53 protein-coding genes and 2 pseudogenes (1 of these 55 only partly in view) are annotated in these 55,197 nt (G+C 70.2%); 14 read left to right on the plus strand and 41 right to left on the minus strand.

Annotated elements, in window-relative coordinates; all coding sequences use genetic code 11:
* Positions 1 to 287, minus strand: a pseudogene (locus ACFVXE_RS26545) (hypothetical protein); the annotation flags it as partial.
* Positions 288 to 605: 318 nt separating this feature from the next.
* Between ACFVXE_RS26545 and ACFVXE_RS26550 the strand changes: the two are divergent.
* Positions 606 to 1,509, plus strand: a pseudogene (locus ACFVXE_RS26550) (aminoglycoside phosphotransferase family protein).
* Between the two features lie 164 nt (positions 1,510 to 1,673).
* On the opposite strand, the gene ACFVXE_RS26555 reads toward ACFVXE_RS26550, so the two are convergent.
* The 3 genes from ACFVXE_RS26555 to ACFVXE_RS26565 all read right to left on the minus strand — a co-directional run bounded on the left by ACFVXE_RS26555 (position 1,674) and on the right by ACFVXE_RS26565 (position 4,047).
* The gene (locus ACFVXE_RS26555) at positions 1,674 to 3,107 is read right to left on the minus strand and encodes a hypothetical protein (RefSeq protein WP_389674759.1); all 1,434 of its coding nucleotides are present in this window, start codon (positions 3,105 to 3,107) and stop codon (positions 1,674 to 1,676) included.
* 144 nt (positions 3,108 to 3,251) lie between these two features.
* Complete coding sequence (locus ACFVXE_RS26560; RefSeq protein WP_389674760.1) at positions 3,252 to 3,641, minus strand: PPOX class F420-dependent oxidoreductase; 390 nt, start codon at positions 3,639 to 3,641, stop codon at positions 3,252 to 3,254.
* A gap of 133 nt (positions 3,642 to 3,774) precedes the next feature.
* A complete protein-coding gene (locus ACFVXE_RS26565) occupies positions 3,775 to 4,047 on the minus strand; it encodes a helix-turn-helix domain-containing protein (protein ID WP_389674762.1) in 273 nt (90 codons plus the stop codon).
* A gap of 75 nt (positions 4,048 to 4,122) precedes the next feature.
* On the opposite strand from ACFVXE_RS26565, the gene map reads away from it, so the two are divergent.
* Positions 4,123 to 4,890, plus strand: coding sequence for a type I methionyl aminopeptidase (gene map, locus ACFVXE_RS26570; protein ID WP_389674763.1), 768 nt, complete (start codon positions 4,123 to 4,125; stop codon positions 4,888 to 4,890).
* Positions 4,891 to 5,350: 460 nt separating this feature from the next.
* Here map and ACFVXE_RS26575 read toward each other — a convergent pair whose 3' ends face one another.
* A complete protein-coding gene (locus ACFVXE_RS26575; RefSeq protein ID WP_389674764.1) occupies positions 5,351 to 6,064 on the minus strand; it encodes a glycoside hydrolase family 75 protein in 714 nt (237 codons plus the stop codon).
* Positions 6,065 to 6,211: 147 nt separating this feature from the next.
* Complete coding sequence (gene ggt / locus ACFVXE_RS26580; RefSeq protein ID WP_389674766.1) at positions 6,212 to 8,017, minus strand: gamma-glutamyltransferase; 1,806 nt, start codon at positions 8,015 to 8,017, stop codon at positions 6,212 to 6,214.
* 104 nt (positions 8,018 to 8,121) lie between these two features.
* Here ggt and ACFVXE_RS26585 point away from each other — a divergent pair, with 104 nt between their 5' ends.
* Positions 8,122 to 8,865, plus strand: a complete 744-nt coding sequence (locus tag ACFVXE_RS26585; protein WP_389674767.1) for a hypothetical protein — start codon at positions 8,122 to 8,124, stop codon at positions 8,863 to 8,865.
* Positions 8,866 to 9,027: 162 nt separating this feature from the next.
* Here ACFVXE_RS26585 and ACFVXE_RS26590 read toward each other — a convergent pair whose 3' ends face one another.
* The 5 genes from ACFVXE_RS26590 to ACFVXE_RS26610 form a co-directional block, all read right to left on the minus strand.
* Positions 9,028 to 9,513, minus strand: coding sequence for a hypothetical protein (locus ACFVXE_RS26590; RefSeq protein WP_389674769.1), 486 nt, complete (start codon positions 9,511 to 9,513; stop codon positions 9,028 to 9,030).
* On the minus strand, positions 9,510 to 10,946 hold the full coding sequence (locus tag ACFVXE_RS26595) for an ATP-binding protein (protein ID WP_389674771.1): 1,437 nt from the start codon (positions 10,944 to 10,946) through the stop codon (positions 9,510 to 9,512). Before ACFVXE_RS26595 ends, ACFVXE_RS26590 begins: the two co-directional genes overlap by 4 nt.
* A complete protein-coding gene (locus tag ACFVXE_RS26600; protein WP_389674857.1) occupies positions 10,943 to 11,626 on the minus strand; it encodes a response regulator in 684 nt (227 codons plus the stop codon). Before ACFVXE_RS26600 ends, ACFVXE_RS26595 begins: the two co-directional genes overlap by 4 nt.
* Before the next feature lie 108 nt (positions 11,627 to 11,734).
* Entirely contained in the window at positions 11,735 to 13,423 is a 1,689-nt protein-coding gene (gene murJ, locus ACFVXE_RS26605; protein WP_389674773.1) for a murein biosynthesis integral membrane protein MurJ, read from the minus strand.
* Positions 13,420 to 14,592, minus strand: coding sequence for a lipid II:glycine glycyltransferase FemX (locus ACFVXE_RS26610; protein ID WP_389674774.1), 1,173 nt, complete (start codon positions 14,590 to 14,592; stop codon positions 13,420 to 13,422). The genes murJ and ACFVXE_RS26610 overlap by 4 nt, the downstream gene beginning before the upstream one ends.
* A gap of 227 nt (positions 14,593 to 14,819) precedes the next feature.
* On the opposite strand from ACFVXE_RS26610, the gene ACFVXE_RS26615 reads away from it, so the two are divergent.
* Entirely contained in the window at positions 14,820 to 16,043 is a 1,224-nt protein-coding gene (locus tag ACFVXE_RS26615; protein WP_389674776.1) for an Ig-like domain-containing protein, read from the plus strand.
* A 135-nt stretch (positions 16,044 to 16,178) separates the two neighbouring features.
* Positions 16,179 to 17,774, plus strand: coding sequence for a CocE/NonD family hydrolase (locus tag ACFVXE_RS26620; RefSeq protein ID WP_389674778.1), 1,596 nt, complete (start codon positions 16,179 to 16,181; stop codon positions 17,772 to 17,774).
* A gap of 58 nt (positions 17,775 to 17,832) precedes the next feature.
* Here ACFVXE_RS26620 and ACFVXE_RS26625 read toward each other — a convergent pair whose 3' ends face one another.
* The 6 genes from ACFVXE_RS26625 to ACFVXE_RS26650 all read right to left on the minus strand — a co-directional run bounded on the left by ACFVXE_RS26625 (position 17,833) and on the right by ACFVXE_RS26650 (position 22,354).
* On the minus strand, positions 17,833 to 18,699 hold the full coding sequence (locus ACFVXE_RS26625) for an amino acid ABC transporter permease (protein WP_389674780.1): 867 nt from the start codon (positions 18,697 to 18,699) through the stop codon (positions 17,833 to 17,835).
* The gene (locus tag ACFVXE_RS26630; protein WP_389674782.1) at positions 18,696 to 19,340 is read right to left on the minus strand and encodes an amino acid ABC transporter permease; all 645 of its coding nucleotides are present in this window, start codon (positions 19,338 to 19,340) and stop codon (positions 18,696 to 18,698) included. Before ACFVXE_RS26630 ends, ACFVXE_RS26625 begins: the two co-directional genes overlap by 4 nt.
* A 17-nt stretch (positions 19,341 to 19,357) precedes the next feature.
* Complete coding sequence (locus tag ACFVXE_RS26635; RefSeq protein WP_389674784.1) at positions 19,358 to 20,269, minus strand: glutamate ABC transporter substrate-binding protein; 912 nt, start codon at positions 20,267 to 20,269, stop codon at positions 19,358 to 19,360.
* Positions 20,270 to 20,283: 14 nt separating this feature from the next.
* Positions 20,284 to 21,027, minus strand: coding sequence for an amino acid ABC transporter ATP-binding protein (locus ACFVXE_RS26640; protein WP_389674786.1), 744 nt, complete (start codon positions 21,025 to 21,027; stop codon positions 20,284 to 20,286).
* 122 nt (positions 21,028 to 21,149) lie between these two features.
* On the minus strand, positions 21,150 to 21,590 hold the full coding sequence (locus ACFVXE_RS26645; protein ID WP_389674787.1) for a DUF6278 family protein: 441 nt from the start codon (positions 21,588 to 21,590) through the stop codon (positions 21,150 to 21,152).
* A gap of 131 nt (positions 21,591 to 21,721) precedes the next feature.
* Entirely contained in the window at positions 21,722 to 22,354 is a 633-nt protein-coding gene (locus tag ACFVXE_RS26650) for a TetR/AcrR family transcriptional regulator (RefSeq protein WP_389674788.1), read from the minus strand.
* Positions 22,355 to 22,403: 49 nt separating this feature from the next.
* Between ACFVXE_RS26650 and ACFVXE_RS26655 the strand changes: the two genes are divergently transcribed.
* Together ACFVXE_RS26655 and ACFVXE_RS26660 are read left to right on the plus strand one after the other, a co-directional pair.
* Entirely contained in the window at positions 22,404 to 23,123 is a 720-nt protein-coding gene (locus ACFVXE_RS26655; protein ID WP_389674790.1) for an SDR family oxidoreductase, read from the plus strand.
* A gap of 245 nt (positions 23,124 to 23,368) precedes the next feature.
* Entirely contained in the window at positions 23,369 to 23,641 is a 273-nt protein-coding gene (locus tag ACFVXE_RS26660; RefSeq protein ID WP_389674792.1) for a mycoredoxin, read from the plus strand.
* A gap of 76 nt (positions 23,642 to 23,717) precedes the next feature.
* Here the strand turns inward: ACFVXE_RS26660 and ACFVXE_RS26665 are convergent, their stop codons facing one another.
* The 8 genes from ACFVXE_RS26665 to ACFVXE_RS26700 form a co-directional block, all read right to left on the minus strand.
* Positions 23,718 to 24,497, minus strand: coding sequence for an exodeoxyribonuclease III (locus tag ACFVXE_RS26665; RefSeq protein WP_389674793.1), 780 nt, complete (start codon positions 24,495 to 24,497; stop codon positions 23,718 to 23,720).
* A gap of 48 nt (positions 24,498 to 24,545) precedes the next feature.
* Positions 24,546 to 25,202 (minus strand): MBL fold metallo-hydrolase, encoded by a 657-nt coding sequence (locus ACFVXE_RS26670; protein WP_389674795.1) that lies wholly within the window; start codon positions 25,200 to 25,202, stop codon positions 24,546 to 24,548.
* 13 nt (positions 25,203 to 25,215) lie between these two features.
* Positions 25,216 to 26,493, minus strand: a complete 1,278-nt coding sequence (locus ACFVXE_RS26675; RefSeq protein ID WP_389674797.1) for an alpha/beta fold hydrolase — start codon at positions 26,491 to 26,493, stop codon at positions 25,216 to 25,218.
* A gap of 406 nt (positions 26,494 to 26,899) precedes the next feature.
* The gene (locus ACFVXE_RS26680) at positions 26,900 to 28,990 is read right to left on the minus strand and encodes an MFS transporter (protein ID WP_389674799.1); all 2,091 of its coding nucleotides are present in this window, start codon (positions 28,988 to 28,990) and stop codon (positions 26,900 to 26,902) included.
* Entirely contained in the window at positions 28,987 to 29,466 is a 480-nt protein-coding gene (locus ACFVXE_RS26685) for a MarR family winged helix-turn-helix transcriptional regulator (protein ID WP_389674801.1), read from the minus strand. The genes ACFVXE_RS26680 and ACFVXE_RS26685 overlap by 4 nt, the downstream gene beginning before the upstream one ends.
* 75 nt (positions 29,467 to 29,541) lie before the next feature.
* Positions 29,542 to 30,351, minus strand: a complete 810-nt coding sequence (locus ACFVXE_RS26690) for an SDR family NAD(P)-dependent oxidoreductase (RefSeq protein WP_389674803.1) — start codon at positions 30,349 to 30,351, stop codon at positions 29,542 to 29,544.
* 51 nt (positions 30,352 to 30,402) lie between these two features.
* A complete protein-coding gene (locus tag ACFVXE_RS26695) occupies positions 30,403 to 31,359 on the minus strand; it encodes an SDR family NAD(P)-dependent oxidoreductase (RefSeq protein ID WP_389674805.1) in 957 nt (318 codons plus the stop codon).
* A gap of 47 nt (positions 31,360 to 31,406) precedes the next feature.
* Positions 31,407 to 32,225 carry an SDR family NAD(P)-dependent oxidoreductase gene (locus ACFVXE_RS26700; RefSeq protein WP_389674807.1) on the minus strand — a complete coding sequence of 273 codons (819 nt, stop codon included), beginning with the start codon at positions 32,223 to 32,225 and terminating at the stop codon, positions 31,407 to 31,409.
* A gap of 132 nt (positions 32,226 to 32,357) precedes the next feature.
* On the opposite strand from ACFVXE_RS26700, the gene ACFVXE_RS26705 reads away from it, so the two are divergent.
* Positions 32,358 to 32,951, plus strand: a complete 594-nt coding sequence (locus ACFVXE_RS26705; RefSeq protein ID WP_389674808.1) for a TetR/AcrR family transcriptional regulator — start codon at positions 32,358 to 32,360, stop codon at positions 32,949 to 32,951.
* Between the two features lie 327 nt (positions 32,952 to 33,278).
* Here ACFVXE_RS26705 and ACFVXE_RS26710 read toward each other — a convergent pair whose 3' ends face one another.
* Entirely contained in the window at positions 33,279 to 33,659 is a 381-nt protein-coding gene (locus ACFVXE_RS26710) for a hypothetical protein (RefSeq protein WP_389674810.1), read from the minus strand.
* Positions 33,660 to 33,816: 157 nt separating this feature from the next.
* Positions 33,817 to 34,221 (minus strand): ATP-binding protein, encoded by a 405-nt coding sequence (locus ACFVXE_RS26715; RefSeq protein ID WP_389674812.1) that lies wholly within the window; start codon positions 34,219 to 34,221, stop codon positions 33,817 to 33,819.
* Between the two features lie 371 nt (positions 34,222 to 34,592).
* On the opposite strand from ACFVXE_RS26715, the gene ACFVXE_RS26720 reads away from it, so the two are divergent.
* The 3 genes from ACFVXE_RS26720 (at position 34,593) to ACFVXE_RS26730 (ending at position 36,608) form a co-directional block, all read left to right on the plus strand.
* Positions 34,593 to 35,459 (plus strand): helix-turn-helix domain-containing protein, encoded by an 867-nt coding sequence (locus tag ACFVXE_RS26720; RefSeq protein ID WP_389674813.1) that lies wholly within the window; start codon positions 34,593 to 34,595, stop codon positions 35,457 to 35,459.
* Positions 35,456 to 35,707, plus strand: a complete 252-nt coding sequence (locus ACFVXE_RS26725) for a DUF397 domain-containing protein (RefSeq protein WP_389674815.1) — start codon at positions 35,456 to 35,458, stop codon at positions 35,705 to 35,707. Before ACFVXE_RS26720 ends, ACFVXE_RS26725 begins: the two co-directional genes overlap by 4 nt.
* Before the next feature lie 82 nt (positions 35,708 to 35,789).
* A complete protein-coding gene (locus tag ACFVXE_RS26730) occupies positions 35,790 to 36,608 on the plus strand; it encodes an SAM-dependent methyltransferase (RefSeq protein WP_389674817.1) in 819 nt (272 codons plus the stop codon).
* A gap of 404 nt (positions 36,609 to 37,012) precedes the next feature.
* Here the strand turns inward: ACFVXE_RS26730 and ACFVXE_RS26735 are convergent, their stop codons facing one another.
* Complete coding sequence (locus ACFVXE_RS26735) at positions 37,013 to 37,846, minus strand: PIG-L family deacetylase (protein WP_389674819.1); 834 nt, start codon at positions 37,844 to 37,846, stop codon at positions 37,013 to 37,015.
* Positions 37,847 to 38,239: 393 nt separating this feature from the next.
* On the opposite strand from ACFVXE_RS26735, the gene ACFVXE_RS26740 reads away from it, so the two are divergent.
* Complete coding sequence (locus ACFVXE_RS26740) at positions 38,240 to 38,848, plus strand: flavin reductase family protein (RefSeq protein ID WP_389674821.1); 609 nt, start codon at positions 38,240 to 38,242, stop codon at positions 38,846 to 38,848.
* Between the two features lie 101 nt (positions 38,849 to 38,949).
* Here the strand turns inward: ACFVXE_RS26740 and ACFVXE_RS26745 are convergent, their stop codons facing one another.
* From ACFVXE_RS26745 to ACFVXE_RS26790, 10 genes are all read right to left on the minus strand, one after another.
* Positions 38,950 to 41,193, minus strand: coding sequence for a serine/threonine-protein kinase (locus ACFVXE_RS26745; RefSeq protein WP_389674823.1), 2,244 nt, complete (start codon positions 41,191 to 41,193; stop codon positions 38,950 to 38,952).
* 263 nt (positions 41,194 to 41,456) lie between these two features.
* Positions 41,457 to 42,281, minus strand: coding sequence for a hypothetical protein (locus tag ACFVXE_RS26750; RefSeq protein WP_389674825.1), 825 nt, complete (start codon positions 42,279 to 42,281; stop codon positions 41,457 to 41,459).
* A gap of 77 nt (positions 42,282 to 42,358) precedes the next feature.
* Entirely contained in the window at positions 42,359 to 43,006 is a 648-nt protein-coding gene (locus ACFVXE_RS26755; RefSeq protein WP_389674827.1) for an RNA polymerase sigma factor, read from the minus strand.
* Positions 43,007 to 43,686: 680 nt separating this feature from the next.
* On the minus strand, positions 43,687 to 44,283 hold the full coding sequence (locus tag ACFVXE_RS26760) for a hypothetical protein (RefSeq protein WP_389674829.1): 597 nt from the start codon (positions 44,281 to 44,283) through the stop codon (positions 43,687 to 43,689).
* Between the two features lie 13 nt (positions 44,284 to 44,296).
* Complete coding sequence (locus ACFVXE_RS26765) at positions 44,297 to 45,460, minus strand: ROK family glucokinase (protein ID WP_389674830.1); 1,164 nt, start codon at positions 45,458 to 45,460, stop codon at positions 44,297 to 44,299.
* A gap of 134 nt (positions 45,461 to 45,594) precedes the next feature.
* Complete coding sequence (locus ACFVXE_RS26770; RefSeq protein ID WP_389674832.1) at positions 45,595 to 46,440, minus strand: ATP-binding cassette domain-containing protein; 846 nt, start codon at positions 46,438 to 46,440, stop codon at positions 45,595 to 45,597.
* Entirely contained in the window at positions 46,437 to 47,489 is a 1,053-nt protein-coding gene (locus ACFVXE_RS26775; RefSeq protein WP_389674834.1) for an ABC transporter permease, read from the minus strand. The genes ACFVXE_RS26770 and ACFVXE_RS26775 overlap by 4 nt, the downstream gene beginning before the upstream one ends.
* On the minus strand, positions 47,486 to 48,469 hold the full coding sequence (locus tag ACFVXE_RS26780) for a sugar ABC transporter substrate-binding protein (protein ID WP_389674836.1): 984 nt from the start codon (positions 48,467 to 48,469) through the stop codon (positions 47,486 to 47,488). Before ACFVXE_RS26780 ends, ACFVXE_RS26775 begins: the two co-directional genes overlap by 4 nt.
* A 194-nt stretch (positions 48,470 to 48,663) precedes the next feature.
* On the minus strand, positions 48,664 to 49,677 hold the full coding sequence (locus ACFVXE_RS26785) for a substrate-binding domain-containing protein (RefSeq protein ID WP_389674838.1): 1,014 nt from the start codon (positions 49,675 to 49,677) through the stop codon (positions 48,664 to 48,666).
* A gap of 92 nt (positions 49,678 to 49,769) precedes the next feature.
* A complete protein-coding gene (locus ACFVXE_RS26790; RefSeq protein WP_389674839.1) occupies positions 49,770 to 50,528 on the minus strand; it encodes a GntR family transcriptional regulator in 759 nt (252 codons plus the stop codon).
* A gap of 207 nt (positions 50,529 to 50,735) precedes the next feature.
* On the opposite strand from ACFVXE_RS26790, the gene ACFVXE_RS26795 reads away from it, so the two are divergent.
* Positions 50,736 to 51,155 carry a PPOX class F420-dependent oxidoreductase gene (locus tag ACFVXE_RS26795; RefSeq protein WP_389674841.1) on the plus strand — a complete coding sequence of 140 codons (420 nt, stop codon included), beginning with the start codon at positions 50,736 to 50,738 and terminating at the stop codon, positions 51,153 to 51,155.
* A 97-nt stretch (positions 51,156 to 51,252) separates the two neighbouring features.
* On the opposite strand, the gene ACFVXE_RS26800 is transcribed toward ACFVXE_RS26795, so the two are convergent.
* Positions 51,253 to 52,377 carry an N-acetylmuramoyl-L-alanine amidase gene (locus ACFVXE_RS26800; RefSeq protein ID WP_389674843.1) on the minus strand — a complete coding sequence of 375 codons (1,125 nt, stop codon included), beginning with the start codon at positions 52,375 to 52,377 and terminating at the stop codon, positions 51,253 to 51,255.
* A gap of 371 nt (positions 52,378 to 52,748) precedes the next feature.
* Here ACFVXE_RS26800 and ACFVXE_RS26805 point away from each other — a divergent pair, with 371 nt between their 5' ends.
* A complete protein-coding gene (locus ACFVXE_RS26805; RefSeq protein ID WP_389674844.1) occupies positions 52,749 to 53,750 on the plus strand; it encodes a Gfo/Idh/MocA family oxidoreductase in 1,002 nt (333 codons plus the stop codon).
* A gap of 15 nt (positions 53,751 to 53,765) precedes the next feature.
* Here ACFVXE_RS26805 and ACFVXE_RS26810 read toward each other — a convergent pair whose 3' ends face one another.
* Together ACFVXE_RS26810 and ACFVXE_RS26815 are read right to left on the minus strand one after the other, a co-directional pair.
* The gene (locus tag ACFVXE_RS26810) at positions 53,766 to 54,182 is read right to left on the minus strand and encodes a PaaI family thioesterase (protein ID WP_389674846.1); all 417 of its coding nucleotides are present in this window, start codon (positions 54,180 to 54,182) and stop codon (positions 53,766 to 53,768) included.
* Between the two features lie 16 nt (positions 54,183 to 54,198).
* Positions 54,199 to 55,197, minus strand: the 3' portion of a protein-coding gene (locus ACFVXE_RS26815) for a cytochrome P450 (RefSeq protein ID WP_389674859.1). It continues 108 nt past the right edge of the window; only the last 999 of its 1,107 coding nucleotides appear in the window; its start codon lies beyond the right edge, outside the window; its stop codon occupies positions 54,199 to 54,201.

Here is a 55,197-nt window from a genome sequence, read left to right on the forward strand (position 1 = left end):
GCTGTCTTCGCCTGCACCCGTGAACCGGTCGGCAGTTGGACCGTCACTTCCACGGATCCGGACGGACCGAGGTACTGGTTCTTCGCCGGTGCGGCCTGCACCCGCAGTGTCCCGTCGTCGAACGCGACCGCGATCCGCTGCGCCGCCTTCACGTCTCGGCTCTTCGTGATGTCCGCCGGTCGGATCTCGACCGTGGCATCGGCCCGGTCGGCGGCGATGAACTGGATTCGCCCGGCGGGCACGTCCAGGACGACGGTGATCGGGGTGAGGGTGTTGAACTTCTGCATCGTGCACTCCTCGGCTTGTCGTTTCCGTTGATGGAAACGCTACGTTGCATTCACTGATCACGCAACAAGCTCGTTGCGCATTATTCCCATCAATGCAGGTGAGAGCCGCAATATCATTGCAATGACTTGAGGCTTAACGCAACACTCCCCCTCCCCACTCGTTGCATTGAATGAGAGTGAACGCACTGCGAGCGGGCGCGTGGAGTCCGCGTGGCGGAGGACGTCCCGTCGAGAAAATCGATCGACAGACGAGTCCGCGACCACTGTGATGGCCCGACTGCCCGCCGCCACGGGGTGAGCCATCCACAGGAGCTGCTCTTGGCAACCGAGAGAACTGCGGAGACTCGTCCCTCGATCGACGCGGCGCTGGTCAGGCAGCTGGTCGACGCCCAGTTCCCGCGATGGGCCAAGCTGCCCCTCAAGCTGCTCGACCCGGCCGGTTCGGACCACGTGATCTACCGGCTGGGCGAGGAGCTGTCCGTCCGGCTGCCCCGCCACGCGGGGGCTGCCGGGCAGGCCAGGAAGGAATCCGAGTGGCTTCCCCTGCTCGCCCCGCACCTGCCACTGGCCATCCCGGTACCGGTGGGGGTGGGCGAGCCCGGCTTCGGCTACCCGTGGCCGTGGGCGGTGTCCCGCTGGCTGGACGGCGAGGTGGCGACTGCGGAGGCCCTGGCGGACTCGTCCCGGGCCGCCGTCCAGCTGGCGCAGTTCCTGACCGCCCTGCAGGAACTGGCGCCCGAGGGCTTCTCGTTCGAGGACGCCGGCGAGGACCTCACCGGCGGGCCGCTGGCCGACCGGGACCGCGCGACGCGGGCTGGCCGCGATCGCGGACGTCGACGGCGTGTTCGACGCCGCGGCCATGACCGAGCTGTGGGAAGCCGCGCTGAGTGCCCCGGGGTGGGACCGTCCTCCGGTCTGGTTCCACGGCGACCTCCACACCGGCAACCTGCTGACTGCCGACGGCCGACTCAGCGCGGTCATCGACTTCGGCGGGCTCGGCATCGGCGACCCGGCCTGCGACCTGACCATCGCCTTCACTCTGATGTCCGCCGGGAGCCGTGCTGTCTTCCGCGCCACGCTCGGCGTCGACGAGGCCACGTGGACCCGGGGCCGCGGCTGGGCCTTGGCCACCGGCCTCAACGCCTACACCTCCTACGCCGCTGCCGACCCGGCAGTCGCCGCACAGACCACCCGCCAGATCACCGAGGCGCTGCTGGGCTGATCGACCGACTCCGGAACATGCGGGCCCATGGCGAACGCGCCAGGCCGGATTCGGGCTCAGGCCCGAGGAGTTGGCGGGCGGAGCCCGCGTGATGGACAGCGGCCTGCTCACCGATGCCGAGGCTGTCGGCCGACGCGGAGCGGGAGCTCGCGCGATGTCGCACGCTAAGCGCCCGCGATACCCGCCACCCGCAGGGCGTGCACCAGGTCCCACTCGCGCTCCGGGGAGACCGCACGTGCGGCTGCCAGCAGCTGCGGTACGAGCTGACGGGGATCACCCTCCGCGATCCGGGCCGCGTCCTGCGGGGTGCGCACCCGGACGAAGGCACCCATCAGCGCCTGCGCCTCCGGCGCGAGACCTGCCCGGTCCAGGGCCAGCACCGCGTCGGCTATCTCGGCCGCGGGCCGTGCCACTCCTTGGCGCAGCAGTTGTCCGCAGTCGTCAACGCGTCCCGCCGCGGCCAGCGCGCCTGCCGCGGCGGCCAGTTCGACCGGCGGCAGGGAGGAGACCTCCCACAGCAGGGTCGCCCAGTCGGCCGTCAGTCCGGACCGGTGCAGTTCCACGGCGAGCACCGGCAGCCGGTCGGCGGGCCAGCCGGCCGCTTCGCAGAGCACGACATGGGCCTCGCCGCTGCGCCCCTCCTGACGCAGCCGGACGAGCGTCTCGACGGCCTCGGTGGCGGCGCGGAGCGCGACGGGATCGGGAGTGGGCCCGGCCGGGGTACGGGCCCTCCTGCCGGCCTCCTCGCCGGTCGGGGCGCCACCGAAGCGGGCCCCACGCGGCCCGGGGGCGGTGACCGGCGGCGCGGGCAGTACGGGTGCGGTGCCGGCGGCGCCGAGGCCGGAGTTCTCGTCCACGTCCAGCCCGGCGAAGCGGGCACCGCTCGGCTTGCGGCGCTTGGCGGGCGCGGGCGCGGCGGACGATGGTGCGGTGGCTCGCTCGGCCCGGGGAGCAGGGTCGGTGCGGGCGGCGGGGTCGGTGCGGGGACCCGGCACGTCCGGCGGACCGGGCCGCTCCCCCATCGTTCGCGAGTCCTCTGCCCTTCGCGTGCCCTCCACTCTTCGCGCCCCGTCCGCCTCTCGCGGTTCCTCGGCCCGGAACCAGCCCGGCGGAACCGTCACGGCCGCGAGCCGTTTGCGCAGTTCCGTGCAGCGGGCGGAGGCACGCGTGTGGTCGTCCCGGGCCCACGCCAGCGCCTCCGGGTCCGTCACGCGGGCACCGCCCGGATGCCCGGCCGCGCGCAGCCGCCGGGAGGCGTAAGCCTGTTCCCGGAGCATCAGCTCCAGCCGATCGACAAGGGCCTGGCGCCCGCCGGGCCGCCGGTCGTGGGCGGCGGCCGACGCGGAGTACAGCGCGGCGGCGCGTACCGACTCGCGCTCCGCGAACCCGGTACCGCGCTCCGCGGCCAGGTCCTGAAGCAGTGACTCCACCACGTCCCACGGCGGGATCTCGGCCCCGTCGAGGCAGGCCCGCACGCCTTCGGGGTCGCGTCGGCAGAACACCCCGTACCAGCCGCGCCCGGGATCGAGCAGGGCCGCGAGACTCTGCAGGTACTGCGCGAACTCGGCTACTTCACCAACACGTTGATGCACCGTCATCGTCGCCCTCACCCAGGTCGACTGGAGCCTTCCAGTCCGCAGGCATTCGACCGCAGGTGTGTTACGGGACGGCTACACGCACTTTTCGGCCGGGGTGCGGTCGGCGCACGGCCACGGCCGCGCGCGCCCCCTGCGGCGACGGCGTCAGAAGGTGACGGCGATCCCGGTGTGCGGCCGCTTACCGAGCCGTACGACCATCGCCGGCCAGTCGACCAGCCAGAACTTCCAGGTGTACTTGCGGGCCAGCATCCGGCGCACCGTGCGCGTCCCCGCCTCGTCGAGCAGCCGTGCGGTGCCCACGGCGGTCGGCGCACCCTCCGCGATCCGGCCCCGTACATCGCAGACGGTCACGGTGACCCGGCTCTCGTTCCGGATCCTTCTGACCTTCCACGAGTCGCTGCGGGTCCAGATCAACAGCTCGTCCCCGTCGGCCGCCGCCCAGACGGGCGTGGCGACGGGCGTGCCGTTCTTCCGGTACGTGGTCAGGCTGACGTACTCGCTTCGGTCGAAGTCCTTGAGCGTCTGAGAGGTCACGGGCGAGACCCTACGCGCCCGCCTTCGGCCGGGGGAAACCGAGAACGGCGGGCACAGGCCACCCATGAGCACCGTGAGACACATCAGCCCCCGGGCCGAACGGGACAGCGGTATGCATGCCCCCGGCCCGGCCCTACCCGGCGAGCGGGACCGCCAGGTCCGGGGACGGGGCGCATCGGGTGAGCAGGTCGTCCATGGAGAGACCGAGCGCACCGGCCAGGGCGGCGACGGTGAAGAACGCGGGGGTGGGGGCGCGCCCCGTCTCGATCTTGCGCAGCGTCTCGGCGGAGATGCCGGCACTCGCGGCGATCTCGACCATGCTGCGCGCGCCTCGCGCCTCACGGAGCAGTCGGCCGAGCCGTTCGCCGCGCAGGCGCTCTTCCGGGGTGAGAGGCGTTCGAACCATGCGCCCATTCTAGGCCCGGCGTTATTCTCGTACCGCCGTTATTCTCATACCGCTCCGACCGGTATAGTAATTGGCATGGTGCAACTCAAGACGGATACATCCATCGAAGCGATGCGCGAGGCGGGCCGTGTCGTGGCCCAGGTGCTGGCGGCCGTGCGGGGCGCGGCGAAGGTCGGCGTGTCACTGCGCGAGCTGGACGAGGTGGCACGTGGGGTGCTCCGCGCTGCGGGCGCCGGCTCCCCGTTCCTCGACTACAAGCCGCATTTCGCGCCCACCCCCTTCCCTGCAGTGATCTGCGCGTCCGTCAACGACGCCATCGTGCACGGCATCCCGACCGACCGGCGGCTGCGCGACGGCGATCTGCTGAGCATCGACGCGGGTGCCACGCTCGGCGGCTGGGTCGGCGACTCCGCGGTCACCTTCACCGTCGGCCGCGCCAGGCCCGACGACACCCGGCTGACCGACACGGCCTTCGAGGCACTGGATGCGGGGATCGCGGCGGCGGTCGTCGGCAACCGGATCGGGGACATCGCCCATGCGATCGGCACGGTCTGCCGGAAAGCCGGATACGGCATCCCCGAGGGGTTCGGCGGCCACGGCGTGGGCCGGTCCATGCACGAGGACCCGGCCGTCCCCAACGAGGGTCGACCGGGCCGCGGCATGCCGTTGCGCCACGGAATGGTGCTGGCGATCGAGCCGATGCTGATCGCCGGCGGCCGGGACGAGTTCCACCCGGACCGGGACGGCTGGACGCTGCGCACCTCGGACGGCAGCCGCGCCGCGCACGCGGAGCACACGGTGGCCATCACCGACGCGGGCCCCCGCATCCTCACCGCGCTGTGAACTTGACCCGCTCCTGAAGGACCGGGTTCGAGGAGTACATCGAGCAGCAGAGACGTCCGATGTGACCTGCGGGCCGGAGCCGTGAAGCGATTCCTTCCGGGGACCGAAGCCCCGGGGGTTGCTCGCCGGTGCTGCCACCGCACGGGTCCGCCGGGTCAAGAGATCGATGACGAGCAGCCGGCACCGGGACCACCTGTCGCGGCCGACGTGTTCACGGCTCCTTTCCTGCGGCGGTCGACACCCCACAATGCGTCGTCGCCGACCGGGTGACAGCCGGTGGAAACACCCGTACACCCAACCGCCACCCACCCTGTCCCCGGCGGGCCCGCGCGGGCCGGCACATCGCCTCGCCTCGCCGCCGGAGTCGTCCCCGTGCACCGGGTACGAGGACGATCCTCCGCCTCACGACGCACCGCGCCGGATGCCGTGCGCCGGCCCGTGGGTGCCGCCCGGACAGCCCCTAGTTGTTCTGGAGGAACTGCTTGGCGAGTGCGTCTCCGGCGGTGACAGCGGCGCTGTGGCTCTCGATCGGTGACACCGAGGAGTTCTTGAACAGGATGTACGTGACGCCGGACTCGGCTCCGCCCGTCTCCGGGTCGGGGTCGATGCCGAGCGCCGCGGCGGTGGCGTACGACGCCTCGCCGATGATCTGGTCGGGACCGGTGTCGCCGACCACGGCGTACTCGACCTTGTTGTTGTAGATGACGGCGACGACGCCACCACCCTTGATCCCGGCACTGCCGTAGTTCCAGATGCTGCTGCTGCTCGGCACGACCACGTACGGCAGCGTCTCGGCGCTCAGCGGCTGGTCGCCCGAGGTGTGGAACGCGGTGTCGTCCTGGAACCACGGGTCGGTGTCGGAATTGCAGGCCGCGGTGACCTGACCGTCGCAGTCGATGTCCATGTCGGCCTTCCAGAACACGGCGCCGTTCTTGCCGCAGACCGGCACAGTGGCCGAAGTCTCCTCGTCCGTGCGGTACTTGCCGTTGGAGATCTGGGAACAGGACGAGACCTTGGCCAGCAGGTCGGCCGCACTGACGGATCCCTCCTTGACGGTGGCCGCGGCGGGAGCTGCGGCGGATCCGGGATCCGGCTGGGCGCCGGCGGGGAGCGCGGAGACCGCGAGCAGGGCGGCGCCGGATGCTGCGGCGAGGGCGAGCGTTCGAGTACGCACAGTGGGGGGTGCCCTTCTATTAGGAAAGTTTCCTTACCGACGCCCCAAGATGAACCCATAGTCATGCCCGCGTCAAGAATGCGGGGCTGACTCATCGCCGTTTTCCGGCCATGAACCAGCCCCGTCGGTCCAGCTATCGACTTGTCATCAGGGACGGCCGCTCGGTTTCACGACCATGGCCGAGCCGCCACCGCGCCTGACCTTCTCCGCGGCAGCGAGCCAACGCCCGTCCGGCAGACGCTGCACACCGGTGGCCGCTCCGATCTCCGGATTCAGCTTGAAGGCATGCCCCAACGACTCCAGCTGGGACCGGAGCGGACTGTTCCACAGTTCCGGTTCGAGTTCCGTCGTCGGCGAGTTGCGCTGGCTGGCGCGCGGCGCCGCGATCGCGTCGACCAGGGGCAGTCCACGGTCCACGGTGCCGATGAGCGACTGGAGCACGGTGGTGATGATGGTGGCCCCGCCCGGCGACCCCAGGGCCAGTACCGGCCGGCCGTGCTTCAGCACGACGGTCGGGGAGATGGACGACCTCGGCCGCTTGCCGGGTCCGGGCAGATTCGGGTCGTGCACCGCCGGGTCGGCGGGTGCGAACGAGAAGTCCGTCAGCTCGTTGTTGAGGAGATAGCCCCTCCCCGGCACGGTGATGGCGCTGCCACCGGTCTGCTCGATGGTCAGGGTGTAGGCGACGACGTTGCCCCACTTGTCGGCGGCCGTCAGATGAGTGGTGTTCTCACCTTCGTACGTCGTCGGGGCAGCCGTGCCGCGGTCGGCGCAGTCGGCCGGATGGCGCGGGTCGCCGGGGGCGAGCGGGCTGGTCAGCACCGCGTCGTCCTTGATCAGGCACTCCCGCGAGTCGGCGAACCTGCGGCTGAGCAGCCCGCTCGTCGGCACGTCCTCGAAGGCCGGGTCACCGACCCAGCGCCCGCGGTCCGCGAACGCGATCCGGCTGGCCTCGATGTATCGGTGCAGGTACCGAACCTCGCTCGCCCGTGAAAGGTCGGTGGAGGCAAGGATGTTGAGCGCCTCACCGACGCTCGTACCGCCGGACGAGGACGGCGCCATGCCGTACACGTCGAGCCCCCGGTAGCCGACCTTCGTCGGGGACCGCCGCAGCGCACGGTAGGAACGCAGGTCGTTCGCGGTGAGGTCGCCGGGGCGCACCACCCTGCTCGCCCCCGGGGCGACGGGCGGCTTGCGCACGGCCCGTACGACATCGTCGGCGAGCTCACCGCGGTACAGCTCGTCGATGCCTTCCCGACCGACCTTCTCGTACGTACGCGCGAGGTCGGGATTCTTGAAGACCGATCCGACCACCGGCAGTTGCCCGCCGGGGAGGAAGAGCTTCGCGGTGTCCGGGAAGTCGGCGAACCTGGCCTGGTTGCCCTCCGTCTGCGAACGGAAGGTGTCGTCGACGACGAAGCCGTCCCGGGCGAGCCGCTCGGCCGGCTTCAGCACCCCGCTCAGGGGCTTGCTGCCCCAGGTGTCGAGCGCGGTGGCCCAGGTGGCCGGGGTGCCCGGCGTGCCGACACTCAGACCGCTGGTGACGGCATCCGCGAACGCCAGGGGCTTGCCATCCTCCAGGAAGAGTGAGGAGTCCGCGGTGCGCGGCGCCGTCTCACGACCGTCGATGGTCTCCACACGGTGGGTTCTGGCGTTGTAGTAGACGAAGTAACCGCCACCGCCGAGACCCGCCGAATACGGCTCGGTCACACCGAGCGCCGCGGCGGTGGCGACGGCGGCGTCCACGGCGTTGCCACCGTTGCGGAGCACCTCGATACCGGCAGCCGTCGCGTCGGCGTCGACGCTCGCCACGGCGCCGCCGTATCCCACCGCGACGGGCGACTTGGGTGGCACGGGCGGTGGTACGGAGGAGGACGGTGCTGCCGCCCCGACCGTGACGACAACGGCGAGAACACCTAAGAACGACACATTCCGCGCGACCCGACGTCGCATGCGCACCTCCAGGGAAGGACCGTCCGCGCAGGGTAGCGCCGCCCCGTACGTCACGTCAGGACCGCCGTGAACATGGAGGCGAGCGACCGCTACCATGCCCGCCCATGACTGACGACGTTCGCAACATCGTGCTCGGCGTGATAGCCGCCGGCATCAGTGCCGCCATCGGCTGGATCGCCCGCACCTACCTCTGGCGCCGGAAACTCCGCCGCAAGCAGGCCTTCTTCGGGCTGCCCGGCAACTCCGAATGCATGCTCGTCGTCAACCGTGACGCGGGGGGCGACGGCGCGGTGCACCGTCACGACGTCTTCGCCCTGCTCGAACTCTCCGCGCTCATCAAGGGCTGCTCGGCCCACGCACAGATCCTCTCGCACGACGTGGCTCAGCAGGGCTTCGGCGAGCGCACCGAGTTCTGTGTCGGCGGGCCGGTCTCCAACCGCCGGATGGCCGCGCATCTGCAATCACTGCTGCCGGGAGTGACGGTGAACACCGGTCCGGAACCGGGGCCCGACCGGGGCGCCTTCCAGATCGGCTCGGAGCGCTACCGGGCGGAGAAGGGCGCCGTCGAGTACGTCCTGCTCGCCCGGCTGACGGTAGGTCAGGAGGCCCGTCCGGTGTTCCTCTTCTGCGGACAGCAGGCGATCACCAACCAGGCCGCTTCGCGTTACCTGGCCCGCCACTACGAGAAACTGTCCCGCAAGCACGGCAACAACACGTTCTGTCTGCTGCTGAAGGTGGTCAACTCGCAGGCGTACGGACCCGATGTGGTGGAGCTGGTCGCGGACGTGACACGGGACGCCCAGGCGCCGGTCCCGGCACCGCGCACCTCGCACCGCGCGTCGGGCTGATCCGGCTCCCGCGCCTCCTCCCCCGCAGCGCCGGCCTCCGCCGGCCGTCACGCTCCCGGCGGCCCGGTGAGCCGGGCGGGCAGGGCAGGCAGGGTGGCCCGGACAGCGGGACGGTCAGGCGGTCAGGCGGTCAGGCGGTCAGGCGGTCAGGCGGTCAGGCGGTCAGGCGGCGCAGCGGGCCGGCCCGATGGAGCCGTCGGTGCCGGACACCGTGACCGCTGCTCCTGGCCCGGCGCCTCCGGTGTGCGCCGCCGTGCAGATCAGCTGCTGCCTGGCGAGTTCGGAGAGTCCGGTGACCGGGCTCCCCAGGCGGACCGACACCCCGTCCTGGCCGATACTCCATTTCGCCTGGCCCGGGACGTCCGGGAGCTCCGTCCTCATTCCGGCCGCACGCTCCGCCTTCGAGGGACCGTCGAAGAGCAGGGTGAGCGTGTCACCCGGCTTCGCCACGACCTGTCGGGCGACGGGCAGCGGCGCATCGGGGGAAGCCGGCCCGATGAAGTACAGCAGGACGCCCGTCCGGGGTCCCGGTGCCACGTCCACCGTCGCCGGATCGCCCACCTCGACCACGCCCGAGGCCCGGATCCCGCACCCGGCGGCGAGCAGGGCGAAGGGCAGCAGCACGCCCAGGACGCGCCCCCGCCTCACACCCCCTCCAGCGGCAGATCGACCGTGAACACCGCTCCGCCGCCAGGTCCGTTGGCGGCGCGCACGGTGCCGCCGTGCAGCCGTACGTTCTCCTGCGTGATCGCCAGGCCCAGCCCGCTGCCCGTCGACCGGGTGCGCGCCGCATCGGCCTTGTAGAACCGGTCGAAGATGTGCGGCAGCACTCCGGGGTCGATGCCGGGGCCGCTGTCGGCGACCTCCGTCACCAGCCGGTTCCTTCCGTCCCGCCGTTCGGTCCGCAGCCGGACACGGACGGGCCGGGCACCGTGCCGCAGCGCGTTGCCGACCAGGTTGGCGACGATCACGTCGAAACGGCGTGGGTCGAGCAACGCCCGTACTCCTTCGGCGAGTTCGGTGTCGACCCGGGCCTCCCAGTGCCTGCTCTGAAGAGTCTTGCGGATCATCTCGGCGGCATCGACCTCGTCCGGATGGAGGTCCGCCGCCTTCGCGTCGAAGCGGGAGATCTCCATCAGGTCCTCGACCAGTGTGGCCAGCTTCCCGGTCTCCGAACTGATCAGCCGCACGGCCGCCGCGGTGTCGGCGTTCAGATGCGCGGCGTCCTCGTCCAGCACCTCGGTCACTGCCAGCATCCCGGCGAGCGGGGTGCGCATCTCGTGGCTGACGTCGGAGGCGAAACGCCTGGCCCGTTCCTCGGCCCGTCGCAGCTCTTCCACCGACTCCTGGAGTTTTGTCGAGGACTCGTTGAACGTCCAGGCCAGTTCGGCGAGTTCGTCGGATCCCTTTACTTCGATACGGGTGTCGAGCTCGCCCCGGCCGATTCCGGCGGCGGCCCGCCGCAGATCCCGCACCGGGCGCAGCACACTGCGGGCGGCGAGCAGAGCGGGCACCAGAGCGATGAGGAGGGCCGGCAGTGCCCCGTCGCGGGCCGCGGTGACCATGGCGCCGACATTGGCCTCCTCGGTCAGCAGCGGCATGACGGCGTAGAGAGTGATCCCGGTGGGCTGAAGACCGTACCCCCAGTCGAACATGACGGGCATCCCGATCGTGAGCCAGGGCCGGCCGTCCTTCACGACCCGCTGGAACGAGGCGTGCGCGCTGTTCCGGGCCGCCCGCCTGAACTCGGTTGTGATCACGTTGGAGACGGGCCGGTCCGAGGACGAGACCTTGAGTCCCGCGTACTCGGCGAAGACGATCCAGGTGTGCGGCTTGCCTTCCCGGGCGAGGGTTCGGCAGATCGTCTGCAGCCGGGCCGTGTCGACCGGCAGGGTCACGGCCTGCGCGGTGACCCGGTCGCGGAACTGGGCGACCGCCGTGTCCTGGGCCTGCTGCAGGATCGCGGACCGGGCCTCGCGGTAGGTCAGGCCCGCGGTGGTCGCCGCGCTGATCGCGGCGACCAGCAGGAACGCGGCTATGAGGCGGGTGCGCAGCCCGAACCTGGCGGCAAGGACCTTCACCCGAGCGGCCCGAACCGGTAGCCGAAACCGCGGACCGTCTGGATGTAACGGGGGGAGCCCGCCACGTCCTCGATCTTCTGCCGGAGCCGCCGCACGCAGGCGTCGACCAGCCGCGCGTCGCCGTGGTAGCTGTGCTCCCACACGTATTCGAGGAGTTGCTGCCTGCTGAAGACCTGCTCGGGCGAGGCCGAGAGGTGGAGCAGCAGCTTCAGTTCGGAGGGGGCGAGCAGGAGTCTCTCCCCCGCCTTGGCGACGGACAGCCCGGCGCGGTCCACGGCGAGTTCACCGTGGAACTCGACCGCGCTGCGCCCCGCCGGTTCGGCGAGCCTGCGCAGCACGGCCCGTATGCGCGCCTCGATCACTTCGGTGCGGGCGGGCTTGATGATGTAGTCGTCGGCTCCGGCCTCCAGCCCGACGACGACATCGAAGTCGTCTCCGCGGGCCGTGAGCATGATGATGGGCAGCTGGCTGGTCTCGCGTATGCGACGGCAGACCTGGACGCCGTTCATGCCGGGCAGCATCAGGTCGAGGAGCACGAGATCGGGCCGGAACTCCGCCAGTGCGGCGAGTCCTGCCTCCCCGGTCTCCACGGCACGGAGTTCATGCCCGCGCCGGCGCAGGCCCAGCTCGACCCCTTCGCGTACGGACGGGTCGTCCTCGATCAGCAGCACGCGCGGCATGGCACCGGTCTCCCAACGGTCGGGCATGACCGGATCTTTCCGGTCCGGCACCCCGCGCCGGGCCGGAGGCCGAGGACAGGACGGCGGCCGGTCACGGCCGGCACCCCCTCACCCATGTCCGGCCCTCCGCAGCCGTCCACGCACCGCGCCGGCCATCGCGCCGACCTCGGTCAGGCGCAGCGGCCGGGCCGACAGCACCACCACGGCGAGCAGTACCGCTGTGCCCGCCGCCGTTGCGGCGAAGTCGCCGAGTTCTGCGCACGCCCGGGCCGCCCCGTACGCGAGCGCCGCCGCCGGCACACAGGCCAGCACCAGCCGCGCGTGCGCCCACAGGCCGGCCGATCGCCACAGCGCCGGCCGCGGCCCCGCGTCGCCCCGGGAGACCCGGCGGTGCAGCACCGTCGCCGTGACCGCGAACCCCGCGAAGAGCGCCACCGAGTACGCCCCGGCCATACCCGTCACCGCCCAGCGCGCGGGCAGTGTCAGATAGGCGACCACCGACAGCGTCGCGTTGCAGGCCGCGATCACCAGGTTCAGGAGGAACGGCGTGCGGGTGTCGCCCATCGCGTAGAAGCCGCGGGACAGCACGTACTGCCCGGAGAAGGCGATCAGTCCCGGCGCGAACGCCGTCATCATCCCCGCCATCACTGCGATGTCGGCGTCGCCGGTGCGCCCGTACCCGAACACGGCACCCATCACCCAGGGGGCCAGCGCGAACAGCACCGCGGCCGCGGGTACCACGACCGCTGCCGATGTCCGCAGCGCGTACGAGACGTCACGACGTACCCCCGCAAGATCGCCGTCGGCGGCGGCGCGGCTCATCCGCGGCATCAGTGCGGTGACCAGCGAGACGGTCACGATGCCCTGGGGCACCACCCACAACTGGTAGGCGTAGCTGTACGCGGTATAGCCCGCGCCCCCCGCGACGCCCTGCTCCACGGCGTGCTGCCCGGTGAGGGTGGAGAGCCGGGTCACCACCCAGTACGCGGCCTGGTTGGTCAGGACCAGCATCACGAGCCAGCCGGCCGAGCGCAGCGGCCGGGTGAGGCCGCTGCCCCGCCAGTCGAACCGGGGCCGCCAGCGGAACTTCGCCGCGCGCAGCGCGGGCACCAGGGCCAGCGTCTGGACGGCGATCCCAGCGGTCGTCCCCCACCCCAACAGCCGGGCGTGACCAGGCGTCAGGTCTCCCCCGGAACCTGTCGCGACAGACAGGTAGAGACCGAACACAGCGATGATCACGAGGTTGTTGAGAACCGGTGTCCACATCATCGCGCCGAACCGGTCGCGGGCGTTGAGCACTTGGCCGAGGAGGGTGAACAGTCCGTAGAAGAGGATCTGCGGCAGGCAGTAGCGGGCCAGCGCGATCGTCAGCTCGGCCTGGTCCCCCGAGTAGTCGGTGTAGAAGTGGACGATCAGTGGGGCTCCTGCGACCGCGAGCGCGGTGAGGACGAGGAGCCCGGCCGCGCAGACGGTGAGCAGCCGGTCGGTGTACGCGGCGCCGCCGTCGGCGTGTTCCCTGGCGGACCGCACCAGCTCCGGTACGAATACCGCGTTGAGGGCGCCGCCGATGAGCAACATGTAGAGGATGTTGGGGACGGTGTTGGCGACCGTGTACCCGTCGGCCTGGAGTCCGGTGCCGAGCGCGGCGACGACGACCGCCGACCGTATGAACCCTGTGGCCCGCGAGACGACCGAACCGGCCGCCATGACGGCTCCGCTGCGGAGCACCGACCCGGACCTCCGCGGCGCCTGCCGCTCCGCCTGCGCGACCGCTCCGGTCGCGTCGGTGTTGGTCATCGGCGCGCCAAGTACGCCTGGAACGCACGGTACAGCGCGTTGTTTGCCGCTCCGCCCACCGATGTCTCCCACTCCCCGAGCGTCTCGACGACCTGTCCGCCGGTGCCGAGCTTCCAGCGCAGCAGTCCGAAGGAGCGGTCGTCGGGGTCAAGGGTGGAGGGTACCCCGCGCATGTCGTAGAGCTCCGCGCCGAGGTCCAGTGCGTCGAGCATCATCCGCCACTGGAGGGCGTTGCTGGGGCGGACCTCGCGGCGGTGGTCGGCGGACGCGCCGGTCTGGTACCAGACCCTCGATCCGGTGCTGATCATGGTGTGCGCGGCAAGGATCTCGCCGTCGTGGACGGCGAGATAGAGCCGCATCCGGCCGGGCTGTTCCGCGTTGAGCACGGCGTACTGCTGCTGGAAGTAGGCGAGCGAGCGGCCGAGGCGGAAGCCGTCCCGCTCCTCGGTGAGCCGCAGCAGCCGGTGGAAGGCGGGCAGTTCGGCCGCGCCGCCGACGACTGTCCGGACGCCGCATTTCCCGGCCTTGCGGATGTTGCGGCGCCACTCCTGGTTCAGCCCGGCCCACAGGTCGTCGCGACTGCGTCCGGCGAGCGGCACGTGGAAGACGTGGCGTGGCTGCGCGTCGGCGTCGTTCCCTGCGTCGCCATCCCCGCCGCACCGGTGCCAGCCTCGCGCCCGGAGCCGTTCGGCGACCGCGGTGCCCAGCGGGTCCACCTCGGTCGCCAGGACGTCGCCGACCTTCCGGCCGGGGCCGGTGGCCGACTTGAGCCGGGCGGTGTCCCAGCGGCGGTAGGCCGGAGAAGGGCCGATCCGTACGGCGAAGGCGCCGGCCTTCCGCAGATGTGTCATCAACGGCCGCAGCCAGAGGTCGATCCCGGGGTCGGCCCAGTCGGCCACCGGACCTTCCGGAAGATAGGCGAAGTATTTCCGGGTACCGGGGAATTGCCGATAGAGCACCAGCGCGCTGCCGCTCAATTCACCGCTGTCGCCGTGCCATCCGACCATTTCCGATTTCCATCGGTCCTTCACCCCGGCCCAGGACGGATACTGCAGGAAGCTCGCCCCCGCGCGCGCGGTCACATGTGCCCGGTGTTCGGCAGCGGTGAGACCGCGTATCCGTAGCCCCTGTTCACCTCTGCGGTCACCGGTCGCGAGCAGCGCTGACATCTCCGTGGCCCCCCTGTGGTCCGGCCCGGCCGATCGGCTCGGCGGGGCTGACAAAAATGCTCACAGCGGCCCGTGACGGGTCCGCGCGGCGTATGTGACCGGACGATGACCGTTGCGCTGCATTCCCCGTCACACAGGGGAATCCGTGGGATTTCCTGGATTTCAGGTACCTAAAGTCAGGAACATGCCTCTCCACCGAAGAGAAGCACTGCCATGGAGGTTTTCCCTTGATCTCTGACCACCGGCGCACACGCCGCACCACGTCGTACGCCCGCCCCGCGCGGCTCTCGCTGCTCGCCGGTACCGCGGTGCTCGGCGCCGCCCTGACGGCCTGCTCGGGCGCCGCCGCGTCGGATTCGGGTTCCGTGCCCGGGCACGGAGCCGGGGACGCCGGGACCTCGGAGACCAGGATCTCGGTGAACCTCCAGGGCAGGAAGGCCGCCGCGGGCAGGCCTGTGACGGTGACGCTGGCCGACGGGAGACTGAAGGCGGTGAGGGTCACCGCGGCCGAGGGCGCCGCGCTCACGGGCCGGATATCCGGCGACGGCCGCAGCTGGACGTCGGACCGGGTCGCCGCGCCCGGTACCCGGTACACCGTCGAGGCGACGGACACCAGGGGCGGCACGGACGGCGCGGGGTTCTCGACCGCCGCGGCCGACAGGGTCAACAAGCTGACCCTCGCGCCCGGGAAGAACACCACCGTCGGCATCGCCCAGCCGCTGTCGATCGTCTTCGACCACCCGGTGAAGGACAAGGCGGCGGTCGAGAAGGGGCTCAAGGTGTCCACGTCGAACAACACCGAGGGTTCCTGGGGCTGGCTGCGGGACTACTCCGGCAGGGATCGCGTCGACTGGCGGCCCAAGGAGTACTGGAAGCCCGGCACGCGCGTCACGCTCGAAGCCGATCTGAACGGCATCGACTCCGGTCCGGACGGCGGCTGGTTCGTACGCGACTACCGGACGACGTTCGCCATCGGCCGGCAGCAGGTGGTCGAGGTCGACCTCGACCGGCACCGGCTGGCGCTGCGTCAGGACGGGCGGACCGTCATGGACGTACCCATGTCGGCGGGCACGCCGGGCGGCGACAAGGCTTCGTGGCGGGGCACCGCGGTACTGATGGCGAAGGAGGGCACCATCAACATGCGCTCGGAGACGGTCGGTCTGGGCCACGCGTACGACAAGATGGTCGACTCCTCGTTGCGGCTGACCTGGTCGGGCATGTACGCGCACGCGGCGCCGTGGAACGCCGCGTACTTCGGGGTCGCCAACCACAGTTCGGGCTGCGTGGGGATGAGCGATGCGAACGCCGCGGAGCTGTACCGGAGGACGCAGGTCGGCGACCCGTTCGAGATCACCGGGGCGGACGCCAAGGGGACGGTCGCGGAGGGCAACGGCTACGGGGCGTGGAATGTGACCTGGGCCGACTGGAAGGCCGAGAGCGCGCTCGGCTGACCCTCCCCACCGGGCCGCTGCTGACGGCATGTCCAACAATCGTTATCCGCACGCAACTCACCGAGGAGTTACCAGGGGTAAGTGACGGGGGTTACCGTCGGGTCACTTTGCACCTCCACGCGTGAGGAGTGACCCGTGGGACGTCCGTACCCGTCTCTGTGCACCACCGCTGCCCTCGGAACCGCCGCCGTCCTGGTCGCCGGAGCCGCCCTCGGCGCGGCCCCGGCGGCAGCCGCCGGACCCCCCGCCGCGCCGGTGGCCGATTCCACGCCCGGCCTGCGGTTCCACGACATCCCGGGCTCCGGCGGGATCACGCTCAAGGGCAATGTCGTCACCCCCGCCGGTGCGAAGGAGGGTGCGAAATACCCCCTGATCGTACTGCCCACCAGTTGGTCGCTGCCGCAGGTCGAGTACCTGGCGCAGGCGCAGCAGCTCGCCGACTCCGGCTACGTGGTGGTCAGTTACACCTCGCGCGGCTTCTGGCTCTCCGGCGGGAAGATCGAGGTCGCCGGTCCACCGGACGTCGCCGACGTCTCCGCCGTGATCGACTGGGCCCTCGCACACACCGCTGCCGACCCGCAGCGCATCGGCCTGGGCGGGGTGTCGTACGGCGCGGGGATCAGCCTCCTCGCGGCCGGCCACGACGAACGGATCAAGGCCGTGGTGGCCCTCAGTGGCTGGGCCGACCTCATCGACTCCATCTACAGCGGTCGCACCCAGCATCTCCAGGCCGCCGCGCTGCTCGGCGGCGCCGGCGTGCTGACCGGCCGTCCGAGCGACGAGCTGAACCGGACACTCACCGACTTCCTCGGCTCGAATCTCGCCGAGGAGGACACCATGATCGCCTGGGGGAGGAAGCGCTCCCCCGCCGCGTACCTGGACGAGATCAACGCCAACGGCGCCGCTGTCATGATGGGCAACGCCTGGGGTGACACCATCTTCCCGCCCAACCAGTACGCCTCGTTCTTCGACAAGCTCACCGGTCCCAAGCGCCTGGAGTTCCGCCCCGGCGACCATGCCACCGCCGAGGCCACCGGGCTGCTCGGGCTGCCCAACGACACCTGGACCGACGCCCACCGCTGGTTCGACCGCTATCTCAAGGGTGAGCGCAACGGCATCGACCAGGAGCAGCCGGTCCAGCTCAAGTCACGAACGGACGGCGGATACGAGGGCTACCGCGACTGGAAGTCGGTCGGCGCCGCCGAGGAACGGATCGCGCTCGCCGGCACGAAGACGATCCGTACCGGCGTCGATTCGGGCGCCGACGGCGGCATCGTCCTACTGTCGAACGCCCTCGACCAGTTCGTGAAACTGCCGCCGGCCGCCTCGATCCCCCTGCTGCCGCGCGCCTTCGCCGACGTCCGGCAGTCGCAGCCGTACGGCTCCGCGCGGCACATCCGCGGCACCGCGAGGCTGCACACCACGGTCACCAGCAACAAGGAGAGCGGCACCCTCGTCGCGTATCTCTACGACGAGGGGCCGCTCGGCCTCGGCAAGTTGGTGAGCAACGCCCCGTACACCTTCCACGGGCAGCGTCCGGGCCACCCGTTCGGCGTCGATCTGGAGCTGTTCTCCACCGCCTACGACGTTCCGGCCGGGCACCGGCTCGCCCTGGTGATCGACACCGTCGACCCCCTTTACATCGAGCACAACCCTGCCGGCGCGCAGCTGACCTTCTCCTCGCCGAGCACGGACCCCTCGTACCTGTCCGTCCCGTTGCGCGAGAAGTGATCACCGGCTGCTGCCGGGCGGGTACCGCTCCTCCGGACCGCCGTTCGGCCGGTCCCGGCTACTGCACTCCCGGCAGCAGCGTTCCTGGTTCGGCCGGTGCGACGTCCACGGCCTCCGTCTTCGGATTGCGCCGCTGCCGCTTGGCGACCCAGGTGGCGAACCAGGAGAGCAGCATGCACATCCCGATGTAGATCGGCGAGATCACCATCACCACGGGGATGAAGGGAAGATCGTAGTCGAGATTGGACGCGATGAGTTTTCCCGCGTGGAGGAACTCCTCGTACGTGATCAGATAGCCGAGCGAGGTGTCCTTCAGGGCCACCACCAGCTGACTGATGATGGTCGGCATCATGGCGCGTACCGCCTGGGGGGCCAGCACGTGGGTCATGACCTGCGTCTTCCGCATCCCCAGTGCGTACGCGGCCTCACGCTGGCCGCGCTCCACCGAGTTGATGCCCGTACGGAACACTTCGGCGAGCACCGAGCCGTTGTACAGGGTCAGTCCGGCGACCAGCGCGGGCAGCGGCTGGACCTTCAGCGCGACGAAGATGAAGAAGATCATCACCAGCACGGGCATGGCGCGGAAGAACTCGACGAGGAGCGTCGCCGACCAGCGCAGCACCCGGTGCTCGGAGAGCCTGCCGACGGCCAGGACCGCCCCGAGGGCCAGCGAGAGGACCGCCGCGCAGCCGAAGGCCTTGAGCGTGTTGCCGAGCCCCCGCAACAGGAGCTCCTGGATGCCCTTGTACTCGAAGGGCGTCCACTTGACGCTCGTGAACTGTTCGGTGTCGAAGAGCAGATAGATGATCCATCCGACCAGGGCGAGGATCAGTGCCGTCGAGACGATCCCGTACACGACGTGGCGCTTGCGGGTCCGCGGACCCGGGATGTCATAGAGCGCGGCGGCAGCCGGCATATGGGTCATCGGGCGACTCCGTACCGCTTCTCCAGCACATGGAAGAGCGCGCTGATGGACAAGGTGATGATCAGGTAGCCGACCGCGATCCAGACGAAGGTCCAGATGATGTTGTAGCCCAGCTCGTTGAGGGTCTTGTAGGTGCCGAGCAGCTCGGTGACGCTGAACGCCCCGGCGATCGCCGAGTTCTTGGCGAGCGCGATGAGCGTCGAACCGACCGGCGGGATCACCGAGCGGAAGGCCTGCGGCAGCACCACGCTCCCCAGCGTCTGGGTGAAGGTCATACCGAGGCTGCGGGCCGCCTCCCCCTGCCCCTGCGGGACCGTGTTGATGCCGGAACGCAGCACCTCGCAGATGAACGCGGAGGTGTAGCAGCCGAGGGCGAGGACCGCGAAGACCTTGAACGGCAGAACCAGTCCGAAGCGCGGCAGACCGAGCAGGACGGCGAAGAAGAGCAGCGTCAGCGGGGTGTTGCGCAGCACCGTCACCCAGACCGTGCCGAACACCCGGAGCGAGCCGACGGGCGCCACCCGGAACGAGGCCATGACGAAGCCGAGGACCAGCGCCAGGATCGAGGCGTAGACGGTGAGCTGGAGAGTGCCGAGGAAACCCTCGGCGTAGAGCGAGAAGTTCTGTGTGAGTACGTCCATGGTCGTGGCCCGTCCTCTCAGGTCGCCGGGTAGCGGTCGATGGGCGGCGGGGTGGGCGCGGGCACACCGGACCGGCCGAGCGTGGCTTCGAACGCCTTCTTCCAGTTGCCGTTCTTCTCATTGGCCTCGAGGGCGTCGTTGAGTGCGAACCTGAGCGCGTTGTCGCTGCGCGGCACACCGATGCCGTACGGCTCCTCGGAGAACGGCTCGCCGACCACCTTCAGCTCCTTGGGCGCCTTGGCGGCGAAGCCCAGGAGGATGGCGTCGTCGGTGGTGACGGCGTCGACCTGGTAGGTCAGCAGGTTGTCGACACAGATCGAGTACGTGTCGTAGGCGACCAGGATCGCCTTCGGGTAGTCGGCCGCGATGCGCTGGTAGGGGGTCGAGCCCGCGGCCGAGCACACGGTCCTCCCCGCCAGGTCCTGCGGACCGTTGATGTCGTGTTCATCCGTCCGGACCAGCAGGGACTGACCCGCCATGAGGTACGGCCCGGCGAAACCGACGAGCTTCTTGCGCATGGCGTTGATGGTGTAGGTGCCGACGTAGTAGTCGATCTGCCCGTTCTGCAGTGCGGTCTCACGGTTGGCCGAGGCGATCGTCTTGAAGCGGATCGTCTTCGGGGGGAAGCCCAGCGAGGCCGACATCATCCGGGCGATCTCGATGTCGAATCCGGAATAGACACCGGTGGCCGGGTCCTTCTCGCCCAGATAGGGCTGGTCCTCCTTGGCTCCGACCCGGAGGTATCCGCGCTTCCTGGCCTTCGTCCAGGTCTTCGACGCGGGCAGCCGGAAACCGGTGTCGACCTGGTAGACCGGCAGTTCACCGGGCTTGGGCCCCTTGACCGGGGGGCTGCCCTCCTTGCCGCAGCCGGCGGCGAGGGCGGCCAGCAGGAGGCCCGCGCAGGCGGCCAGGACTTTTCTCGTACGCAACAGGGAGCCTCCCGTCAGTGCTTGAGGATCTTGGACAGGAAGTCCTTGGCCCGGTCGGACTCCGGGGCGGTGAAGAACGCCTCCGGGGTGCGGTCCTCGACGATGCGACCGTCGGCCATGAAGACCACACGGTTGGCGGCGGACCGGGCGAACCCCATCTCGTGGGTGACCACGACCATGGTCATGCCCTCCCTGGCGAGCTGCTGCATGACCTCAAGCACCTCGTTGATCATCTCCGGGTCGAGCGCCGAGGTCGGCTCGTCGAAGAGGAGGGCCTTGGGATCCATGGCCAGTGCGCGGGCGATGGCCACCCGCTGCTGCTGACCACCGGAGAGCTGCGCAGGGTACTTGTCGGCCTGGGAGGCGAGCCCGACCCGCTCCAGCAGCTCCCGGGACCGCTGATCGCACGCGTCCTTCTTGCGCTTGCGGACCTTGAGCTGGGCGAGCGAGACATTGGCCAGGACCGTCTTGTGCGCGAACAGATTGAACGACTGGAAGACCATCCCGACTTCGGCCCGGAGCTGCGCGAGTCCCTTGCCCTCCTCCGGGAGCGGCCTGCCGTCGATGGCGATGTGACCCGACTCGATCGTCTCAAGCCTGTTGATGGTCCGGCAGAGCGTCGACTTGCCGGAGCCGGAGGGGCCGATGACCACCACCACCTCGCCGCGGCCGACGGTGAGATTGATGTCCTGCAGTACGTGCAACTTCCCGTAGTACTTGTTTACGTCCCGCAGTTCGATCAACGGATCGACGGCCATACACTGCCCTACCCACTTGTCGCTGTGTCGAGGTCAGCGCAAACTATCCATCCCGGCAAGGGACTTAACACCCGACACGCATAAACACGGCATAAGGCGTTTTATTAGGTTTCAGCGAGCCGCTACCCCTCTGCTGACTCCGCGTAGACCTGCGAGAGCTCGGGGCTGCCCGCCATCGCCCAGTCGAGCCCGGCCTCGACGACATCGATCTCCCGGCCGGAGGCGAGCCGGACCACCGGCTGCCCGCTCGGCCAGATGTGCCAGACCGCTCCGGGGACGTTACGCACCAAGACGGTGCCGAGGTACAGCCCGGCGTCGTTACCCAGCCAGGGCAGCTCCTCGGGGTCGTCGCGCCAGCGGGGCGGCAGCTGGTCGAGCGCTGTCAACGAGGCCGGGGTGTCGTCGAGTTCGAGCCCTCGCTGCCCCACCCGGACACGCAGCAGCTCGCACTCGGCAAGCAGCTCGGCCACGCCCTCCGGGTCGGCCTCGACGGCGGCCGCGAGGCCCGCCCCACGCGTACCGTCGCGACGCTTGAGCCAGGTGTCCAGAAAGGGGAGCTTCATACCACTCAGGGTCGCATCCCTGCCCGGTTGCGCACCACAGGGCGCGCGGCCTGTCGTTCGAGTGCTGAACCGGGTGCGCGCGCCCACCGGCGCGCCGCCGCGCGCGCCGCCCGCGACCGGCCGCCCACCGGTCAGGTGCGCCCGCCCCGGCCGGCGGGCGGCGACCCGCGCCCCAGGTCCGGCGCGAGAACGGCCAGCAGTTCGTCCGCGAGTCCACCCTCGACCGGCCGTGCGGTCAGGACTCGGTACCAGAGTGTGCCGAACACCAGATCCAGCACCGTGGACGGCTCCGGCTGCGCCGGCAGATCGCCGCGGTGCGCCGCCCGGTCGAGGATCACCCGGAGCGCGTCGCGGCGCCGTTCGAGGAAACCGGTGCGGAACCGCTCGCCGAACTCCGCGTCGATCTGGGCCTCCGCCATCAACGCGCGCAGGACGTCGGTGACCTGACGATGCCCCGCGAGCCTATAGGTGTCCGCCAGGAACGCCCGCAGATCGTCGCGGTACGAGCCGTGGTCCGCGGTCGTGATGTACAGCTCGCCCTTGGCCGACAGGGCATCGAGAAGGACATCGGCTTTCGACCGCCACCAGCGGTAGATCGTCTGCTTCCCGCAGCCGGCCCGGGTGGCGATGCCTTCGATGGTCAGGCCCGCGTAGCCGACCTCGCCGATCAGTTCGAACGCGGCGACCAGGATCGCCCTCCGGCTCTCCTCGCTGCGCCTGCGCCCGGGACGGGCCGCGGTGGGGGGTGTGCTCTCCGTCGACATGGTGCTAGCTTAATACGAGACGCCACGGTTCGAATTAGAGGATGAGGTCATGTCTCAGCGCACCGCCCTCGTTGTCGGGGGTACTTCCGGGATCGGACTCGCCACGGCCCGGCTGCTGCACCGGCGCGGTACGACGGTCCACGTCGCCGGCCGCTCCGAGGACCGCCTCGACGCGGTCGCCGCCACCGATCCCGAGCTGACAGGTCACCGCGCCGACGCCGGGAACGCCGAGGAGATCGGCGCACTGATCGAGTCCATCGGCACCATCGACTGGCTGGTGCTGACCCTCAGCGGGAGCGACGGCATCGGCCCGGTCGCCGAGTTGGACCTGGAGGTGTTGCGCGGAGCCTTCGACGCCAAGTTCTGGGCGCACCTCACCACGATCAAGGCAGCCCTGCCGCATCTGGCGAAGGACGGTTCGATCACTCTGCTCGGCGCGATCACCGCCCGCGCCGGCCTGCCGGGGACCTCGGGCGTCGCCGCCCTCAACGGCGCGGTCGAGTCCCTCGTGAAACCGCTGGCCACGGAGCTCGCTCCGGTCAGGGTGAACGGGGTGTCGCCCGGAGTCGTCGACACCCCGTGGTGGAACGGGATCCCCGACGAGGCCAGGCAGGCCTACTTCGCGCAGGTCGCCGCCGCGCTGCCCGCCCGGCGTGTCGCCACCGCGGAGGACATCGCCGAGGTCGTCGTACTCGCGGCTACCAATGCCAACACCACGGGCACGGTCATCGAGTCCGACGGCGGAGCGCGACTGGTGTCCCTGGCCTGATCCGCCGGCAGTGCCCCGTGACGCGGACCCCTGTGCCGCTGGGGCTTCCGGGCAGTCGGCGTCACCGGGGCACCGTCCGTGCATGACGCCCCGCCCGGCGCTGAACGGGCGGGGCGGTCCGAGTCTTCGCAAGCAGCCAGCAAGCGGGACAATGACAGGAATCACCGTATCGGCGACCACTGACAACGGTCCCCGGCCGATCTGAGATGCTCTCGCCCACACGTACGCGTACGGGAGGGGAAGACATGACCGAGGACCGCGACGGCATGGTCGTCTACTGGCGGCCGGGCTGCCCGTACTGCATGAAGCTGCGCCTGCGGCTCCGCTTCTCCCGGCTCGCCTACACCGAGGTGAACATCTGGCGGGATCCCGAGGCCGCGGCGTTCGTCCGCTCGGTCGCCGACGGGAACGAGACCGTGCCGACGGTGTCCGTGGCCGGGCAGGCGATGGTCAACCCGTCCAAACGACAGGTGCTGGAGGCGGTCCGGGCCCGCGCGCCGCATCTGGAGACGTCGTAGGTCCGGCCCGGCCGGGCGGGGCGGCGGTCAGGATCCCGTGGTGCGACGCGGCCGGCCGTACGTCACCGGCCCCGGGTCACAGGTCGAGGTCCACGACCACGGGGGCGTGGTCGGAGGCACCCTTGCCCTTGCGCTCCTCGCGGTCGACATAGCTGTCCTTGACCGCGGCGGTGAACGGGGCGTTGCCGTAGACCAGGTCGATCCGCATGCCCTTGTTCTTCGGGAAGCGCAGCTCGCGGTAGTCCCAGAAGGTGTACGGACGGTCGTACTTGAGCGGTCGGGGCATCACGTCCGACAGCCCTTCCGCACGGAGCGTGGCGAGGGCCGCACGCTCGGCGGGGGTGACATGGGTGGCACCCTCGAACAACGCCGGGTCCCAGACGTCCTCGTCGGTCGGGGCCACGTTGAAGTCGCCGAGTACCGCGAACGGCTGCGAGCCCGCGGCGTCCGCGGCAACCGCCTTCTGCAGCGCCTCGAACCAGCGCAGCTTGTACGCGTAGTGCTCGTGGACGACCTCGCGGCCGTTCGGCACGTAGACCGACCAGAGGCGGACCGGGCCACAGGTCGCCGAGATCGCCCGGGGCTCCTGCACGCCCTCGTACTCCGGTCCGCCGGGCAGCCCCGTGACGACGTCGGACAGACCGGCCCTGGAGACCAGCGCGACCCCGTTCCACCGGCCCGTGGCGTTGACCGCGGACTCGTAGCCGAGCTCGCGCAGTTCGTCCGACGGGAACTGCTCGGCCGTGCACTTGGTCTCCTGGATGCACAGCACGTCCGTGCCGGTGCTCTCCAGCCAGGCCAGCAGCCGCGGGAGGCGGGCGGTGATCGAATTGACGTTCCACGTGGCGATGCGCATGTACGTAAACCTAGCGGCTCGCACTGACAGTCGCCGGACCGGCGCCGGTCACAGGCCGGTCGAGTCCCCCGGGGTGAGCCGGGCGTGGTCGGAGCCGCCGAGGCCGCCGATCTGCCGGTCGTAGATCGGGCGGGCGAGATCGGTGAGCAGCGCGTCGTGGATGTCGATGGCGCGGCGTGGCTTGACCTCGCGTACGTAGTCGATGACCTCGGAGATCTTGTTCCAGGGCGCCATCACCGGGAGCAGCAGGGTGTCGACGGGGTGGTCGGGGACGGTCAGCGCGTCGCCCGGGTGGAAGAGTGAACCGTCCACCAGGAAGCCGATGTTGGTGATCCGCGGGATGTCGGGGTGGATCACCGCGTGCAGCTCGCCGTGCACCTGCACGTCGAATCCGGCGGCGGAGAACGTGTCCCCGTGGCCGACCGTGTGGACCCGGCCGGGGAAGGCCGCCGCGAGCTGATCTGCGACGCTGCGCAGCGTCCAGATCTCGGCGGCCGGGTTGGCCTCCATGCCGGCCCGCAGCCGCTCCTCGTCGAAGTGATCGGCGTGCTCGTGCGTCACCAGCATCACGTCGGCGCCGAGCGCCGCGTCCTGCTCGGAGAAACCGCCCGGGTCGATGACGAGCGTCCGCCCGTCCCTCTCCAGACGGATGCAGGAGTGCGTCTTCTTCGTCAGTGTCAGGTGCACGGGGCTCTGGGCGCTCATGGTGGACATCCTGCTACGGACGGGGCGTGGTTTCTTCCTGAATCACGGACTGGGCGATGGTGAAGGCGGCGCCCGCGGCCGGTATCCCGCAGTAGACGGCGGTCTGCAGCAGCACTTCCTTGATCTCCGCGGGGGTCAGCCCGTTGCGCAGGGCGGCCCGGATGTGCGGGGCCAGGCCGTCCAGATGGCCGGAGGTGACCAGCGCGGTGAGCGTGACGCAGCTGCGCGTGCGGCGGTCCAGGCCCTCGCGGCTCCAGGTCTCGCCCCAGGCGTAGCGCGTGACGAGCTCCTCGAACTCGCCGGTGAAGTCGTCGGCCGCGGCCATGACCGCGTCGACATGGGCGTCGCCGAGCACCTCGCGGCGTACCTTCATGCCCGGTCCGTACGGGTCGGCGCGGCCGCCGGTCACGGCCCCCGGCTGATCGGCGGCGGGGGCGATCTCCGCGATGGGCAGTACCGGGGCGGAGTACGCGGGGCCGGATCCGGGGACGGGGATGGCGGCGAGGGTGTCCTGCCAGCTCGTCGAGAAGTGCGTGAGGAGCAGGTCCGTGACGGCTCCGGGCTGCTCGACCGGAGCGAGGTGCGAGACCCCGGGGACAAGGGCGAGCCGGGCGTCCGGGATGCCCGCGACCAGGGTGCGGGCCTCGGCCGGTCCGGTCACCTTGTCCTCGGCGCCGACCAGGACGAGCGTCGGGACGCCGAGGCGGCCGAGCTCGGGACGGATGTCGAAGGCGGCGAGGGCTTCGCAGGCGGCGATGTAACAGCCGGGGTCGGTGGTGCGGACCATCTGGACGGCCCACTCCACGATGGCGTGCTGAGTCGCGGCGAAGCCGGGGGTGAACCAGCGTTCCGGTGCGCTGCGGGCCATCGGCTCCAGGCCGTTGGCCCGGACGATCACTCCGCGCTGGCGGAACTCGTCGGCGCTGCCGAACCTGGGTGAGGCGGCGACCAGGGCCAGCGAGGCGACCCGGTGGGGGTGGCGCAGCGCGAGGTCGGCGCCTATCGCGCCGCCGATGGAACAGCCGGCATACCCGAAGCGCTGGACGCCGAGGCTGTCGAGGGTGGCGAGCAGCCGGTCGGACAGTTCGGCGACGGAGGTGGCCGGGTGGGCGGGGGCACCGCCGTGGCCGGGCAGGTCGAAACGGAACACCCGCCAGTGCTGGGAGAGCTCGGGTATCTGCCGGTCCCACATGTGCCAGGTGGTACCGAGGGAAGGGCCGATCACCAGGGTCGGTGCGTCTTCTGGCCCGTCAAAGCGGTATTGCAGGGTGTTCGGTGGTGTCTCGCTCACCCGCTAGACCCTCTCATCTCTCACCACAGCCCCCATGAGCGGGGTCCTGGCTGCGCGAATCGGCCCGCAGGCGGGTGAACACGATGCGGTGGAGCGCGGCGTGGGCCTGACGGTCGCCACCGCGGTTGAGGCGATCCGCTACCTCGATGCGTCCTGGGCCGGAGTCCGCCCCGGCAACAAGAATCCGGCGGGCGGCACGGCCACGGCAGGACCGGCACGGCGATCCCTGGCTCAAGGCCGCCCTCGGCCGGGCAGCAGTCTCAGCCGCCCGGACCAAGGACACCTACCTCGCCGGCCCCTCCCGACGGACCGTCGCCCGGCTCGGCAAGAAGCGCGCCCGAGTGACCCTCCGGACAGAGGGAGCTGCCTGACGACGGCCAAGGGAACGGGACGGTGGACTTTCGAATCAGGCGGCCTTGAGGAGTTCGGCCAGCTGGGCCGTGTCGATCAGGTGGGCGCGGGACGGGAACACCTTCTCGATCAGGACGCGGTCGACCTCGGGGTCGTGGTCGGCGACGCCGTCGGTCAGCACATACACCTGGTAGTCGCGGTCAGCCACGTCCATGAGGGTGGACAGGACGACACCACTGGTGCTGATCCCGGAGAGGACCAGCGTCTCGATGCCGCGCTCGCGCAGCAGCTCGTGCAGGTCGGTGGTGGAGACCGCGCCGAAGCGGACCTTGCGGACGACGATGTCGCCGTCCTCGGGGGCGATCCGCTTGTCGAACTGAGTGGTCTCGTCCTCGTGGTGCATCATCTTCGCCGCGCCGACACCGCTGAACGTCTTGTTCGTCGCCGGGATCGAGCTCCAGTCGTCCTCGGCGAAGGCGACGCGGACGTAGCCGATGGTGCCACCGACGGCGCGGATGCCGGCTATCGCGCCCTTGACCCGCTCGATGAGCGCGTCCGGCTCGGCGACGGACTGGACGATGCCGTTCTGGAAGTCCATCGCCAGCAGGGCGGTCCGCTTGGGGTCGATCGTGGGGAGGGCAGGGGTGATCATGCGTGCTTCTCCTTGCGGGGGGTTTGTCGCTGCGTTTGCAGTGGTGTCGGAGGTGTGGTCGGAGACGTCGGTCTCATGGTCCGCGGCGCGGGCCATCAGGCGACGGTCTAGGACGGTCAGGAGCAGGACGACGACGCCCGCCGCGACCAGAACGAGGCCGAGGCTGTGCAGACCGCCGTCGCTCGCCCCGTCGTGGAAGACGATGCTGCCGATCACGGACGAGGCGATGGTCCCGAGGTACCCGAAGGTCCTGAAGAGGCCGGCGGCGGTGCCGATCTGGTCGGGCGGAGTCGCGACGTAGAGGGCGGTCTGGTTGCCGACCGTGGTGGCGGCCGAGGCGACACCGAAGATCAGCGAGACCAGAACGATCGCGATCGCCGGGCTGTGCGAGGTGAGCAGCATGATGCCGGCCGAACCGAGCAGCATGGTCAGCGCCGCGGTGATCAGCGGTCCGCGGACCAGGTTACGGCGCGCGAGGGGGCGCGAGAGCAGCGCGGAGACGGCGCCCATCGGGAGCAGCAGGAGTCCCGCCTGCACGGTGGAGTAGCCGTGTGCGGCCTGCATCCACTGCGTCATGCCGTACATGACGGTGTAGGTGCCGAGGAGGGTGAGGGCCTGGCGCAGATAGGTGCGGGTGAGCGCGCCGTTGGCGGCGAGGCCGCGGAGGTCGAAGAACGGCCTGTTCGCGCGCAGCTCCCACCAGACCGTGGGTACGGCAGCCACGACGAAGACGACGAGCGCGGCCCACGTGGGCTGCGGGAGGCCCATCAGGAAGACGACCAGTGCGGTCGTCGTGGCGGCGAAGCCGATGATGCCAGACAGGTCGATCCGGTCGGCGATCGTACGGAAGGTGCTGTCCGCGCGGTCCAGCGGCGGGTCCTCGGGGAGCCAGCGCAGGGCCATGAACAGGGCGATCAGGGTGACCGGGAGGTTGATGTAGAAGGCCCAGCGCCAGCCCGCGGCGCCGACCAGGAGTCCGCCGATGGGCGGGCCGATGGCGGCGGTGGCCATGCCGGCGATGGCGAGTCCGCCGAGGACGCCGCCCGGCGGGGCGTCGAGGCCGCTGTCCTGGGCGCGGCGCCGGATCATCACCATGGCGCAGGGGAAGGCCGCCGAGGTGCCGATGCCGATCAGGACACGGGCGGCGGTCAGCGTCGCCAGGTTCTGGCCGAAACCGCCGACCAGGCCGCCGAGCAGGACGAGGACGATGCCGGAGAGGAAGACGCGGCGCGGGCCGAGCACCTCCGCCAGTTTCCCGGCGGTTGGCTGGGAGACGGCGCTGGCCAGGTAGAGCGACGAGACGAGGACCGCGGTGGCGCCGATCGAGACATTGAGTTCGGCGGCGATGGGGACCATGGCGGTCGCGATGATGGAGCTGTTGATCGGATTGAGGGCCGAGCCCACGTAGAGCGGAGTGGTGAAGGGCCAGGCGAAGGGTTTGTGCTGCGGATCGTGCGCCGGGGCTTCGGCGGTGCCGGCTGCGGTCGATCTCATATGCCGCCGCCGCTGAGGTCGGCCTCGGCGAGCCGCTCCAGGAGTTCGATGGCCTTCTCCACGTCGTTGCGCTCGGCGGGGGCGACCACCTGGTCGATGGCGCGCGCCAGGAACGAGGCGCGGCCCGCGAGAACCCGGTCGATCATCTCGTTCGCGGAGGCGTCGGCGCTGATCAGCTTCTTGCGGCCGTCCCGCGGGTCGGGCTCGGCGTGGACGAGGCCGGCCGCCTTGAGGACGGCCAGGCTCTGTGCGATGGCCTGAGCGGTGACGTGCTCCAGCGCGGCGAGCCGGGCCGCGGTGACGGGGCCCTCCCGTACGACGCTCGCCAGTACGCCGAGCTGCGTGACCGTGAGACCGGTCGCGTTCTGCCCCGACTCCGCGCGCAGCCGCGCGCGCAGCCGTGTCATCGCGTCCTGGAGATGCTGCGCGGTCGCGGCAGACATTGTGGTCTGCCGCGGCCGGGGGGTCGTGTTCATGCCCCCATCGTAAAACTCGACAAGTAACTTTGCCAAGTTACTTGTCGAGTTTTCGTGCGGAGTCCCCGTCGGGCGTCAGTCGGTACCGACGGTGACGGACTCCCAGCGGGCGTACTCGTCCATCAGATCGGAGAACCGGCCGCGCGCCATCTCCAGGCCCGCGGTGGCCAGGGCGAGGTGGAGCGGGGGCTCGTCGATGCAGGTGATGTCGGCGACGGCGGCCATCGACTTGACGAGGTCGCCGCGGACCGCGTCACCGTCGAACCGCGCCATGGCCTCGTACGAGGACGCGTAGTCCGCGATGGTCCGGGAGGGCAGCTTCGAGTTGTCGGTGAAGCCGGTGTCGAAGCCTGCGGGCTCGACCAGGGTGACGCGGATGCCCAGCGGGGCGACCTCCAGGGCCAGCCCCTCGGTCAGGTTCTGGACGGCGCTCTTGGAGGAGCAGTACACGGCCATCGTCGGCAGGCTGACGTGGCCGCCCATGGAACCGATGTTGAGGATGTGACCGGATCCGCGCTCCCGCATGTGCGGGAGGACGCCGTGGAGGACCTGGACGATGCCGATCACATTGGTCTCGTACTGGGCTCGGAGATCATCGATGCCGACCTCCTCGACCGTACCGAGCTGTCCGTACCCGGCAGCGTTCACTACGGCGTCGATGGCACCGAAACGCCCGATGCCCTCCTTGATCGCCTGCTCGATGCTGGCGGCGTCGGTGACGTCGAGGTGCGTGACGAGGGTGTTCGGCTGGTCGGCGAAGGCCGGGTTGGCCTTGCCGGTGTTGCGCATGGTGGCCACGACGTTCCAGCCGCGTGCGGCGTACTCGAGGGCGACGGTTTCGCCCATGCCGGTCGAGGCGCCTGTGATGAGAACGGTCTTGCTCACGGAACTTGCTCGCTTTCGCGGGACGCTGCCCGCCGAGTGCTTGTGTTCGGTTCAGCGGATGAGGTCTTCGGACACGGTCCACAGCCGGTCTGCGATGTCCGGGTCGAGGGCGTACGGCGCGACGCCGGCGGTGGCGCCGGCCCGCTCTGTGACGGGGGTGGCCTCCGCGCAGTCCTCGTAGTAGCGGCCGGTGACGCCTTCGAGCGTCGGTGAGGCGGCCAGCAGGACCGAGGTCGCAGCGCCCTGTTCCACCGTCTTGCCCGGCGGCAGTGCGAGATCGCCCGATGCGATGACGGCGGCCACCTGTTCCATGTCCATGTGCCGGGCCAGGGACGTGTCGGCGATGTTTCCCGGCATCAGCGCGTTGGCGGTGATGCCGTCGTTCGCCCATCGGTGGGCGGCGCCGACGGCGAAGAGGGCGTTGGCGGTCTTCGACTGTCCGTAGGAGGTGAACGGGTCGTAGGGGCGGAAACGGTAGTCCAGGTCGTCGAAGACCACGGGTGAGAAGAGGTGGCCGAGGGAGCTCACCGCGACGATCCGGGCGCCGTTCGCCGCCGCGAGCGCCGGGTGGAGGCCGGCGGCGAGGGCGAAGTGGCCCAGGTGATTGACGGCGAACTGCCATTCCCGGCCGTCGGGGGTGCGGACGATCTGCGGTGGGGCCATCACCCCGGCGTTGTTGACGAGGATGTCCAGCGGGCCGTTCCAGGCCGCGACGAACGCCGCGACCGTCGACCGGTCGGCCAGGTCGAGCCGGCCGACCGCCAACTTTCCGGAGCCGGACGGCAGTTCCACTTCCAGACGGGCCGCCACCTGCGCACCCGCGTCGGTGTTCCGCACCGCCAGGGTGACGTCCGCGCCTGCCGTGGCGAGTGCGCGGACCGTTTCCACGCCGATCCCGGAACTGGCTCCGGTGACCACGGCGCGGCGGCCGTGCAGGTCGACGCCGTCGATCACCTCGGCGGCCGTGGTGATCGCGCTGAATGCTCGGGTGGTCCGAGGTGCGGACATGAGATGCCTCCTGAAGTAGGTGGAGTGGGTACCCCGAGGGGGGCGGGTCAGCCCTGTGCGGTCCGGGAGACGTGCTGCCAGTCGGCCCAGGTCTTGAGGCGCTCGGCGTAGAGGGGCTCGATGACCTCGATGGGTTCGGTGCCGAACAGCACGCGCAGCGGCGGGTTCTGGGCATCGACGACCTGCAGCAGGGCGGCTCCGGCGTCACCCGCTTCGGCGTACCGTGCTTCGCCGAAGCGGGACGCGATGGCCTCCCGGACCTGGTCGTAGGCGGGGTTCGGTACGGCCTGCACGGCGGAGGAGCCGCCCCAGTCGGTGGCGAAGCCGCCCGGCTCGACAATGGTGACCTTGATCCCGGCGCCGGCCACCTCGTGGGCGAGGGCCTCACTGAAGCCTTCGAGCGCCCACTTGGAGGCGTGGTAAGCGCCGAGCGACGGGAAGGCGGCGACCCCGCCGACGGACGAGATCTGCACGATGTGGCCGCTGCCCTGCGCGCGCAGGACCGGCAGTGCGGCCTGGGTGACCCAGAACGCGCCGAACAGGTTCGTCTCCATCTGGTCGCGCAGCTGCTGCTCGCTGACCTCCTCGATCATGCCGAACATGCCGTAGCCGGCGTTGTTGACGACGACGTCGATGCGGCCGAACTTCTCGTGCGCGGCGGCCACTGCGCTGGTGACGGCGGCCTTGTCGGTGACGTCGAGGGCGAGCGGCAGGACCGTCCCGTCGCCGTACCTGGCGACCAGGCCGTCGAGTGCGGCCACGTTCCTGGCGGTCGCGGCAACCTGGTCACCGCGCTCGAGTGCCGACTCGGCGAACGCCCGGCCGAGGCCGCGGGACGTACCGGTGATGAACCAGACCTTGCTCATGACTTCTCCTGGGGGCTTCCGGGGCAGTTCCCCCGGCGTTGACTCCACCGTAACGCACAAAGTTAGACGCGTCCAAAAATGTATGGATCCATAATTACATCCGTCCACAAAATGGGCCGTAGGATGGCCTCCATGGGAGGAACCAGAGGGACCATGAGCCTGCGGGAGCGCAAGAAGCTGGCAACCTGGCGGGCCATCCGGTCCGCCGCGCTGCAGCTCTTCGAGGAGCAGGGCTACGAGGCCACGACCGTCGAACAGATCGCGGACGCGGCGGACGTCTCGCGCGCGACGTTCTTCAACTACTTCGCCGGCAAGGAGGCCGTCGTCGCCGATCAGGACCCCGAGGAGCGGCGCGAATGGCAGGCGCTGATGGACGACCGCCCCGCCGGCGAGCCGCTGTGGGACTCGCTCGCCGCGATCATGACGGGATTCTGCGAGAGCCTGCGGGAGACCTTGCCGCTGCACCGACGCCTCAAAGCGAAGTCGCCCGCCTTCGCACAGTCCGCGCAGAGTTTCGCCGCGCAGTTCTTCACCGACCTGAGGCGGTGGGTGGCCGCCCGTGCTGCCGCATCCGACGAGCTGACCCCGGCCCTCCAGCTGAACCTGGCACTGGCCGCCACCAACACCGCGTACGAGACCTGGCGCGAGGACGAGTCCTTCGACGGATTCCTGCGCCGCCTCGAACGCTGCCTGAGCCAGGCGGGTCCCGGAACCCCGACCGGCTGACCGGTTGCGTCGTCGGCGGCGGACTCCTGTGGCCGGTGTTCTTGTGCAGATGGCCTCACCACCAGGGAGTCGACCATCGCACGAAGGACCCCCTCAGTGTCGGGCGAGGCGGTCAAATGGCGCGCAGCGACGGGCCAGGCGTAGCGGCCGTCCGAGCCGGTAGTGGGGCGCGGCCGAGGCCCGTCCTCGCGCTCGGCGTGCACGGTGACGCCCGCCACCGGTCGTCCGCACGGAAGACACCTCCGGACCGCGGAACCGGTGCCTGGGGCCGAGCCGCGAACTCGAACAACGCCGGCGCATCCTGCATCCGGACATCGCCGCGCGGGATCACCGAGCCTCCACGCCCCTCGCCGACAGAGGCGCCCAGGTGTATCGGACCCGGACACCCTGGTCGCGTAGCCAGGCGGCCTCGCGGTGCCGGAGTTCGCGCGCGGACTCCGGGGCGATGGCGCTGGGCCAGCGGACGAGTACCGCGGTGACGCGGCCCGTCTGCGCCAGCTGCCTCACCCGCCGCCACCCTCTGCGCTGGGCCGGGTCGGGCTCACCGTAGGTGTCGGTGACGACCTCGGCGATCGTCAGTCCGCGCTCGCGGGCGAACGCCCGGCCTTCTGTCTGCGCGCGCTGCGCGGCTTCCCCGGACGCGCCGCGGGCTCGATCGGCGCATACGTACAGCACGACGGGAGATGCGGTTTCACCGTGGGGGGTCATGGGCGCCTTCTGTAGGGGGATCGAGGAGGAGGGGTTCCTCGCCGCGCGAAGGGATGCAGCGAGCCCGTGCGGTCGCTGCCGGGAAAGGCGCCGTGTTCGGCGCCGTGTTCGGTGTCGTGTTCGGTGTCGTGTTCGGTGTCGTCCGATGCCCACGACATCAGGGGTGGGCCGTCAACTCTGCCCAGACAACCTTTCCTTCGGCCCACGTCGAGCGTGCGCAGCCCCAGCTGTCCGCGAGTTGCCGGACGAGGAGCAGCCCTCGCCCGCTCTCCTCGCCGGGGCCGGCGTGGTGCTCGGGCTGGCGGACCGGAGTGCTGCACTCGTCGTGGAGTTCGATGCGCAGGCGCCGCTCGTCGCCGGTCAGCGTGAGGCCGCACAGGACATGACCGCTGCCGGTGTGGAGTACGGCGTTCGTGGTCAGCTCGGAGGCCAGCAGCACCGCGTCGCAGCACGTCTCGCCGGGCAGCTCCCAATCACGGAGCCGGTCGCGCACGGTGTCGCGGGCGGATCTCGCGCTGGTAGGCAGGGCGGGCAGGCCGAACCAGTACTCCCGGCGAGGCACCGTCCTGACTAAGGCGGGGGTCGAGGCCGAGGCTGAGGGCGTGGACAGAGTCACGGATGTCGCCTTCCAGCGCCTACCGGGGGGACGGGCGCGGTGAGGGGATGCGGGCTGCAGCTCGAGCAGTGAGAGGTGCATGCCGAGGCAGACACCCGGCGGCGGGGTGCCGACGACACCATCGGCATCACGCGTCCCCTCCGGGCCGGATCCTGCGCCAGAACTGTGACTTGACCGCTCACACAACCACTATGCGCGTGATCGGACTCACGCTGCAACCGACTCCCTGATAATTTCAGCACCACGGGTATCACCCTGGTGTCGACATCAAGTCGGTGTCACAATGCACCTGTTGACGGACCCTCAGGAGGTTGGGCGTGAGCGAAGCCCGTCCCGGCACCAGCGCGCCGACAGTCCTGCGCCTGATCCTCGGCCGCCGGCTGCAGGAAATGCGGATCGGCGCCGGTGCCTCGCTGGAGGACGCGGCAAAGGCGCTGCGCGTGAAGACCCTGACGATCCGCCGGCTGGAGAAGGCCGAGGTCGCGCTGAAGCCTCTCTACGTGGAGAAGCTCCTGGAGACCTTCGGCGCGGACCGCCAGGAGATCGACGAGTTCGTCGACCTGGCCGAGCAGGCCAACAAGCCCGGGTGGTGGCACTCCTATCGCGATGCCGTCCCCAGCTGGTTCACCGCCTACGTCAGCCTGGAGGCCGGCGCCAAGACCCTCCGCACGTATGAACCCCAGTACGTCACCGGCCTTCTGCAGACCCCCGACTACGCGCACGCCGTGCTGCGCGGCGGGTTGCCGAACGGCAGCGAGGAAGAGCTCGCACGCCGCGTGGAGCTGCGGCTTCGCCGCCAGAGCCTGCTGGAGCGGGAGAACGCCCCCACGTTGTGGGTGGTCATGGAGGAAGCTGTCCTGCACCGGAGGGTGGGCAGCCCTCAGGTGATGCGAGAGCAGCTCGAGCGGCTCCTGGACATCTCCGAGCTCGCGCACGTCAGCCTCGACATCGTGCCCTTCACGGCGGGTGCGCACATCGGAGCGTGCGCCCCGTTCACGTATTTCCGGTTCGAGGAACCCGAGTTGCCCGACATCGTCTACAGCGAGCTCCTGTCCGCCGCCGTCTACCTCGACCAGCGCGCGGACGTCGTGTCCCATCTCGAGGCGCATTCCCGTATGGCGCTGCAGACATCGTCCGAGGACAGCAAGGCGCTCCTGAACCACATGCGCAAGGAGTACTCATGACGATCACCGGCGAGGCCATCTACAACGGCATGCCGGCCCGCGACCTCGGGGAGCAGGGCTGGGAACGCCCCTGGAGCGGGCCGAACGGCGGTCAGTGCGTCGAGACGAAACAACTCACCGACGGCCGCGTGGCCGTTCGGCAGTCGACCGACCCGGCCGGGCCGGCGCTGATCTACACGCCGGAGGAGATCGCCGCGTTCGTCCGCGGGGTCAAGGAGGGTCTGGCCGATCACCTGACCGCCGGGTGAAACGGCGGTGGGCAGAAGGGACAACGACACCGGTCCCACACCTGGCTTCCGGGCCGACAAACATACAGATGAAGGGGCGAACATGACCACCAGGCAGACCGGCCGGGATCTCGACACGAGCAGGCCGCACTCGGCCCGGATGTACGACTACCTCCTCGGCGGCAAGGACCACTTCGAAATCGACAAGGAAGCGGCCCTGGTCGCGGCCGAGGCCCACCCCGGCCTTTACCTGACCGCCCGCGAGAACCGGGCGTTCATGCAACGGGCCACCCGTGTGCTGGCGCAGGAGCACGGTATCCGCCAGTGGCTCGACATCGGCACGGGCATCCCGACCGAGCCCAACCTGCACCAGATCGCCCAGTCCGTGGTGCCCGAGGCCCGCGTCGTGTACGCCGACAACGACCCCCTCGTCCTCAAGTACGCCGAACGCCTCATGCGCAGCACGACACAAGGACGCACGGCCTACGTCCAGGCCGACGCCACCGACCCCGATGCGCTGATGCGCGCCGTGGAGGACTCGGGGGTCCTGGACTTCGACCGGCCCATCGCCCTCTCCCTCAACGCGCTGATGCACTTCATCACCGAGCCGCACGACCCGTACAGCATCGTCCGCCGACTGCTCGACCCGCTCCCGGCGGGCAGCGTGCTCGCCATGAACCACTGCACGCCCGACTTCGACCCCGACACCTGGAACCAGGTCGCGGAGGTCTACACCAACTCCGGGACTCCGGTGAATTTCCGTTCGCACAGCGACATCAGCCGCTTCTTCGACGGGCTCGACCTGATCGACCCCGGCATCTGCTGCTGCCACCGCTGGCGTGCCGCCGAACCCGCCCCGGGCGAGCCGGAGATCACGGACGCCCAGATCAGCCTGCTGGCAGGCGTAGGCATCAAACGCTAGCCGGAAAGGCCCGACTGCGCAGCGTCGGGACCCTTCCGACCTGTGCATTCGCAAGATCGGCGACTGGTGACAGGCCACCGGCTGCATGTGGGACCGGAAAAATGATCGGCTCCGTCCCGCATTCGGTGGTGACGGTGCGTTCTCCTTGCTGGAGGAGGATGCGGTGGCGGAGGAGGTCGCATCCTGCTCGGCCGTGCATCCGGCGCATGATTGGAGACCGCTGAAGATCTCGCTCTGACCGCCCGACTCACCCCGGATTGACGGTAGATGTCAATCGCCAAGAACCAGGGTGAGCCATGCGCGACTTCAAGCTCTTCAGGACACTTCCAGCCTCCGAGCCCGTGCCCCGCTCGATCGCGCCGTGCGGCCGATGAGCCTTCCCGGGCCCCGGTCGGACGAGCGGATCAGCGCAGTCCGGCGAAGAGATCGTTCTCGGGTACGGCCGCGCCGGTGGCGTCCTTGACACGTACGAAGGTCTCCGTGCCCATGAACTCGCCGAACCTCTCCTTGCCCATCTTGAGGAAGAAGATGTTCTCGCCCTGACTGGCGTGCGCGGCCAGCGCATCGAACTTCTGACCGCTGAATGCGGTGGTGTCGACCCACGTGGTGATCTCGTCGTCGGGGAGGCCGATCTCGGCCATCGCGGCGGCCTCAGCAGGATCCGGCTCCGGCATGTCCTCATGAAACTCGCGCATGGTCTCCCCGAACCGCTGCATCATCGAGCGGGGCATCGTCGTCCAGTACACCTTCGGTATCAGCGCGGTCATCTCCAGCGCGGCCATCGTGATGCGGTGGGCCTGGATGTGGTCGGGGTGGCCGTAGAAGCCGTTCTCGTCGTAGGTGACGACCACATCGGGCCGGTAGTGCCGCATGAGTTCCGCAAGTCGGGCGGCGCCTTCCTCCACGGGGGTCTGCCAGAAGGATCCGGGGGCGTCGTTGCTCGGCCAGCCCGTCATCCCGGAGTCGGCATAGTCCAGCATCTCCAGATCGCTGACCTTCAGGACGTCACAGCTCGCCTTGAGCTCTTGACGGCGCATCAAGGCGACCGCCGCCGGATCGTGCCCGGGATCGCCCGGCTTGACGCCCCCTGCTCCGTCACCACAACCGCCGTCGGTACACGTCACAAGAACTGTGCGGATGCCTTCCGCCGCGTACCGCGCGAGGACCCCTCCGGTTCCGGTGGCCTCGTCGTCGGGGTGGGCATGCACTGCCATGAGGGTCAAGGGTCGGTCGGTCATGAATCAGTCCTCCTGCAGAAATACGTCTTGGTCCGAGTGCGCGGCGGGAGCACCGCGATCCTGGAGCCCGGATCCCGGTGGGGCGGACGACCCCATGGTCACCGTGTTCCCCGCCCGCGCGGCGCCGGTCCCTCGGTCGATGCAACCGCGCCGGCCGGACCTGCTGTTCCCGGCGCAGCCAATTGGCCTTCCAGGCGTCTTCCACGCGAACGAGGTACAGACGCGACCTGACACCGTCCTCGGACCGACCGGCAGCAGGTGAAGGAACACGGTCGCTCCGCCAGGGCAGGACCAGGCTCGCCCTGGCTGCACAGCTCCGGTGAGTGACAGGGGAAGCGCTGCGCACGCTGCATCGCTCCGACGGGTCACGTCGCGCCAGCGATACTGTCTGTCATGCGTATCGACTACGACCCCGAGTACACGGACCGGGGATCCTTCTACAGGCTGCTCACCGCGGTGGTGGTGCCCCGACCGATCGCCTGGGTATCGACCGTGACGGGAGACGGCAAGACCGCCAACCTCGCACCGCACTCGTTCTTCACCGTCGCCTGCACCGACCCGCCGATCGTGCAGTTCACCTCCGTCGGGCGCAAGGACACCCTGCGCAATGTCGAGGAGACCGGCGAGTTCGTCGTCAACTTCGCATCCGAGCCGCTCTTCGCGCAGATCAACGCCACCGCGACGGACTTTCCGAGCAAGGAAGGTGAGTTCGACGCGGTGGGGGTCGAGCGGGAACCTTCACTGCGGGTGAAGCCACCTCGGGTGACCTCCTCGCCGGTGGCGCTGGAGTGCCGGCTGCACGCAACACTGTGTCTGGGCAATTCAACGGTGGTCCTCGGACGGGTCGTACACGCAGCGGTGCAAGAGGACGTGCTCGTCGACGGACACCCGGAAATCCACCGGCTGCAACCGCTGTCCCGGCTCGGAAAGAACGAGTGGGGCACACTCGGCGAGGTCAAGGACCTGGCGCGTATCCCGTACAGCGACTGGCAACGGGACTGAGAGCACATCGGGGGTGACGGTGCAGCCCCGCCGGCCCAGGCAGAGGGATTCACCCTCACTGAGACCGGCCGGCAAGTGGAGGGCGCCCGGTGCCGCCGAGGTCAGCCCGACTTCGGCGGCCGCTGCGCGTCGAAGGCGAAGAGAGTGTTCTTGGCCGCGGCCACGATCACCACACGCCCCGCAACGGTCACGCGCGGGCTTGCGCCCTGCTCGCCCGTCAAACCATCGGCCTGCGGATCTGTTGTCCACAGGGGTTTGCCGTCGTACGGCGAGAGCGCGACCACCCGGCCGGTGGCCGAGCTGAAATACAGCGCGTCGGCTCCCGCAACGGGACCCGACGCGCCCTCCACGCCCGTCTGCCGCGACCACTTCTTCCGCCCGGTCGCGGGGTCGAGCGCGGTGACGAGACCGGTCTGCCCACTCACGTAGACGGTGCCGTCCGCCATGCCGGGCGTCCCCGCGTATGTCTTGGCCAGTCGGGAGTACGAGACCTTCCGCGAGGACGGGTCGACCCGCGCCACCCCGTCGTAGCCTGCCTGCGCCGTTCCCTCCATGTGCCCATGAAGGAGTACGAGCCTGCCGTTGGCGACGCCCACCGGCACCGCAGGGCCGTTGACCGCGATGGGCCTGCCCAGTGCCCCCGAGGCGCGGTCGACCGTGTACAGGGTGGGGTGGCGCACCTCCAAGACATCCACCTCCGCGTTCGTCGCGCACATCGCGAAGAGCTGCGGGCCCACCTGGACGGGAGCGCACTGCGTACCCGCGGGGAACGGCGTCGTCCAGGTGACCTCACCGCTGTGAGCGTCCCGGGCCTCGAAGCGGGAGTTGGAAGCGTCGACCGTCACGACGGCGGAGCCGACCACAATGGCGTCCTGAGTGCGACCCGTGACGGCCGTCGACTGGGCGCCGGACGGTACGGACCACAGCTCCCGGCCGTTGTTCGCGTCGACGGCCACCACCTCGCTGGGCGGGTCCTGCGGGGCGTCCTGGGCGGCGAAGCGGTAACCGAGCACCGTGTCGTCGGTGGCGCCCACCAGGTGCATGCCCTGGACGGGGACGCCCGGACTCTTCGCCGTCCACACCCGCGAGCCGTCCAGGGCCCTGATACGGGTCGCGACGACTCCGCCGCCCCCGCAGAACAGTGCGTCGCCGCGCGCGACGCAACGCAGCTCGTCGGGGATGTCCTCGCGACCGCCCTGCACGGTCTTGCGCCACGGCTCGAAGCCGTCCGGGAGTGCGGCACCCGGCGCTGCAACGCTGTTGCCCTGGTCACCGCCGCTGTTCCACCCGAAGCCGCCCACCTTCAGCGCGGCGACTCCCCCGCCGATGGCCGCCACCGCGACCGCGGCCGCGAGCACAGGCCGCCATCGGCGGCGCAGACGGCGGCCGATGGGGGTGCCGGTGCTCCCTGTGCCGGGACCGGCCGGGGCGGTGGTCGGGGCAGTCGGCGCCGGGGTGGCCCGCGTCGCGAAGTGATGCTGGGTGATCATGTCGCGGGTACGGCCCGCGCCGGCCCCGTTCGCGCCGGTCCCGCCGAGGTCGGCCGGCAGGTCCCGCAGCAGCACGAGGAGTTCGTCCGCCGAGGGGCGCCCCTCGGGCTCCTTGTCCAGACACGACTCGACGACCGCGCGCAAGGCCACCGGCACGGCATCCAGCGACGGCTCCCCGTGCACCACCTGATACGCCGTCATGTACGGGCTGTCCGTGTCGAAGGGCCCGTGACCCGTCACTGCGTACACCAGCAGCGTCCCCAACGAGAAGACATCGGACCGCGGGCCCACACCACGCGGTGCCTGCAACTGCTCCGGCGACATGAAGGGCGGCGTGCCGATGACCCGCCCTGTCATCGTCAGCGTCTGCTGGTCCACGGCGCGCGAGATGCCGAAGTCGATGACGCGCGGGCCCTCGGGCGAGAGCACGACGTTCGAGGGCTTCAGGTCACGGTGGACGACCCCCACCCGGTGGATGTCGCGCAGCGCCTCCGCCAGCCCGATGGCGAGCCTCCTCAGCTCCGCTCCGTTCAGCGGGCCCTTCGTGGCGATGCGCTGGGCGAGCGTCTGCCCCTCGATATAGGTCGTCGCCATCCACGGCTGCTCGGCCTCAGGGGCAGCGTCGACCACGGCGGCGGTGAACGCGCCGCTCACCCGCCTCGCCGCCGCCACCTCCTGCCGGAAACGGATGCGGAACTCGTCGTCCCCCGCGAACTGCTGGTGGATCAGTTTGATCGCGACGGGTCGCCCCGAACTCGTACGGGCCAGAAAGACCGTGCCCATGCCACCCGAGCCGAGCCGAGCCTCAAGCGGATAACCGCCGATCTCGGCTGGATCACCTCCGCGCAGCGACACTCTTCCCGACCTCCCGTCCCCCGTGCACCTGTGCCACCACGGGCCTGCCGTACCTGTCCTGCACACAAACTAGCCGCAGGGCAGTACGGCGGAGCGACGCGGGTGACGAACAGGGGGACCGGGACTGCTCCCGTGCCGCAGACGACGAAGCCTCACCAAGAGGACACACCAGCCCGCTTGACCTCCAGCTTTCACGATGAACACCACTCAGTGCCGCCCCGGCACATCGCCGGGGCGGCACTGAGGTCAGCCGAAGGGCCGACTTACTGCTCGTCGGTGAACTGCGGGTCCTTCTTCTGGTTGTAAATCTCCGCGCCGGATGCGTTGTAGGCATGGACGTAGGGGCTGGGGCCGGCATAGTGCGGGCCGGGGTTGTCGATGGAGTGAGCCGCCGCGTAGACGAACGCGCCGCCTGCCATGACCGCCGGGTACTGCTTCGGGTTGTCGCCGTAGCTGATGGTGATCTTGGTAATGTCGGATGTGTAGTGCCCGGCGCCCAGCATGAGGCGCTGCCCCTTGTCGGCGGGCGCGCTTGTGGAGTCGAAGTACTCGATCATGTGACCGGTGCCCCACAGGCGATTGTTGATGAACGTGGGCGGGGAGTCCTGGCTGGTGCCCTTGTCGCCCTTCGACTCGCATTGCACGTACTGATCGGCCGAGTCGACGGCGATGACCACGCCGTCCCGGTCCTGCGAGGCGATGGGTGCGCGGACCGCGACCACAGCGTGGAATCGCGATGCATCCGAGCCCAGGCAGGAGGCCAGGATCTTGGCGACGGTCCCGGCGTCGATCGGGGTCGTCGTTCCGCTGGTGATGGAGAATGCGTCCGGGCCGGAACTCTCGCGAGCCGAGGCCGACGCCGAGCCGGCTCCGGCCGACGCGGAGCCGTGCGTCGGGCTCGGACTCGGTGACGCGGCGACGCTCGTCGGGTTTCCGGCGGGGTCGGCGAGAAGCGGCTTGGCATCCCCTATCCCACTGAAGACGGCCACGGCCGCGACGCTCATCGCCGCAACGCCGCCGGCGACGCCTAGTGGCACTCCCCACCTGCGTCGCAGCGAAGCACGGTTGTCCTCTGGGCCGATCTTCATCAGTAGCTCCTCTCGGGTCCGCCGGTGGTTCGGCAGATCACGATCGGAAGGAGCCGCAGGAATTCCCTGCGTGTGATTCATCGTGCGACCTCTTCCGCGTTGACGGGATTCATCGAACTGAATGACGCCGGAGCCGCAGCTCCGCCAACGAGGTCGACCCCCAGCCTCCGCCGCGCCCGGTGCAGTCTGGACTTCACGGTTCCGACCGCCACCCCCAGCGTTGCCGCAGCCGCCTGCTGATCCAGGCCCGACCACACGCAGAGTTCGACGACGTCGCGTTCGTGGCGCGGCAGCCGAGCCAACGCCCGGTGGATTTCCGACATGCGACGCTCGTCGTCGACCAGGCCGGCGACGCGATCCGCGTGGTCGCCCACCGGCTCGTCATGCGAGACGAGCCGGCGCAGCAACGCCTCGGCCCGCCTCAGCCGCCGCCTGGTGTTCGACAGCAGGCGGTCGGCGATGCCCAGCAGCCACGGCAAGGCCGAGTCGCGGTCAAGCACCGTCTCCGATCGCCGACGCCAGGCGTGCAGGAACACGGTCGACGTGAGGTCTTCGGCTTCGGACCAGTCGGCCGTGCGCCGGAACAGGTGGTTGTAGACGGTCTTCCCATGACGGTCGAACATCCGACCGAACGCCTCCCGGTCGCCGTCGACAGCCCTCGCCCACAGTTCTCGGTCAGATATCCCTCCGACCGGTACGGCGGGACCAGCATCGTTCAGTTCCATGCTCTATACGTGTCCGGCAACCGGCCGAAGGTTCCCGCTGAGCCAACATCGCTCCGACGGGCCCGTCAAAGCGGTTTGCTGGGTGTTCGGTGGTGTCGCGATCGCCCGACCTCCGTACGCCGGACTCGAGGTCCAGCACGCCTGCGTCCGCTCCCGCACGGGACATGGAGGCCGGTGGTCCGGGCGAAGGGGCCGGGCGCGGAATGCCCGGCCCCCGGGACCCTCACCTCCCGGCACGCGCCGCCCGGAGGATTCGTGAGCCGGAGGCAGAGCTCGGCCGCCTGACCGGCGACGAGCCGGGGCGCTCCACGGACGAGGGCGAGCGCCCGGGTCCGGCTGTGCCCGCAGCGGAAGTGGTCGGCGACGACGAGGATGCAGCACGGGACCGGACCGGGCCCGGAACAGCGGCTGCTCGGGCTGTTCGTACGACGCGGCCGCCGCGGTGCGCGGTACGGGTCCGCAGGCCGGGCCCGGGCTGCGCGCCCGGCGCGCCCGGCGAACGGTTCCACCGGCTGCGGGCCCCGCACACCGGGGAAGGGTTCCGCGGCCGGCGGTCCCGGGAGCGGCTACGCCGGTGGTGCGGACCGCGGCCCCTGGAAGGACTGCGCCGACTGCCGGGTGTTCGTCTCACTCACGTCGCGCACTCGCTCCAGGTGGGTGAGCACCGTGTCGGAGTGCGGTCAGGGGGTCGCCGCGGAAACGACATAGACGACAGGAGCGGCCGGGTCGGTCATGTCGACGGTGATGTCCTGGGTGGGGCGCGGATCCTTGTTGATGTGCTTCGCGCCCGCCCAGGCGACGTCGGAGCCGAAGAACCAGCCCGCGACCTCGGAGTCGCGGGCGCCGACGGTCACCTCGCCGTCCTTCAGTGCCGCCCGGCCGCTGCCGAGCCGGCTGAGGAACCGGTCGAGCCCCGCGGACGACGTGCGGAACTGCATGTACATCCGGCTGGCTTTCCAGTTGTTGGTCTCGTAGTACTGGACCTCCTGGGCGTTGCCGGGGACCGGCAGTTCGAAGATCCGGCGCTGCATGCGGGAGGGCCAGCCCTCGCGCATCCCCAGGGCGGCAGCCTCGGCCTCCTTGTCCTGGCCGGACCGGCGGCTCTGCCCTGCGGAGATCAGCAGGTAGCCGGCCGGGACGCCGATCAGCAGCACGATGATGGTCGCCGTGATCAGCCGCCGGCGGATCATGCGGCGCCGATCCTGCGGGCGCCTGCCGCCGTCCTCGTCGGGCGGCGAGGACTGGCGCGGCACGACGGGGCGCTCGGCTGTGGTCATGTTCTCGAAATCCCTAGGGGGTGCGGGTGTTGCGCGTGGCACGGATGGTGCTCGCGGCCTGGTCGTAGATCTGCGCGTACCGCTCGTACCGCTCGACGCGCCGGCGGTTGGTACGGCGGAACCTGCGGGCGACCAGCCGGGCCAGGTCGGCGGCGCCGACCATACCTGCCTCCGGGCCGAGCTGCGCCTTCGCGATCCGGGCCTCGGGGCGGTAGCCACGGCCGGTGAGATGACGCTTGAAGGCATCCCTGGCGGGACCGATCAGCAGATCGTCGGCGGCGCTGACGCCGCCCCCGATGACGAAGCAGGAGGGGTCGAGCGCGGCGGCCAGGTTGGCGATGCCGACGCCGAGCCACTGGCCGATGTCCTGGAGGAGCTCGATGCACATCGCGTCGCCCTCGCGGGCAAGTTCGGTGATGAGCGGCCCGGTGATCTCGGGGATGTTCCCTTTCACGCGCTCGATGATGCCGTGGGCGACCGGGGAGTCCGCGACGGCCAGTTCCCTGGCCTCGCGGACCAGGGCGTTGCCGGAGCTGTACTGCTCCCAGCAGCCGCGGTTCCCGCAGGGGCAGCGGTGCCCGCCGGGCACCACCTGCATGTGGCCGAACTCACCGGCGACGCCGTACTTGCCGCGCTTGACCCGGCCGTCCTCCAGGATCGCGCCGCCGATGCCGGTGCCGAGCGTGATCATGACCAGATGGTCCTCGCCACGGCCGGCACCGAACCGCCACTCCGCCCAGGCGGCGGTGTTGGCGTCGTTGTCGACCATGACGGGGACGACGAGCCGGGAGGCGAGGGCGTCCCTGAGAGGTTCGTCGCGCCAGGCGAGGTGCGGGGCGAACAGGACCTTGGAGCGGTCCGCGTCGACCCAGCCCGCCGCGCCGATGCCGACGGCGTGCACGTCGTGCCGGTCGGAGAGGTCGAGGACCAGTTCGACGATGGTGTCCTCGACGACCTTGGGGCTCTTGGACTTGTCCGGCGTCTCGGTGCGCAGCTGCTCCAGGATGTTGCCGTCGGCGTCGACGACGCCGGCCATCACCTTCGTGCCCCCGATGTCGATGCCGACGGTGGGCACCCGGGGCGCGGTGAGGTGCGAGCGCCGCTCACGGGTGCCGACGGTCCGCAGGACGGTGGCGCGGGCGGAGCCGCGGTGTGTGAAGTCGCGGTACGTGCTCATCGTCCCTGCGGGGTCTGGGGGAGCCGGATGGTGATGCTCCCGGCGGCGGACGGCGCCCGTCGTCCTCGATTCTGCCACTGCCGGGACACCGGGGCGGGCGGACGGGGTCATCGGCGCCCCGGTGATACGCAGCGCTACGGGGTGTCGTCGCTCACCCGGCCGCCGTCCGGGCGGGCCGGTGAGCCGGCCCGCTTCAGTTCGTGACTGAGCTCGTCGAGCTCGCTGCCGCCCGCCATCTGACGGGTCAGCTCGTCCAGCGAGATGCCGTCCTTGGCGTAGCTTCCGGCCATGGCACCCCGCTTGAGCAGCACGAACCGGTCACCGACCAGATACGCATGGTGCGGGTTGTGCGTGATGAGGACCACGCCGAGTCCGGCGTCCCGTGCGGCCGCGACGTACTTGAGCACCACCCCGGACTGCTTCACGCCGAGCGCCGCGGTGGGCTCGTCCAGGACGAGGACCTTGGCCCCGAAGTAGACGGCGCGTGCGATGGCCACGCACTGGCGCTCGCCGCCGGACAGGGTGCCGATCGGCTGGTCGACGTCGCGCAGGTCGATGCCCATGCGCAGCAGCTCGGACCGGGTGGTCTCGCGCATCAGCCGGACATCGAGGCGCTTGAACGGGCCGACGCCCGTGGTCGGCTCGGAGCCGAGGAAGAAGTTCCGCCATACGGGCATCAGCGGGACGACGGCCAGGTCCTGGTAGACCGTGGCGATGCCCCGGTCGAGGGCCTCGCGCGGGTTGACGAGCGTGGTCTCCTCGCCGTCGATGAGGAACCGGCCCGCATCGTGCCGGTGCAGCCCCGCGATGATCTTGATGAGGGTGGACTTGCCCGCGCCGTTGTCGCCGAGGACGCAGGAGATCTCGCCCGCATGGACCTCCAGCGAGACGTCCTGGAGCGCCTTGATGCTGCCGTAGAACTTGCTGACGTGGTCGAGCTCAACAAGCGCCTGGCCGGGCGTTGCCGGGTGGGCCGTCATTTCGTCGCCTCCGCGCGCTTGCGTACCCATGCGTTGAGCAGGGTGGCCAGGAGCAGCATGGCTCCGAGGAAGAACTTGAACCAGTCCGGGTTCCACTCCGCGTACACGATGCCCTTGCTGGTCATGCCGAAGATGAAGGCACCGACCGCCGAGCCGATGGCGGAGCCGTAACCGCCGGTGATCAGGCAGCCGCCGATGACGGCCGCGATGATGTACGTCAGTTCGTTGCCGACGCCCTCGCCGGACTGCACCACGTCGTACGAGAAGAGCAGGTGCTGGCCGGAGATCCAGGCGGCGAAGGCGACCCCGAGGTACAGCCCGACCTTCGTACGGATCACCGGGACACCGACCGCGCGGGCCGCGTCGGCCTCGCCGCCGACCGCGAAGATCCAGTTCCCGAAGCGGGTACGGAGCAGGATCCAGGTGGCGACCGCCACGAGTACCGCCCACCACAGGATGGTGATCTTGAACTCGACGCCGCCGACGGTCCACTGCGAGGCGAACACCTTCCGGGCGGAGTCGAAGCCCTCCATGTCGGCGATGGACTTGGTCGAGACGGTTCCGCTGATCAGTTTGGTGAACCCGAGATTGAGACCGGTCAGCATCAGGAACGTGCCGAGCGTGATGATGAAGCTCGGCAGTTTGGTGCGCGTCAGCATGAAGCCGTTGAACGCGCCGATGGCGAGTGTCACCAGCAGCGACACGAGGACACCGACCCAGACGTTGGCCGTCATCTGGTAGCTGAACATCGACGAGACCAGTGCGGAACTGGTGACCATCACACCGGCGGACAGGTCGAACTCGCCGCCGATCATCAGCAGCGCCACCGGCGCCGCCATGATCCCGATGGTGGATGCCGCGTACAGCACCGTGCCGAAGCTGGAGGCGCGCAGGAAGCTGTCGGCGACGATCGAGAAGAAGATGAAGACGGCCGCGGCGCCGACGACCGAGCCGAGTTCGGGCCGGCCGAGGAGCCGGCGCAGCGCGGAGGTGTGCAGCAGCCGCTCGTCGGACCCGGCCGGCGCGGGTGGTTGTGCCGTCACGGTCATCGGGTCCCCCGGTTCGTGTACTCCGCCAGCTGCGCGGCGTCCTTCGAGGTGATGATCTGCGGCCCGGTCAGGACGGGGAGACCGCCGCCGAGCACATTGCGGTTGTAGCGGTAGAGCCAGAGCAGGTCGACGGCCTCGTACCCCTGGAGGTACGGCTGCTGGTCGACGGCGAAGCCCAGGGTCTTGTCCTGCAGGGCGGCGGCGACCTTGGCATTCAGGTCGAAGGTGTCGATCTCGGCCTTGGAACCCGCGGTCTGCTTCGCCTTCACGGCGGCGTCCGCGAACGGCGCTCCGAGCGTGACGACCGCGTCGATGCTCTTGTCGGCCTGGAGCTTCGCCTCGATGGACGCCTGGACATCGGGCATGTTGGTGCCCTCGACGTACAGGTTCTGCATCTGCCCGTCGAACGCCTTCTTCGCCCCGGCGCAGCGCTGCTCATGACCGACGTTGCCCTGCTCGTGCAGGATGCAGAGCGCCTTCTTCCGGCCGCGCGCGTTGAGCTCGTCGCCGACGGCCTCGCCCGCGATGGACTCGTCCTGGCCGATGTGGGTGAGCGCGCCGAATGCCTTGGACTCCGCCGAGCCCGAGTTCACCGTGATCACGGGGATCCCGGCCCTGGTCGCCTTGGCGACGACGTCCTTCATCGCGTCGGGCTTGGCCAGCGAGACGATCAGCCCGTCGACCTTCTGGTCGATCGCGGCCTGGACGAGCTGGGCCTGCTGCTGGGCCTCGTCGTTGTGCGAGTAGAGGAACTTGATGTTGTCCTTGGCGGCCGCCTGCTCGGCGCCGCGCTGCACGATGTCCCAGAAGGTGTCGCCGTCTCCCGAGTGGGTGACCATGGCGAAGGTCCAGCGGGGTGTGTTCACCGCGGACCGGCCCTCGGCGGCGGCCTGGGCCGCGCGCTCCTCCGCCCGCTTGCCGCCGGTGCTGCTGCATCCCACGAGGGAGGCCCCGAGCACCACCGCAAGCACGGCGCCCATCGCACGTACCCCTGTCCGAACCCTTGCCACGACGCCGTGCCCTTCTTGTGCTGCTCGCTGTACTGCTTGGTACCGCCTGGGGGTGTTTCCTCCCGGTCCGGCTGGCCAAGTATCCCCGAGCCGCACTCGGCGCCGCCCGGCAGGGGCCGACCGCGTGTGTCGGCACGGTGGGCGCACCCCGGTCCCCGCCGGGCTCATCGGGTGCCGCGCGCGGTGTATTTCTCCAGTTGCGGCACGTCGGCGGCGGTGACGATCGCCGGGCCGGTGAGCACCGGCTTGCCGCCGCCGATGACGTTTCCGTTGGTCCTGTCCAGCCACAGTTCGTCCACGGCGAGATAGCCCTGGAGGTAGGGCTGCTGGTCGACGGCGAAGCCGACCTCCTCCGCCTTCAGACGTCCGACGACCTCGGCGTTGAGATCGAAGGTGTCGATCTCGGCCCCGCTGCCCGAGCCCTCCTTCGCCTTGACGGCGGCGGCCGCGAACGGGGCCCCGAGCGTGACGATCGCGTCGATGTTCCTGTCGGCCTGGAGCTTCGCCTCGATGGAGGAGGTGGATGCGGGCATGTCGGTGCCTTGGATGCTGAGGTTCTCGACGCTGCCCCCGAAGGTCTTCCTCACTCCGGCACAGCGCTCCTCGAGCGACACGTTGCCCTGCTCGTGGATGACGCAGACGGCCTTCTTGCGGCCGCGCCGGTCGAGCTCCTCGCCGACGGCCTCGCCCGCGACCTTCTCGTCCTGTCCGATGTGGCCGATCGCGCCGACCCGCGCCGAGAACTGCGCGCCCGAGTTGATCGTGACGACGGGGATGCCGGCCTTCACCGCCTTGGCGACGACCGCCTCGACGGCTTCCGGCTTGGCGAGTGTGACGACGATCCCGTCGACCTTCTGGTCGATGGCTGCCTGGACGAGCTGGGCCTGTTCCTTCCCCTCCTTGTCGGCGGAGTAGAGGAACTCGACGTTGTCCTTGGCCGCCGCGTGCTCGGCACCGCTCCGGACGATGTCCCAGAACGTGTCGCCCTCCCCGGAGTGCGTGACCATCGCGATCTTCATACGGGGTGTGGAGGCGCCCTTGGCCCCATGCCCGCCGCTGCCGGAGCTGTCCTCGGAGCTCTTGCCGCCGGAGCCGCTGCAGCCGGCGAGGGCGGCGGTCAGGACGAGGCCGACGGCACGGACCGCGATCGATGGTGTCGCCTTGCGAGGGATGCGCATGGTGGGTCCGCCTTCTCTCCGGGTCGCCCGAGTACGGCTTGGGGAGTTTCGGCGAGGAGCGAGGACCCAGTCAACGGGCGGATATACGGGCGTCAGGGGACAAGGAGCTGGAAATCGAAGGAGTAGCGCGAGGCCCGGTAGACGTGCGAGCCGAATTCGACCGCCCGCCCGGTGTCGTCGTAGGTGGTCCGCTCCATCGTCAGCAGCGGTGCGCCCTCGGGCTCGGCGAGCTGCGCCGCCTCCTCGGTCGCGGCGAGGCGGGCGCCGACGGTCTGGCGGGCGCTGTGCAGGGTGATTCCAGCGACACGCATCATCCGGTAGAGGCCGGTGGTCTCCAGCCGCTCGGTACTCAGGTCGACGAGGCCGGCGGGCAGGTGGTTACGGAGAAGGGCCATGGGTTCGTCGTGCGCGGAACGCATCCGCTCGACGAGGTGGACCTCGGTGCCCTCCGGGATGCCGAAGGCGGCGGCGACCGGACCGGTGGCGGGTACGACCGTGTTGCGCAGGACACGGGTGGCGGGGCGCTGGCCGGCCGCCTCCAGGTCGTCGTACAGGCTGCTCAGTTCGAGCGGCCGCCTGACCTGGCTGTGGACGACCTGGGTGCCCACCCCGCGGCGCCGGACCACCAGCCCCTTGTCGACGAGCGTCTGGATGGCCTGGCGGACGGTGGGGCGGGACAGACCGATCCGGGCCGCGAGTTCGATCTCGTTGCCCAGGAGGCTGCCGGGGGCGAGACGGCCCTGCTCGATGGCCGCCTCCAGCTGCTGGGACAGCTGGTAGTAGAGGGGGACCGGGCTGCTGCGGTCCACTCCGAGTTCGAGGGCGGCGGCATCGGCGATGGGTTTGGGCACGGCAGGAGCGTAGCCCTCGGGTCCATGACGTCGGTAGCCAGGTCGTCCTGTTGCCCTGTTGTCCGGACAACTCGGTCCGCGGCGGTGCGGCCGTCCGGTCGCGGGCGGGTCGCCGGGCGCCCGGGGCGGGGTGATCGTAGTCTGCGGAGGGAGCGCACGACGAGCGCGCCACGGGGCGCGACGACGGGTCGACCCGAGGGAGAGCAGATGTCCAAGCCGCCGCTGCCGGACGAAGCCGTGACCATGCTGAAGAAGGCGAACCCGGCCGTCATCACCACGCTCCGTTCGGACGGGCAGCCGGTCTCCACCGCGACCTGGTACCTCTGGGACGACGGCCGGATCCTGGTCAACATGGACGAGGGCCGCAAGCGGCTGGAGCACATCCGCCGCGACCCGCGCGTCGCCCTCACCGTGCTGGACGAGGCAGGCTGGTACACGCACATCAGCATCATCGGCCGTGTCTCCGAGATGCGCCCGGACGAGGGCTTCGCCGGCATCGACCGGCTGGCTCGCCAGTACCTGGGCAGCGATTACCCCATGCGGGACCGGGACCGGGTGAGCGCGTGGATCGAGATCGACCGCTGGCACGGCTGGGGCACCCTCAAGGACAACAGCCAGCCGGGCTGACCCGGCCGGCGCACCGTCGCGGTCGGCCGCGGATGCGGCGAGGGCCCGCGGGCGGGCAGGCCCTCGCGCACATGACGTCCGGCCGCGGTGCTCCGGGTCAGCCCCGGAACGCCTCGCGTACCGAGCCGCCGACGACGGCGCACCACGTGCTCGTCCCGACCTTGCCGTTGGGGGTGAGGCCGTGCAGTCGCTGGATGGCCTGGACGGCCTTCATGGTCGCGTGGTCGTAGCTGCCCGTCGGTGCGGCGTCGGCATATCCCTTGCGGACCAGCATTTCCTGGAGCGCCACGACGGGCAGTCCGGTGGCGTGCTTGTCGAGCGTGGGAACGAGCGCCTCCCAGGTGGCGAGGTCGAAGGTGCAGTCCGGGTCGACCGGTATGCCGTTCCTCGCCTGGAAGTCCTTCACGACCGGGTTCATGTCCTGGCCGAAGACGCCGTCGGGGGTCAGTTCGTATCCGAGCTCGGCGAGCAGGTACTGCGCCACCTTGACGACGGGGCCGTCGACGAACCGCCAGATGTCCGGCCACCGGCGCTCGGGTATCGCGCCGATCGGCGTGCCCAGCGCGTCGAGGACGCGTGAGCGGATCATCGGGAACTGCGCGTAGAAGGCGATGCCCGGGCAGTCGGTCATGCGGAAGTCCCAGTGACCGAAGATGTCCCAGGCGTTCAGGCCGAACTTGCGGCACACCGTGGTGCACAGCTCCACCAGCGAGTCGAGGAGGGCCTCGGGAGGGGTCTCCGTGATGTAGGTGCCCTCGTTCTCGATCCCGATCGCGTTGCCGTTCTCGCCGGGACAGTGGGCGGAGGTCACCTGGTGCTCCCCGGCCTCCAGGGTCTCCAGGCTCCGGTGACGGCCCTCCAGGACGTACCCGCCCCGGCTCACGGTGAAGTGCTGGCCGGTGTCGGCCCAGCCGTTGGTGTCCATGTGCAGGTCCTGGCAGTCCTTGGCCAGTTGCACGGCGTGCTCGCGCGAGTAGTCCGTGACGTTCGGGAACGCCATGTGGTGCAGGATGATCTTGTTGGTGGTGTTGCCGGTGATCTGGAGGGTGCTGGCCGGCGGCCTGGCGCCCCAGCTGTCGCAGTCGATGATCCAGGGGAATTCCGCCGAGGGCGCCGCCTGGGCCACGGCAGGGAGCGCCAGTTCGGTGCCGACGACCGCGGCGACCGCCCCTCCGAGGCCGAATCTGAACAGCGTACGGCGGTCGACTTCGTGCTCGCGCATGGACATGCAGTCCCCCCAAGGGTCACGGAAGCCTCTTCCGGCTGCCGACGGCAACGGGAGATTATGCGGCCCCCCAGGGGCTGAACCCAGCTTTTTTGAAGATCGTTACGACTGCCGCCGGCCAGGACGGGGCGAATAGGAGCAAGTCGTCGGCGGTCGCACCCCTCTCCCCCGAACCCCGCCGCGTACCTGGCGACATGACGGGTCGGCGACTCGCACGAGCACCCTCCGCCTCACCGGAGGCGCAGCGGAGCCGAACGGCGAACCGGCGGCGCCGGATCCCTGCACCCTGGAAACCGGCGCACCGAACACGCTCTCATTTGTCAGGACATATAGTTGACAGCGTGACCGGTGGGCGGCACGTTGGGTCCATGCGTATCGGACTCATCGGCACCGGCCGGATCGGCTCCTTCCATGCGGGTGTGCTGGCACGCCACCCCTCGGTGGACTCGCTGGTGGTGACGGACACCGACGGGGCGAGGGCGGCGGCGGTTGCGGCCCGGACGGGCGCCACGGCCGCCGGGTCCGTGGCCGACGTGCTCGCGGGAGCGGACGCCGTCGTGATCGCCTCGGCGACGTCGGCCCACGCGGAGCTGATCGGCATGGCCGCGCGCGCGGGGCTGCCCGCGTTCTGCGAGAAGCCGATCGCGCTGGACCCCGCGGGGACGCTGAGCGCGCTGCGCGAGGTCGAGCGTGCCGGGACCGTGCTCCAACTCGGCTTCATGCGCCGGTTCGACGGCGGGTACGCCGCGGCTCGGGCCGCCGTGCGGGGCGGGGCGCTGGGCAGACTGCACACCGTGCGGGCCGTGACCTCCGACCCGGCGCCGCCGCCCGCGGCGTACCTGCCGCACTCCGGCGGCCTGTTCCGGGACTGTCTGGTCCATGACTTCGACATCCTGCGGTGGGTGACGGGCCGTGAGGTGGTGGAGGTGTACGCCTCCGGTTCGGATGCCGGGCCCGCGATGTTCCGCGCGGCGGACGACGTCGACACGGCGGCGGCCCTGCTGACCCTCGACGACGCGACGCTGGCCACGGCGACGGCGACCCGGTGCAACGGCGCCGGGTACGACGTACGGATGGAGCTGGCGGGCGAACTCGGCCAGATCGCGGTCGGTCTCGACGAGCGCACGCCGATGACGTCGGTGGAGCCACAGGGCCCCGCCGCTCCGGCCAAACCGTGGCGGGGGTTCCTGGAGCGGTTCGGCCCTGCCTACGAGGCGGAACTCGACGCGTTCGTACGGGTCGTACGCGGCGAGGCGGCCAATCCGTGCGACGGCCGGGAGGCTCTGCACGCGCTGCGGATCGCGGAGGCGTGCGAGCTGTCCCGGCGCGAACACCGGCCGGTCGCGGTGGCGGAGATCCCGGTCGGCTGAGTCGGCACCACCCGTTCAGGTCCGGGCGGAGAGCACTGTGCCCTGGGCGACCGCACACAGGACTTCTGCGCCGTCGTCCCCGGCGGCGGACAGATCGCAGCGGACGACTGCCTGACGGCCGCCGGTGTGGACGACGGTGGCCCGGGCGACGAGGGTGCGGCCGGTGGCCGGACGGATGTACTGGATCGAGAAGCCGCCGGTCAGCACAGCCGGACCGAGCGTCGTTCCGGCCGCGAAGGTGATCGAGTTGTCGGCGGCGTACGACAGCACCCCGCCGTGCACAAAGCCGTTCTGCTGCTGGAGTTCGCGCCGGATGTCCACTTCGAGGGTGGCAGCTCCGTCCCCGAAGGCGGTGATCCGTGCCCCGACGAGCCCGCTGAACGGCTGGCTGTCGAGGACCTTCTGTGCCATCTGCAAGTCAAGTCCGGTCATGACAGGCATTCTTGCCTCACCATCGCACCGGCAGACTCCGCACCCCCCGGATCAGCATCCCCGGCAGCCAGTCCAGCTCCGCGTCCGCCGGGTCGAGGGCGAGATCCGGGCATCGCTCCAGCAGCGTGCGGATCGCGATCCGGCCCTCCATCCTGGCCAGCGGAGCCCCCATGCAGAAATGCATGCCGTGCCCGAAGGCCAGATGTCCCTGGGCGTCGCGGCGAATGTCGAAGCGGTCCGGGTCCGGGTAGCGGGCGGGGTCGCGGTCTCCCCCGGCCAGGGCGACCAGGACCGCCTCGCCCGCCGGGATGACCCGGTTGCCGATCTCGACCCGCTCCCGGGTGAAGCGGAAGGTGGCGGTCTCCACCGGCCCGTCGTACCGGAGCATTTCCTCGACCGCGCCGTCGATCAGGGTGAGGTCGGCGCGCAGGGCGGCCAGTTGACCGGGATGGGCGAGCAGGGCCCGCACTCCGTTGGAGATCAGATTGACCGTGGTCTCGTGCCCGGCGACGAGCAGCAGGAAGGCCATCCCGACGAGTTCGTCGGGCGACAGCCCGTCGCCCTCCTCGTCCCGCGCCCGGATCAGCGCGCTCATCAGGTCGTCGCCGGGTGAGCACCGCTTGTCCTCGATGAGTTCGACGAGATAGGCCCCCATCGCACGGACCGCCTCGCCGTCCCGCTCCGGGTCCTTCGGCGCGACGATGTCGTTCGACAGCCGGCGGAACGCCTGACGGTCCAGGTCCGGAACCCCGATCAGTTCGCAGATGACGGTCATCGGCAGCGGGAAGGCGAGCGCGTCGACCAGATCGCCGTGGCCGGCGGGCACCATCGCGTCGAGCAGATCGTCGGTGATCCGCTGGACTCGCGGCCGCAGCGACTCGATCCTGCGGGCGGTGAACTCGCGGGCGACGAGCTTGCGCAGCCGGGTGTGGTGGGGTGCGTCCATCTCCAGCATGTTGGCGTTGATCGGGTCGCCGTTGCCCAGCCAGCGGTGGCTGGTCCGCCAGTCCTTGCT

This window comes from Streptomyces sp. NPDC058231, assembly GCF_042882275.1.
Classification (GTDB): domain Bacteria; phylum Actinomycetota; class Actinomycetes; order Streptomycetales; family Streptomycetaceae; genus Streptomyces.

Excerpts from the sequence above, each read along its gene's own strand:
- ACFVXE_RS26695 (WP_389674805.1), bottom strand. The coding sequence starts at position 31,359 with ATGTCCGCACCTCGGACCACCCGAGCATTCAGCGCGATCACCACGGCC.
- ACFVXE_RS26685 (WP_389674801.1), bottom strand. The coding sequence starts at position 29,466 with ATGAACACGACCCCCCGGCCGCGGCAGACCACAATGTCTGCCGCGACC.
- ACFVXE_RS26680 (WP_389674799.1), bottom strand. The coding sequence starts at position 28,990 with ATGAGATCGACCGCAGCCGGCACCGCCGAAGCCCCGGCGCACGATCCG.
- ACFVXE_RS26735 (WP_389674819.1), bottom strand. The coding sequence starts at position 37,846 with ATGACCGACCGACCCTTGACCCTCATGGCAGTGCATGCCCACCCCGAC.
- ACFVXE_RS26700 (WP_389674807.1), bottom strand. The coding sequence starts at position 32,225 with ATGAGCAAGGTCTGGTTCATCACCGGTACGTCCCGCGGCCTCGGCCGG.
- ggt (WP_389674766.1), bottom strand. The coding sequence starts at position 8,017 with ATGCGACGTCGGGTCGCGCGGAATGTGTCGTTCTTAGGTGTTCTCGCC.
- ACFVXE_RS26650 (WP_389674788.1), bottom strand. The coding sequence starts at position 22,354 with ATGTCGACGGAGAGCACACCCCCCACCGCGGCCCGTCCCGGGCGCAGG.
- ACFVXE_RS26555 (WP_389674759.1), bottom strand. The coding sequence starts at position 3,107 with ATGACGGTGCATCAACGTGTTGGTGAAGTAGCCGAGTTCGCGCAGTAC.
- ACFVXE_RS26670 (WP_389674795.1), bottom strand. The coding sequence starts at position 25,202 with ATGAGCGCCCAGAGCCCCGTGCACCTGACACTGACGAAGAAGACGCAC.
- ACFVXE_RS26770 (WP_389674832.1), bottom strand. The coding sequence starts at position 46,440 with ATGACGGCCCACCCGGCAACGCCCGGCCAGGCGCTTGTTGAGCTCGAC.
- ACFVXE_RS26785 (WP_389674838.1), bottom strand. The coding sequence starts at position 49,677 with ATGCGCATCCCTCGCAAGGCGACACCATCGATCGCGGTCCGTGCCGTC.
- ACFVXE_RS26800 (WP_389674843.1), bottom strand. The coding sequence starts at position 52,377 with ATGCGCGAGCACGAAGTCGACCGCCGTACGCTGTTCAGATTCGGCCTC.
- ACFVXE_RS26630 (WP_389674782.1), bottom strand. The coding sequence starts at position 19,340 with ATGGACGTACTCACACAGAACTTCTCGCTCTACGCCGAGGGTTTCCTC.
- ACFVXE_RS26760 (WP_389674829.1), bottom strand. The coding sequence starts at position 44,283 with ATGACCACAGCCGAGCGCCCCGTCGTGCCGCGCCAGTCCTCGCCGCCC.
- murJ (WP_389674773.1), bottom strand. The coding sequence starts at position 13,423 with ATGACCAACACCGACGCGACCGGAGCGGTCGCGCAGGCGGAGCGGCAG.
- ACFVXE_RS26780 (WP_389674836.1), bottom strand. The coding sequence starts at position 48,469 with ATGGGCGCCGTGCTTGCGGTGGTGCTCGGGGCCTCCCTCGTGGGATGC.
- ACFVXE_RS26810 (WP_389674846.1), bottom strand. The coding sequence starts at position 54,182 with ATGACCGGACTTGACTTGCAGATGGCACAGAAGGTCCTCGACAGCCAG.
- ACFVXE_RS26660 (WP_389674792.1), top strand. The coding sequence starts at position 23,369 with ATGACCGAGGACCGCGACGGCATGGTCGTCTACTGGCGGCCGGGCTGC.
- ACFVXE_RS26750 (WP_389674825.1), bottom strand. The coding sequence starts at position 42,281 with ATGAAGATCGGCCCAGAGGACAACCGTGCTTCGCTGCGACGCAGGTGG.
- ACFVXE_RS26645 (WP_389674787.1), bottom strand. The coding sequence starts at position 21,590 with ATGAAGCTCCCCTTTCTGGACACCTGGCTCAAGCGTCGCGACGGTACG.
- ACFVXE_RS26585 (WP_389674767.1), top strand. The coding sequence starts at position 8,122 with ATGACTGACGACGTTCGCAACATCGTGCTCGGCGTGATAGCCGCCGGC.
- ACFVXE_RS26805 (WP_389674844.1), top strand. The coding sequence starts at position 52,749 with ATGCGTATCGGACTCATCGGCACCGGCCGGATCGGCTCCTTCCATGCG.
- ACFVXE_RS26610 (WP_389674774.1), bottom strand. The coding sequence starts at position 14,592 with ATGTCAGCGCTGCTCGCGACCGGTGACCGCAGAGGTGAACAGGGGCTA.
- ACFVXE_RS26775 (WP_389674834.1), bottom strand. The coding sequence starts at position 47,489 with ATGACCGTGACGGCACAACCACCCGCGCCGGCCGGGTCCGACGAGCGG.
- ACFVXE_RS26765 (WP_389674830.1), bottom strand. The coding sequence starts at position 45,460 with ATGAGCACGTACCGCGACTTCACACACCGCGGCTCCGCCCGCGCCACC.
- ACFVXE_RS26640 (WP_389674786.1), bottom strand. The coding sequence starts at position 21,027 with ATGGCCGTCGATCCGTTGATCGAACTGCGGGACGTAAACAAGTACTAC.
- ACFVXE_RS26755 (WP_389674827.1), bottom strand. The coding sequence starts at position 43,006 with ATGGAACTGAACGATGCTGGTCCCGCCGTACCGGTCGGAGGGATATCT.
- ACFVXE_RS26725 (WP_389674815.1), top strand. The coding sequence starts at position 35,456 with ATGACGATCACCGGCGAGGCCATCTACAACGGCATGCCGGCCCGCGAC.
- map (WP_389674763.1), top strand. The coding sequence starts at position 4,123 with ATGGTGCAACTCAAGACGGATACATCCATCGAAGCGATGCGCGAGGCG.
- ACFVXE_RS26655 (WP_389674790.1), top strand. The coding sequence starts at position 22,404 with ATGTCTCAGCGCACCGCCCTCGTTGTCGGGGGTACTTCCGGGATCGGA.
- ACFVXE_RS26740 (WP_389674821.1), top strand. The coding sequence starts at position 38,240 with ATGCGTATCGACTACGACCCCGAGTACACGGACCGGGGATCCTTCTAC.
- ACFVXE_RS26565 (WP_389674762.1), bottom strand. The coding sequence starts at position 4,047 with ATGGTTCGAACGCCTCTCACCCCGGAAGAGCGCCTGCGCGGCGAACGG.
- ACFVXE_RS26705 (WP_389674808.1), top strand. The coding sequence starts at position 32,358 with ATGGGAGGAACCAGAGGGACCATGAGCCTGCGGGAGCGCAAGAAGCTG.
- ACFVXE_RS26625 (WP_389674780.1), bottom strand. The coding sequence starts at position 18,699 with ATGACCCATATGCCGGCTGCCGCCGCGCTCTATGACATCCCGGGTCCG.
- ACFVXE_RS26730 (WP_389674817.1), top strand. The coding sequence starts at position 35,790 with ATGACCACCAGGCAGACCGGCCGGGATCTCGACACGAGCAGGCCGCAC.
- ACFVXE_RS26600 (WP_389674857.1), bottom strand. The coding sequence starts at position 11,626 with ATGCCGCGCGTGCTGCTGATCGAGGACGACCCGTCCGTACGCGAAGGG.
- ACFVXE_RS26710 (WP_389674810.1), bottom strand. The coding sequence starts at position 33,659 with ATGACCCCCCACGGTGAAACCGCATCTCCCGTCGTGCTGTACGTATGC.
- ACFVXE_RS26665 (WP_389674793.1), bottom strand. The coding sequence starts at position 24,497 with ATGCGCATCGCCACGTGGAACGTCAATTCGATCACCGCCCGCCTCCCG.
- ACFVXE_RS26795 (WP_389674841.1), top strand. The coding sequence starts at position 50,736 with ATGTCCAAGCCGCCGCTGCCGGACGAAGCCGTGACCATGCTGAAGAAG.